The organism is Pseudomonas sp. NPDC007930 (assembly GCF_042958985.1).
Taxonomy (GTDB): Bacteria; Pseudomonadota; Gammaproteobacteria; order Pseudomonadales; family Pseudomonadaceae; genus Aquipseudomonas.
The window spans coordinates 390,954-447,923 of sequence record NZ_JBIBKC010000004.1; the positions used below are offsets into that span (position 1 = coordinate 390,954).

The window sequence follows — 56,970 nt, forward strand, 5'->3', positions numbered from 1 at the left end:
CAGAAATGTCTCGCGTAGCGCCATGATTCATACCCTTCATGTCGCCGCCGTCCATTCCCGACATACCCTGCATTGAGTTGTCTTGCGCACCGGCCATCTTGCTGTGATCCATTCCAGCCATATCGCCCATACCAGACATTGAGCCATGATCCATCCCGGCCATACCCATGTCGGCCATGGTGACGAGAGGACGAGGGTCAAGCTCAGGTACTGGGGCAGCGAGACCAGGCCGGACGGCCAAGGTGCCTCTGGCGTACCCCGTTCGATCCATCGACTGCGCAAACAGTGTGTAGGCGTCCTGAGTTGGTTCGACGATCACGTCGAAGGTCTCAGCTGTGGCGATCCTGAATTCATCCACGGTCACAGGCTTCACATACAGGCCATCGGCGGCTACAACGGTCATCTTCAAGCCCGGAATACGGACATCAAAGTAGGACATGGCCGAACCATTGATGAACCTCAACCTAAGCTTTTCGCCAGGTTTGAAAGTGCCTGTCCAGTTCGAGTCCGGGGCGTGGCCGTTCATTAAATAGGTGTATGTCGCGCCACTGACGTCTGCAATGTCAGTAGGATTCATCTTCATCTCGGCCCACATCTTGCGATCAGCGACAGTCGCTGACCAACCGCTATCCGCTACGTCCTTAATGAAGTCACCGACTGTTCGCTTGTGGTTGTTGTAGTAGTCCGCCTGCTTCTTGAGCGTCTTCATTAGCGCAGTCGGATCTTCATCCGTCCAGTCAGTGAGCATCACCACGTGGTCACGGTCATACTCAAAAGGCTCTGGCTCTTTTGCTTCAATTACCAGCGGGCCGTATACACCTACCTGCTCTTGGAAGCCGGTGTGACTGTGATACCAGTACGTTCCGTTCTGCTTGACCTTGAATTGGTAAACGTACGTTCCATCAGGCGCGATCCCACCGAAGCTAAGGCCCGGCACACCGTCCATATTCGCGGGAAGAATAATCCCGTGCCAATGGATGGAGGTCATGTCTTTGAGGCGGTTCTTGACCCGTAAGGTGACGGTGTCCCCTTCACGCCAGCGCAGCAGAGGCCCTGGGATACCACCATTTATGGTCAAGGCAGTCCGGGGGCTTCCGGTGATATTTACCGGCGTTTCTCCAATGAAAAGGTCGAACTCTGTGCCCGACAGGACATTTGTCTCGCCAAAGCTGGTGGCCGCCCAAAGAGGCGTACGCCAGAGCCCTAAGCCACCGAGAATCGCGCCAGCGGTCAGCCCTTTTACGAAGGTGCGCCGAGAAGTTTTGGATTGCATACCGATTCATGTCCTGTCAGTCAGGTGCACGCACAGCACTGTATTCCCGAGGGTTCGCCCTTTTGGATAGCGAGTGCGTTTGATACATCGAAGATGCCATAAGCCAAAAAATGGCGTGATTACATTTCCGTAAGCTGGTCGACTTAGCAGTGATGCTTCTGCTTTTCAGCCGCAGGCTTTTCTTGCGCAACATCTTCTTGCGCTTCAGAGACTGGTTTGCGGTTCTCCAGTGCAGCCACACGAGCTTTTTCCATGCGCTCATAGGTGCGATCACCGCCGCCTTCGGCAAAGGCCAGTGACGACATAGCCAAACTGATTGCAATAACCACAACGTTGATAGCTTTCATGATACATCTCCTCAAAGGAACTGACTCTCGATGAATCTGGAGCGTTTGAGCGTCGGCTCGATGAGGATGATGAGGGGAGGCACCTGTCAGTATGCTTAGGCAGCGATTACACTTTTGACAGGAACCCCATAAGAGGCGGGGATATTTTTTTAGCGCTGCCAGCAAGTAACATCGGGGGAACAACTCTCACCAGCCGCTATGTGAGTGGATGTTTTGCCATGGGAATGATGCCCCCGAGTGAGGCTTTTCCGTCAGTACGCTAAGCGTAGCGTAAGCGTTCAGCAAACTCACATTGAATTGGATGTGATTTCGAGCCTTTCAGCTCCATTCACTTCAAAATCTTCCACAGCCCGTAAGAAAACTTCGAGAGAGCGAGAAATAAATTTTTCGCGGTGATGCACGATGTGGAGCTGTCGCTTATGAGGCGGCAGGTCATGATTCAACAACCTCAGCTTACCTTCCGCGATTGCATCGCTCACTACCCAGTAAGACAAACAGCTTATTCCGATTCCAGAAACGACCATTCGCTTAATGGCTTCGGAGCTACCGATCCGGCGAGCGTCGCTCCAGTCGCCAAGGTAGGGAAGTAGCCATTGAAGCACCTCATCAGCAGTTCCTGAGCCGTCCTCGCGAATCAGCCAGGTAGCGGCATTGAGGTCGTCTGAAGTCAGCTTTTCCTGAGCGGCAAGGGGATGATTTGAGGCTGCGATGATCACCAGTTCGTCCTCAAACCATGGACGAATCGTCAGCTCGGGTTGGCGGCACGGCCCCTCAATCAGGCCGATATCAATCGAAAGCTGTGCGGCTTGCTTGGCGATATCTGCACTGTTGCCCATGATGACATCGACTTGAATGCCCGGCGCTCGCGCAGCCAAACGTTCGATCAGCAGGGGCATGATGTAATTGCCAATTGTAGTGCTGCAACCGATCCTCATCCGAGCCGTCGTGTCCGTTTGAAAACCTTCTTCAATTTGAGCCGCCGCTTCAAGCAGCCGGATGGCCTGAGGTAGAAGCGTTTGCCCATTGTCATTCAGCACGAGGCGTCTGCCGACCCGATCAAATAACTGGATGCCCAGTGCGCCTTCCAATTCCTGGAGGGCTGCGCTCGTAGCTGACTGGGACAAAGCCAGTGCAAGACTCGCCCGGGTCGTCGAGCCGAGTTGAGCGATGCTTCGAAAAATGTCGAGCTGGCGGAGAGTCAGCTTCACGAGCTTACCTATTAAGTGGGTATGGCATAGAGAAATTACCCGTTTTTCTAGATAAATTCACCCCGCTATTCTGTAGGCACTGCTCCGATGAAGCACGCCGTGGAGGCACCATGCGAGACATCAGCTTGTCAAAAGTAATGCAAGGAGGGCAGCCGCTGTCGGCGCTCTCAAATCCAAGGGAAGCGATCCGGCAGTTCACCCCGAACTGGTTCGCCGCCACGATGGGTACGGGCATCCTGGCCCTGGCGTTAGGACAGCTTCCAGGAAATATCGCGCTGCTGTCATACGCGGGAAAAGCACTTTGGCTGTTCAACATTGTGCTTTTCAGTGCTTTTACGCTTATGTACGCGGCACGTTGGGTTTTCTTTTTCAACGAAGCCAAGCAAATCTTCGGTCATTCAACCGTCTCTATGTTTTTCGGCACGATCCCGATGGGGCTGGCAACCATCATCAACGGCTTGATGCAGTATGGCGTACCGACCTGGGGTGATGCCCTAATACCATTAGCCCATGGCCTGTGGTGGCTAGATGTCGCCATGGCACTGGCATGCGGTGTTCTCATTCCATTCATGATGTTCACGCGGCAAGAGCACAGCATCGACCAGATGACTGCTGTGTGGTTACTTCCCGTTGTCGCTGCGGAAGTCGCTGCCGCCAGTGGTGGGGTGATCGCTCCACATTTAGCCGACGCGAGCGCGCAGTTCAATATGCTGATTACCAGCTACGTGCTGTGGGCCTATTCCGTCCCTGTAGCCTTGAGCATTCTGGTGATCCTGGTGCTACGCCTGGCGCTTCATAAATTGCCTCACGAGAACATGGCTGCATCATCGTGGTTATCGCTGGGGCCTATTGGAACAGGAGCGCTAGGCATGCTGGTCATCGGCGGCGACGCCCCTGCCATCTTTGCCGCTCACGGCATGGCTAATGCTGGAGCCGTGGCAGCAGGGATTGGCCTGATCGCTGGCATTTTGTTCTGGGGCCTTGGCTTGTGGTGGATGCTTTTGGCACTGCTTATCACTGCTCGATATGCGAAAGGTGGTATTCCATTCAACCTGGGCTGGTGGGGCTTCACATTTCCTTTAGGCGTCTACGCCGTGACCACCCTGAAGTTGGGCGTGATCTTGGACTTGGCATTTTTTAACGTTCTGGGTGTGATTTTGGTGCTGATGTTGACGGTAATGTGGTTGGTGGTGGCGGCGAAGACCACCATAGGTGCTTACCGAGGGAATCTGTTCGTATCCCCCTGCATTGCTTCTCTCAAGGCAAAGCAGGCCCAGCGTTAATTCAAATCATGTAGCCGCCTCGATGCCCGCGACAGCGTCGCAACGATAGCCTTGGCTGCGTTGGGATTTGTAGACACTGAAAGCGGGCTCGGGTGTGGCATTTCGAACAGGCCCAGGTGACCGCCTGTTACCTCATGAATCGGGTTCTGACTTGCTCATTTTGGTTCGTCCTCCTCGACTTTTTTCGGGGCGCTCACGGCGTTGCGCTGAGAGTGAAATTTATTGATGTCCGAAAGACGGATATCAGTCGGTAGGGCATGGCGGTGTTTGCTGTGGCCCACGCGTTGGGCGTGATAGATCCCGGTATGGCCGGACACCAGATAACTGGCGATGCAGGCAATCGCGGCAAGTGGGGCAATCTCTGGGCCGAAGAGCTCCATGGCCATGACGATGGTCGCCAGTGGTGTGTTGGCGGCGCCGGCGAAGACTGCGACGAAGCCGATACCGGCGAGCATCGAGAATGGGAGGTGTAGCAGCGGCGCAAGCGCGTTGCCCAGCGTCGCGCCGATGTAGAACAGCGGCGTGACCTCGCCACCTTTGAAGCCTGTGCCGAGTGATGCGACGGTAAACGCGAGTTTGCCGAACCAGTCCCATGGCGCAACGGGGGCTGCAAAGGACTGGACGATGCTCGGAATGCCTAGGCCGACGTACTGATAGGCATCCAATGCCCACACCGCCGTGGCCACCACTATCCCGCCGAGAACAGGGCGCAAAGGCGAATAGGGAATCAGCTTTTTTATCCACGCCCCGAGGGTATGGGTGGCTGTGGCGAACAGCAGCCCCGCGAGTCCGAACACGATGCCTGCGACAACCATTGCCACCACTGTCCAGAACTGCACGGGCGCGATCTCGCCGATGACGTAGTGGGTGTGCACGACGCCCCAGAGCAGCCCGACTTGATCGGCGACGATAGCGGCGACCATGCATGGGAACAACGCGTCGTAGCGCATGCGGCCAATGGCGAGCACTTCAAGGCCGAACAATGCTCCCGCCAGCGGGGTGCCGAAGACCGAAGCGAAGCCTGCGCTGATGCCTGCCATGAGCATGATTCGGCGATCTTCGGGGCGCAGTCGGAACAGGTGGGTTATCTGATCGGCCAGAGCACCGCCCATTTGCACGGCGGTGCCTTCGCGTCCGACCGATGCGCCAAATAGATGCGAAATTAGCGTACCCGCAAGCACCAGAGGCACCATGCGCAGCGGCACGGTTTGCTTCGGGTCGTGAATCTCGTCGATCAGCAGGTTGTTGCCCGCGTCTACCGGCTTGCCAACCAGGTGGTAAACCAGCCCTACAGCAAAGCCTGCCAGCGGCAGCAGCCAGATCGCCCAGCGGTGGGTCTCGCGCCATTGAGTGGCGTGATCGAGGGAGAACAGAAATAGCGCGGATGCCGATCCCGCCAAAAGTGCCACGGCGCTGGCAAGTACCAGCCATTTCCCGATGTAGGGAAGCAGGACGAGTTGTTCAGGTTTTCGGAGTTTTGACATGGGGTCGGCCACACAAGGAAAGTGAGCCTGACCAAAAAGGGATATTTCGCGCGAACGCCTACAGCCCTGTGTTGATCAGGTGTCTGTAGGCATCATCAGCTGCTACGGGCGCAGCGGTTGGTAAGTGGAGGAATGCCATCTCCAGGGCCCGAATATAGCGATCTCTCCCGGAGATGTAAACTTGATCATCAGATAGAAGGACGAATAGCTTTCCTAAAAGCTTGTCATGAGTAACAGGAGCATCGAGTCGCATCTCACTCGTAAATTCAAGTGTCTGCTTCAGCCGATTTCTACTGGTCAAGGCGAGTCCCTTGCCCTGGTTAAGTCCATGCAATGTAAGCGGCCAGCAAACAAACCTTGCACAGATCAGGCAGGCATCCACTGATGCGGCAGCAGCTGCTCGATCTCGCTGGCCCGCTGCGTCGGCAACCGCGTCAGCACATCCTTGAGATAAGCATACGGATCATGCCCATTGATGCGCGCCGACTGGATCAGGCTCATGATCGCCGCCGCCCGCTTGCCGCTGCGCAGCGACCCTGCAAATAACCAGTTCGAGCGCCCAAGCGCCCAAGGCCGGATCAAGTTCTCGATCTGGTTGTTGTCGATGGGCACAGCACCATCTGCCAGGTAGCGCGAGCGCTACCCAGCGTTTGAGGCTGTAATCCAGGGCCTTGGCCGTGGCTGAGCCGTCGGGCACAAGTTCACGTTGGGCCAGCATCCACTCATGCAGTTTTCCAGCGATGGGCACCGCTGTTTCCTGGCGTAATCGCCAACGGTCTTCGTCGCTCATTTCCTTGGCGTGTCGCTCGACTTCGTAAAGCCCGCCAATCGAGTGAAGCGCCTGCTCTGCCAATTGGCTTTTGTTGGCTACATGCAAGTCAAAGAACTTACGGCGTGCATGGGCCATGCAGCCGATTTCGGTGATGCCCAGCTCGAAGCTAGCCTTGTAGCCTGCGAAGTCGTCACAGACCAGCTTGCCGTTCCAGGTGCCCAGGAAGTTGCGTGCGTGTTCACCGGCACGGCTGGGGCTGAAGTCGTAGACCACGGCCTTGAGGGCCGAGAATGGCGTAGTGCTGTAGGCCCAGACATAAGCGCGGTGGGTTTTCTTCTCGCCGGGCGCCAGCATTTGTACCGGCTTTTCATCGGCGTGAACCACGCGCTGGGCCAGCACCACTTCGCGCAATGCATCGACCAGCGGCTGAAGCTGTACGCCGGTTTGGCCCACCCACTGCGCCAGGGTCGAACGTGGTATAGCCAGGCCGGCACGGCCGAAGATCTTTTCCTGTCGATACAGCGGCAGGTGGTCGGCGAACTTGGCTACCATCACGTGCGCCAGCAGGCCGGCAGTGGGAATACCCTTGTCGATCACCTGTGGGGGTACCGGGGCCTGGATCAGTGTTTCGCACTGCCGGCAGGCCCATTTCCCACGCACATGCTGTTCGACGGTGAACACGCCCGGTGTGTAGTCCAGCTTTTCGCTGACGTCTTCACCGATGCGCTGAAGCTGGCAGCCGCACGCGCACTGGGTGTTGTCCGGCTCGTGATGGACTACAGTGCGGGGGAACTGCGGTGGCAACGGCGCACGCTTGGGTTGCTGGCGTGGCTCTTCCTGCGCAGGTGCGGGATGAAGGGCTTTTAACTCCGCCTCGATGGCTTCTAGGTCGGTATTGAGCAGGTCATCGAGCAGGCTGCCCTGCGCCGGGCTGATCTGCTCGCTGCGCTTGGCGAACTTGTGCCGTTTAAGGATGGCGATCTCGTGAGTGAGCTGCTCAATGATCGTTTCATCGCGATGGATCTTTCGGCCCATAGTATCGACCTTGGACATCAATTGCGCAGCCAGTGCGCGCAGTTGTTCGGGGGTCATTTGGTCGAGATCGGGCAAGGAAGTCATGGGCTGGATTTTACCAAAGCAGCCCGACTGCTTCAGCTAAAAGGCAGCATTTAAAGCAATGTAATTGCGCCGCCCGCACCGACTCTTTGCCAGGGTAATCCCAGTACCAGCGCCTGGAGTTGTTCGGGGTCGAGTTCGACTTCCGCCCCGCGACGGATGACCGGCCAATGAAATTTTCCTTGATTCAAACGCCGTGCCGCCAGCCAGATACCGACGCCGTCGTGCACCAGGACTTTCATGCGGTTGGCCCGGCGGTTTGCAAAAAGGTAAGCGCAGTGCGGCTTCGCCGCACCGAATACCGCGACCACTCGGGCCAGCGCAGTCTCAGTGCCGGCGCGCATGTCCATAGGCTCGGTGGCGAGCCAGATGGCATCGACGCGAATCATTGGGCCAGGCCACGAATCAAACAGGCGCAGCCGTCCGGATCCGAGGCTGGCCATTTTACGGTGATGGATTTATCACCCAGAGGCAGCGAGATGATCACCATCTCTTCTGTTGCTCGCCTTGGTACCGTTTTTACCGGAACGAAAGCCGGCAAGGTTACAGGCGATTGATCCCGGTAAGCCGGTAGCCACTTGCGGATCACGTTAGCATTGATGCCGTGATGGATGGCTACGCTGGAAATTGTCGCTCCGGGTTGCAAGCATTCCTGGACGACCTGGGCTTTGAATGGTTTGGGGTAAGAGCTTCGTTGGCGCATGGAAATCCTGGCGATAAGGGTGATCGCGTCCGCTTAAAATACGCGGACACCATCGCCCTTAATGCTGGATTTCGGTAGGTGACATCACCGGACGGTTACTGAGCTGTATCTAGCTCGCCCATCATTAGCTCGAACTCTTGGGCCGTAAGCTGTCTTGGCTTATTGTCGCGCGTCACCTGACCTCCGAGGATCATCCTTAAGAACTAGGATGAGCTATTGCAGATTTTTCGATCGTGGGAAAAGGATGCTCAACTTATTCCCCCTCAGCGCAGCCCCCGGAATCTGAGAAACGCGGCTATCCTCAAGCTGGGGATCAAAGGCTCTGCGCCATCGTTACTTGACCAAGTCGCAACGCAGGCGGGACATCCTCTCCCATTTACGACTGGCCACTATGTGGTTCCAAATGAGAGTTATCCTACGAGTGTCCGCAGAAGGTAAACAAACAAGAGGTCATTGAGTTTTTTGGTCACGGCTAGGCCTGCTCGCATAGGGCCCAGCCGAGGTGCACGGATATCGACTATGTCGTTTACCCCGGCTTGGCTAGGCCAATGCGGAGAACACATAGACGCTCCACTTGGGCTTCAACGACTTCGCTGAAGAGGCGAGATGACAATGTCCCAAAGCGCCTCGGCGGCGCCTTCTTGAGACAGCTTCTGGTCTTTCGGGCTGCGAAACGACGCCATCCCCATAGTCCGCCAGTAAAGGGTTTGGTCGTCTGATTCGACGTGAAGGGCCTCATTGAAGGAGCCACCGCTGAACGAATCGCCTTGACTGTAATAGATGCCAGCTCCCAGCTGGCCGCCGACGAAGACAGAAGCCTTGGCTATGTCTCGTCCATCTTTGTAAATGGTCGCAGAGAAACGGTTTCCATCAATCCGGCGGAAGACGCCTTGGTATCCCTCGTTTCGAGCCTGCAGCTCCGCCAGCGAATTCTCAAAGTAGCGAGCTATATACTCGAAAGATTCAAGTTGGAACTGATCCTTATCGAGTTGGGTAAAGGACTTGGCTAACCTAAGGTTGCTGGAACGCGGCCCCGGGCTGGGACTAAGGGCTGCTGCAACTGGCATCGCATAATCGGGGCGTACGCTTCTCAGAGGCGCCACAGGTTTATCGGTTCGCCATTGTTCAGCTGCCTTGCGAACTTCCTTCGCTACCTGCAGGAATGCCTCATCCCGATCAGCCCAGAGGGTTACTGGCTTTCCGTCCGAGGGGGTGCCGAGCAGCTTACCGAATGGAGCATAGTGCCAATCGCAGGCCCGCAGGATTACGGGAATGACAATCGCCTGCTTCGCGTCATGCCGTTCCATGGCACGAGTCATTTCGACGTTGTAGCAGTAGTCGGATGCAATGAAATCGGGGCTAACCAACAGCAGAATAATCTCGTCGGTATTGATGTGCTCATCAATGGCAGCATCAATCTCTTGGCCAGCATTGATTCGCCGATCATGCCAGGTCTCGATAACACCCTGACGCTTCAGCATGGACAGCTGTTTTTCGAGCTGGTCTCGCAACCCCTCGTCTGCATGGCAGTAGGAGAAAAATACGTTCGGCAAGGTAATGACTCCATGCAGGTTGGGCGACTCGATCTTACGACCTAAATGCAATCCAATTCAAACCGATCACCTCGATGCTGGCGTGGAACCAAAAAAGCTGTCTGATCGTCGATGATTTCCCCGATGTGGAGAAGGCTTCTTGCGTAGGTGTCCTGATCGAAAGCTCCAGCGCCCCCGATGCACGGCGCCTGAGCATGCGAGACAGCCTCCCTTTGCCAAGCTGAAAGTCAGATACAGATCAGTTGGAAGCTAGATACCTGTCACCTTGCGCAGTCACTTCAGGGATCGGGCGGCCATCATGAAGTTAGTGCTGAGCCAGGCTGGCAATGACCCCAAAGCAGCACCGATCATATAGACGGTATTCACCGGCAAACTCTATGCACGTCGCCCAGCGCCCAGACTCGGCGCGTACAACCTAATCGTAGCCAGGCATACGTAACGAACAACGCTGCTGGCGCCCTCGATCTCAGTTGCCAGAAACCTGCAATGCTGCTCTCCATCAACTGACCGAGCTAAATTTGAGGTTATGGTCTATTACCAGTTCGGCGAACTGCAGGAGGTCATTGATCGACCCTCGACCCGTACGATCTAAGTGAAGGCCCATTATCCCGACCGACCTCGGGCCATCTTGATCACATCGTTTAGAGTCTCCAGTCATGACAACCCCACCTTTTCTCTCGTCCAGATAATGACCCGGCTCTATCCCCATGTGAGCGCAAACCGCTTGGTAGATAGCGGGATTAGGTTTCATCAGACCTAGCTCATAGCTGTATGCATAGCCATGCAGTTTTGGGAATAACCGCCTGACGACCGGCCCGTAAGGGCTGGCTAGATTTGAACAGACGCCCACTTTCAGCCCTGCATCCAGCAGGCGGGGGATGGCCTCCAAGGCGTCAGAAAAAGGTCTGATAGACGAGAGCTCCAACTCTAATGCTTGGCTCATTTTCTCCCTTTGCAATGGCGTTAGCGCTATGCCTAGAAATGAAGCCATCTCGTCGATCGCCAGGTTTTTCGTCATGACAAGGCCAAGGCTTTCTGAACCTGAAGCGATGCCCTGCCGACGCCCCTCCCTGATGAGCTCCCTATAGGGGTTTGTTGGGTGATCGATTCGAAGAATTGTTCCGAATGCATCGAGCACCACGGCATTAATCATTCAGCTAGCCTCATGTCGGTAACCGTGGACAGAGTCATTACCCATGACCTCCCATACCTTTCAAAACAACCGCACTGCAGCGGAAAGGGTCATGGATGTTCGACGTCCACGCCCAAGCAACACGTAGATTTTGTTCTCAGTCAGGAAAAACATTCCGTCAGTAAAATCAACCAAAGGCGTCGTACGAAACCATTGCGACTTAGCCGACGTCGAGCTGTCGTACAGCGTGTCGAAGACCAGCAACATCATCGGTTTTTTTCCTTCGACGTTTAGCTCTTCAACAACGAGATCGGGGGCTTCTAGGTCGAGCCATACCCATTCGCCCGGTATACAAAAGCTACGGCCTGGGAATTTCTGGTGAGTAACTCGAATTGCCTCATCAAGCTCGATTTGACTTGCTGTCATGACTGAGCTCGGGCCGATCATTTGCCGGATATCAAAGTCCTGCATGGTTGCTCCTTCTTCATTAAATCCGTCCGAAGCGTGGTTTACCTGACCTGTCGGAAGCCGTCCCACGACAAAGATTGCTCATGTCTGGGGCCTTAGAGTCGATCACGTACCGACCGACCACGGACGCACAGCTGACTCAATGCAAATTGCTAACAGCGTCACCAGGGTTCGACCGAAAAAGCCTGGTCTGTCCCAGAAAGGGATTTTCCCCTTCATGAACCAGTAAGTAGTAACTGCCCGAAAACGTGATGGCTATCGTCCAGCCCCGCTCTTCCTGCAGTCGTATGATCTGTGACGTACGGATCATACGTCCGTCCTGAAATCTACTGCTCAGATCCATAAACACCCGACCGACCAGACACGGGAATTCAACCTCCGGCATCCACAAGAATGCACCTACTGGCGTGGTGAATTTCAAGGCAGCTGCAGCCAGAACCTGTGGCGGCCAATCTACGACGGTCGCCATTAGTCACACCCCGGGGTAACGTGCTCCGAGGCTATGACGTAATGATCTTGAGCATCGATGGTTTGAAGCAGCGCGAAGCCCCCTTTCTTCGAAATTTCCCGTACCGGGGGAGTCGCCACAGTCGCCCCATCGGGCGAGCCCGACTGATCACAATAGACGGTAGCTGCGTAACGATTGCCGACGCGTGCAGCATCCACGAGATACGCATCTACAAAGACGCCCCATTCCTGAGACTTCGCCTGAGCAACCTCGCTCGGCGGCGAATGCCCCTGCGCTCCGCTACGATGGGACTCGCAGCCTGTGAGACGAATAACGTTTGATTTCAAAGCACATGCGCTCCTCAGATTTCAATCTCAAAAAAGGGATCAAAGCCCGTTGATTCATTGGGGTAGCCACGAGGATTTGAAACAACTCGGCAACCCGCCAACTCCACGTCGACAAATTCGTGGGTGTGCCCAAAGATCCAGAGATCAGCCTCCTGAATTAACTCGGGCCAGTCGTTTGTATAGGCGGCATTGAGATTCCCCTCGTGCTTGCCTCCGACTACTGCCGAGGACGGGGAATGGTGAGTGACCACGATAGTCTTCCCCTGAAACGGCTTCGCGAGCTCCTGCGCCAACCAGGCTCTGGCCATGTGATTTCGGACGATTAGATCAGCCGGCCTCAAACGTCGATACCCTGCATCGATGCGGATATAGTTGAAGTCGTTCATACGCTCCCAAGCCATCGCTGTCGCTGCAACTTGACTGCCAGTAGAGCTGAAATCAGTCCATCCGGTCGTGCCCAAGATCCGAATGTCATTGAGGATGACGAGGTCATTTTCGAGCACATGGACGTGAGGCTCGGCAGCGTCTCTCATCTTCTGCAGCGTGCGGTCGATATGCCCGTCATAGAACTCATGGTTACCGCAGACATACGCGACTTGGCAACTGAATGTCTCATTGGCCCATTTCACACCCCTTGCCTTTTTATCGATATCACCGCCAAGGATGACCAAGTCGACAGCGGGATCAAGGGCTGGCGGATGGAAGAGATGAAATTCGTTGTGAAGGTCTGAGACGACATACAGTCGCATGCGGCTAAACTCGATTTAGGTGATTATTGATATTTCATAGCGAAACCATGCACCCGCGAAGGCTCAGCGCTTTCAGCGACCGGACGGCAGAAACCATCGACAAGGCAATAGCCGTGCCCGGAATGGGCAATATAGACCGTAGTTCCGGGCAGTGCAACATGGCTACATCCTCACTTTTGAGGAAACCCAATGTCGAATCGCGCAGGCTTGGCTGCCGCTCTCAGAGCAGTCAGGGCCATACGAGGACTCGCGCAGAGCGATCTTGGGGAAGCTGCTGATCGGAAGTTTGTCTATCGCATCGAGCAAGGCAAGTCGGACGTTACGCTCGGCAAGCTTGATGAGATCGCTCAAGCCGTCGGAATACACCCCATCACTCTCATGGTGCTCGGAGCTGTTTCGAGTTCTGATCAAGCCGCCTCCAATATCTTGCAGGTTGTGCAATCTGAGCTGGACGCTTTTGAAGTGGCGGGTGGTTTTGATGCATTGGATCGCCAGGTCAAAAACGGAGCGATGGTCAGCCGAGTTCACGAGCGCCAGAAGCGGCTTGAGGCCGTCCAGGAGTGCAAAGCTGCAGGCATGACCCAGCGTGAAGCGGCTCAGAGGCTGAAGCTCGCAAAATCGACCGTCGCAGATCTTTGGAATTTATAAATTAGTCAGGCTAGCTCGCTTGATCGGCTGATGGGCGGACAGGCCATACCATGATGGATGAGTGCATTCATCTTTTGCGCTTGATCCCATTAGAACGTAGGACGATCTGTTTGCCGTTGAAGGCTCATGGGCGAAGGCTGAATGCTCTCCTGGGTAATTCGACCAAAGTCATGACCATCTTCCCCACCTATCGAGAACCGGTTAATCTAGGCGCCATCTTTTGGCCACTATTACCTAGCCAGGACGGCAGCTGTGACATCGCGAACCGTAATAGAACTGAGGCCGACACATTTCGAAGCCTCCCCTCGTTATCTGTATTCTGAATCAGCCTCACGCGCCGTGAAGGCCTCAGCACTCGTTCAGTGCGATTTGAAGATCGTGGCCATCACCAGCGCTCCGCTGGCCGTACGCTCAGCGACTACGCGCGATTGTTTTCAAGTTTTTTATGAAATAGTCAATTCTTGTTACCAACGCCAGATCAAGCCTATATCGGATGGCACCGCCCCCAACGATATTCATCGGTGTTTTAAATGAAATTACATGAAGTAGCCACCCGAGAGCAATCAGGTAGAGACACGATTAATCGTTTTCGCGCTCAGTTCAGGGCTGCTACAATTGAAAGCCTGGCCTTACTAGAGAACAAAGACATTGAGAGAATTTACTGCGACTACCATGAAGACTATGTCGTAAAATACGTCACAGACTCAAAGGCACAGTACCGATTCGTCCAAGTCAAAACAAAATCCCAACTTAATTATCGCTACACCATACTCGAAGTATTTGGCTTAAAAAAACGACCAAAGAAAAACCCGGAGCATGCATTGCCCGACAGCTTTGCAGGAAAACTTCTGCTGCATATCGAAAACTTTGGGGATAGCTGTCACTCTATCGAGATCAAGACAAATATAAACTTCGATGATGAAGTAGAAGCCATCATCGCCGAAATCGAACAAAAAGGCACCATCGGAGACCACACATCTGCTCTCATCGCAGAGACTAAGAAGCTAATATTAAGTTTAGACGGCAAGGATCAGCAAGACGTTATTGAGTTTTTATCACATTTGAAGATAGAGCCTAGACACAGCATCCTTGACGAAGATGACGAGCTCTTTGTGTCACTAGCTTCTAGTAAGATATTCCGATACAGCGAAATAAACCTCACGCCTGACGAAGTAAAAAAGATCATCATTCAACTTTTGTCCTGCATTGAAGAAAAATCATCTGGCGTACTCAACTTCAACATTCAAGAAAAGGATTTGGACAGCTTTGCGAGCATTTGCATAGATGACGTGCTTAATACGCTTTCTATCACAAAGTCTACCTACGAGATGCTGCGAGCTGGTGGGGATGAGAAAGCACTAAAATCCGCATCTATTCTTCAAAAAATGCTTTTGAGGTCAGGGTTTTCAGCAAACACCGTCGACACATTTGCTGGATACAAATGCCAATGGGAAAGCTGGCATCGTATACATCGCCACGAGCTTCCTGACTTTCTCATGACAGTAGCCACTGAAATGATAATTGAATCTGCTCGAAAACTGGCATGGGGCACAATAAAAATGCCAGACCTTACACTTGAAGTAAGAACCCTCAATGCCGCACTCAAAGTACAGCTTTGCCGTGAGGACATCACTCTCGAACTAACCCTTGGGGCAGTGTTATCCGAGTTGGTTAGAGGAGAGGTCTCATGAGCATATTAGAAGCTATTAATATCGCCAGCGAAGAGGCAGATGGATTCATTACACACAGTGCGCCACGTTCTCGGAAAGACGCTTTACAAAATGAAAGCTTGTTTCACATGCCTTTGATTGCGCTGACGATCATGCTACTCGGCAAAGGCAGTTCGAAGCCTAGGGCCGATGAGATAGGCATGTTTGTTGGCATGTGTTTCGAGCAGAGCCTGTCGACTTTCAAGGGTTCTAGTCAAGAGTTGGGGTGGTCAGCAAACCTAAGAATCCGGACGGTGCGCGCGCTCACCTTTCTGGAGACCGCCGAGTTTGTAAAGGTTAACAAAAACACCTACAGAGTTGAGACCACCACCTCTGGACGTAAAATCCTAGACAAGCTTACAGAAGAGAACACGAAACTATGTTTATTTCTGCTGACCGCTCAGCGGGCCTATCGGAACATTTGTAAGGAAAACGCAGAAGAGGCGAAGCTTCATGAGATTTGAAACTCTTGAAATTATACCTAATGGCCCATCAGGTTGGGGTTCGGGTGAGCTAAGGTTTGGCGAAGTTATCACTCAACTTTATGCAATCAACGAAAGCGGTAAAACTCCGCTTATAATGTCGATCCTCTTTTGCTTAGGCCTCGACATAAAGTTTAGGGCGGACATTACCCAAAACTGCCGACTCGCTAGACTAACCATTAATATAGGCACAAGGCTGTTTTCATTTGAGCGCGTCATCGCCGAAAAATTCGATGTCACCATCAGAGAAAATGAGAAAACGGTTGACCGCTTTTACAATGATGAAGATCTTTCTAGTTTTATTTTTAAAGAGCTAGGTATAAAAACAGACCGCTTGATTACATCTAGCGGAACTCCCACACCCCCCTATTTCACTGGACTGATACCCCTATTCTATTTAGACCAAGACAAGGGGTACTCTGACTTTTATTCGCCACGACAAAATTTTATCAAAGACCAATATACAGAAATGGTACGTTTGATCAACAAACTGCCAGCTTTGAATATTTACGACAAAAAACGAAAATCAATTGACGTCCGCAAAGAAATTGACCACCTGCACACCAGCGTTGTCGCGAGTCGTAAACTGCTTGAGAGACTCCAGCAAGACCTACCACTTCCCAAAAGAAACATAGAAAGTGTTGAGAAGCTTATAACCGCCGCCAAAGAGCGCATGCAGAGTCTAAAACACTCCAAAAATATAAAAAGTGAGGCCATCTCCAGCTTAGATGAAATTTTTCTCGAACGTCAAAATCAACTCAGACAGCTTCTACAGCAGCAAAATCTTTTGGAATCCAAGATTTCTGGATTCAACACCATTAAGCAAGAAATTGAAAGTGAGATCGAGACACTCAGTTTAAACGAAGATGCAAGACGGACATTTGTCCTCTTCTCCGAGTTATGCAGCACCCCAAACTGCGGCATGTTCATGGCCAGTGCTGAGTCCTATGGCAAAAGCCTTCTCTATCTCAAAGACCAGATTAAAGATTTAGAAATATCTACGGCAGCGAATATGCAGCTAGCTGAAGCCGTCCATACCGCCAGGACTACTGTGGAAAAGCAGATTGAAGACTTGACTCACCAGAGAACGCTTGCTGAGCGAGAATCGGGGGTAGAGGCCTTCATCGAGGCAATCAGTCGTACCACGACTGATCTTTTCGAACTGCAACAGGAAAAAGAAAAGTACAAAAAAGTCGATGACCAGAATGCCCAGCATGCAAAACTCATCGAACGTCGTGATCGAGCCCTTACCCTCTATGAATCCTTGCAACGAACGCAAGAGCAGTCATCTGAGATTGTACGACTGCGGCTGCGCCTTTCCGAAGGCATGACGAAATGGCTCGGCATTCTGCATGCGAGAACCATACCTCAGTTGGTGACCGTTGATTCCTATCTGAAGCCAACCATGGGAGAGGAAAAGCTGGACATCTTCAAGGGCAGTTCAAAAACCAGGACTGTCCTGGCCTACCATGCTGCGCTGTTTGAAATTTGCCTCATCGACCCACTGTCACCGTTCAGAGTACTCATTCTAGACACGCCTAAACAGCAGGATATTCCAAATGAGCACCTTGACTCGTACGTCCAGGAATTGCGGACTGTCGCAGCGAGACACAATGGCCAGGTGATATTTTCGACCTCCAGTTATCGATATACGCCCAATGAGGAAACAGATGAAGAATGGTTGCCGGGCTTCGTCACTTCTGGTGAACCGATGTATTTGGGGTCACCAGAAGCACTAGAATAGGTGCCTCCGGAGTCAGTCTGATCGATCCTAAGAAATCGAATCCCGCGCACCAATCGGTGCGCGATCAAGCTCGGTTAATGGAACACTCGACCAGCTCTCACCCTCTCCGCAAAGCCATCCCCACATCCCGCGCCGTCGGTGACCTATCGCCCCCTTTTTTGGGCCGCAGTCGCCACCATCGAAACAGAATGGTAGGTAGGTGGCGCCTGAAGAGGCGGTGCATTCAGGGTGCAGGCGAATTGGCCTTTATCCGAGTCCCTTACTCACATGTGAGCCGACACCGGAGCCAGGCTGTAGCGATAGTCAATTTGAAGGAGGCCCTGGAAATAGCCTACCTCATATACACATATACACGCTAATGTTCCATTCCAAGATGTAGGTATGGCTACACACATACACAGTTTCCTAAAGTCTTGTCCTATAAGGGTTCGATTCCCTCTACCCGCTCCAGTTTCTCCCTCCGCAGCGCCCTGCTCTCCCAGCTTTTCTCTTCAGTTTCCAGCTACCCCCCACGCGCCGCCCCCGCGCGATCGGCAATCTCGTTCCACAGATGCATCGCCGCATATGCCCGCCAGGGCCGCCAGCTTTCGGTGTAATGGCGCTGCTGCGCCGGCTTCGCCAGTTCGGGCGCGCGCAGGGCGATGGCTTGCATCAGCACCAGGTCGGTGGCCGGCCAGGCGTCGGTGTCGCGCCAGGCGCGCATGGCGGTGTACTCCACCGTCCAGGGGCCGATGCCGGGCAGGGCCAGCATCGCGGCGCGCAGTTGTGCAACATCCGGCTCGGCATCCTCCAGCGGCAACGCACCCTCCGCCACTGCCTGGGCGAAGCCCTGCAAGGCCGCCACGCGCTTGCCCGGCATGCCGATGCGCTCGAGGTTGGCCGCGGCCAGCGCCGCGGGGGTGGGGAAACACCAGGGCGCGGCCTCATGGAACGGGCTCGGCGCCGGGGCGCCAGCGCGTTGCACCAAGCGCCCGGTGATGGTGGTGGCGGCCTTTACGCTGACCTGCTGGCCGACGATGGTGCGCACCACCAGTTCGAACGCCGACCAGGCCCCGGGGATGCGCAGCCCCGGCGCCCGGTCGAGCAGGCCGGCCAGCCACGGGTCATGGGCCAGGCCCTGGCGCACCGCGCCGGGGTCGGTGGCCAGGTCGAACACCCCGCGCAGCTTGGCTTGCATCGCGCCCAGTGCACGGCTGGCTTCGCCGCTGGCCTGTACGATCAGGCACTGCCGGGCGGGGTCATCGCGCACCCGCAGGCTGCCGGGCAGCCCTTGCCAATGCACGGTGCGCAGGTACTGCCCCTGCTCCACCGCCTCCACGCCCGCACTGGCGCGGCCGCCGAAAAACCGCAGCATGCGCGGCCAGTCGAAGGGGGGTTGGTAGGGCAGCTCGAGTTCGTCGGTGGGGTGGCCGTGGGTGATTTTCATGGGCGCCATGGCACCACAACCACGCTGGGTGGTGCAACGCCCTCAATGCAACCCCAACCGCTCATCCTGAGCCTGCCGCCCAGACCACTGGCTGTAGGTTTCCCGCGCCTGCTCGAGCCAGCGCTCCCATTGCTGGTCATCGACCAGGTGGAAGTCACGCAGCGCATAGAGGTAACCCACGGTGGTGGTGTAGTTGCTCAGGGCCAGGGCGTCGAAGTCGGCGCTGGCGATGGCGTTGATGCGCTCGGCAACGCGGGCCTGTACCGAATCCTGCGGTAATACCATGGTGCGGCTCCTGGAAGTGGATCCCGCGGCGCGGGCATGAGCCTAGGAGCGCGCCGGCGGGCCCAAGTTCAGCGCCGCTCAGCGGGTGGCGAGCACGAACAGGCGCGGGAACGGCAGCAGCACGGTGCCGTCTTCGAGCTGGCCATACGCCTGGCCCACCGCCGCCTGGTACTGGGCGAGAAAGGCGCTGTGTTCGTGTTCATCCAAGCGCGCCAGGTAGGGCCGCAACGCCGAGCCCTTGAACCACTCCACCACCGCCGCCGGGCCGCCGGCCAGGGCGTGGTAGTAGGTGGTGCGCCATACCTCCACCTCGCTGCAGTGGCCGCGCAGCAAGCGATAGTAGAAGGCCGCATCGTGCCGTGGCGGCAGGGCGAAGCCGTCGAACTTGCTGGCCCACGGCCCTTGCGCAGCGGTTTCGCGCAGCAGCCGGTGGGCGGGCTCTTCGAGGTTGTCGGGGGTTTGCACGGCCAGCGCGCCGCCAGGGTTCAAGCGGCTCACCAGGTGCGGGTACAACTGCTCGTGGGCCGGCACCCATTGCAGCGAGGCGTTGGCGAGGATCACATCGTAGTGGGCATCCGGCGCCCAGTTGCCGATGTCGGCCATCTCGAAGCTCAGCGCCGGCAGCCGGGCACGGGCGGCGGCGAGCATGTCTTCGGCGTTGTCCAGGCCGGTGACCTGCGCCTCGGGAAAGCGCTCGGCCAGCACTTCGGTGGAGTTGCCCGGGCCGCAGCCCAGGTCTACCGCCACCCGCGGCTGGCCCACCTGGATCGCCGCGACCAGGTCGCGAACCGGGCGCGTGCGTTCACGCTCGAACTGGCTGTACTGGCGGGCTGACCACGACATTGCTACACCTCCTGTTCGCTGCAGTTACTGGCGGAAATCCCGAGTGGCGAACTCCCGCTCACGCCCCTTGGCGCTTTTGACGATCAAATGGGTGCCCTTCTGCACGTAGCTGAGGGCGCCTTCTTCATGCCAGCGGCCGGGGCTTTTCTTGTCGTCCTGGTAGCTGGCCCAACTGACCTTCTCCTCACCGGAGAACTGGCAGCGGTACTGCGAGCGCTGCGGGCTGCCTTTGTGGATGTAGACGATCTCCGGGGTATTGCCGCTGTGGGTGATGCGCATCCGCGAGATCTCATGGCCCACTTCCAGCGCCACCACCGCCTTGCAGATGTCCGCGTGGGTATAGCCACCGGCCAACACCGGGCCGGCGGCCAGCCAGGCACCCCACAGCAGGTTACGAGCCTTCATGCGCAATCCTCGAAAACATAGGGCTGAAAGCCAGCCACTCTAGCCAATGGCCGGCGTGCCGGCCAGCCGGTGCTGGCGATTTCATGTTAGCGCACCGCCAGCGTGCCCATCGAACGCTGGGCGCGGGCGGGGGTCAGTGTTGTAACCCCCGAGGAGCAGAATAATGATCAACCTCCACGAGCTCAGCGTGGTGCTCGAGAAGCTCTACGAAAACCAGGTCGCCCTGGCCGCCTCGATCGAGGAGCTGGCGCTGTGGGCTGAGGTGCGCGCCGAGGACGACGCGCTGGCGGAAAACATCCGCGGCGCCCTCGACACTCTGGACCGCAACGCCGACACCATCAGCCATGCGATCACCACCTTGCGCCTGCCGCCGGCTCAGTAGCCTTCCTGCTCCAGCACCTGGGCGACCGTGGCCTTGGCCGGGCGCCCGTAGAACTTCAGCAACTCGGCCGCGCGGTTGGTGAAGATGCCGTCGACGCCGGCGTCCATCACCTTCTTGTAATCCACCGGGTCATCCACGGTGTACACGTGCACCAGCATGTTCTTGCCGTGGGTGTACTGGTTCATCCAGGGCTGCACCAGGTCCATGTAGCTTTGCTCGCCGCCGTGGGTGAGCGCCGCTGATGGGCCGGTACCGATCGCGCCCTGGGCCTTGGCGAAGTCGACCCACTGCTCGAAGGCGGCTTTGTCCTTGGGTTGCTGCTGGGCGTAGTAGGCGGCTTTGTCTTTGGCGCCGGACTGGGCGAAGGGCACGTTGGATTTCGCCTCGATACTGCCATCACCCACCCACAGCAGGAGGATTTTCGGCACCTTGGGCATCTCTTTGGCCAGCAGTTGCAGGCTGGGTTTTTCGAAGGTTTGCAGCACCACGTGCTTGCCGGGCGCGACTTCACCGCCGGCGGTCAGCCAGCCACGCTGCTGCAGCTTCAGCTTGAGGTCGTGCTCGATGCCAGGGAACAGGCTCGGCACCTTGGTTTCCATGTACAGGCCCGGGTGGCGCTGGGGGTTGCCCTCGGCGATGTCGATGATTTCATCCAGGGTGAGCACCTGCAGGCCGGCGAACTTCGGCCGCGCGCGCTCGGGGTAGGCGGCATTGAACCAGCTGCCGGCGTCCAGCGCCTTCAACTCGGCGAGGGTGAAGGCGCTGACCGGTTGGTCCTTGCGTTCGGGGTAGCGGGTGGCGATGTCGGTGGTGCGGGTGAGGTTTTCATCGTGCAGGGCGATCAGCACGCCGTCCTTGGTGCGTTGCAGGTCCATTTCCAGGTAATCGGCACCCAGGTCACGGGCGGTGAGGTACGACGCGCGGGTCGACTCCGGCGCATCGAACGAGGCACCCCGGTGGGCGATCACCGCCGGGTGCGGAATGTTCGCGGCCTTGGCCACTTGCGCGGGGGTTTGCGCGTGCACCAGCGGGGAGGCCAGGGCCAGGGAAGCGGCCACTACGGCCAGGCTGAAACGGCGGGGCAACGGCATCGGTATGCGTCCTTTTGGCGATGAGAAGGCAAAGAGCATAGTCGCCGCTGCGCATTGCAGGCAGGTGGCACGTGCTACAGTCGCGCCCATCGACCGCCAAGAACCCGAACCCGTACCATGGCAACTGCTGAATTCGACGCGACTCTCGCCGACTGGGCCGGCCCCGGCGCCGGCACTGGCCTGCTGCTGGGCAACGGCGCCAGCCGCGCGGTGTGGCGCAGCTTCAATTACGATTCGCTCTACGAGCTGGCGCAGAAGGTTCGTAACCGGCCGCTGGCGCTCACCGACCAGGCGCTGTTCAAGGCCCTGGGCAGCGAAAACTTTACCCAGGTGCTGATCGAACTGGGCGCCACCTCACGGGTGAACGCCGCGCTGGCGATCAGCTCGACCGCGCCGCTGAACCGCTATTACTCGATCAAGGAAGCGCTGATCCACGCCGTGCGCAGCGTGCACATCGGCTGGCAGCAGCTCAACCCGAGCAGCCTGGCAGCCATGAACGCCGAGCTGCGCCGCTACAGCACGGTGTACAGCAGCAACTACGACCTGCTCTGCCATTGGGCGGTGTGGCACGCGGTAGAGGGTTTCGACGACCTGATGGACCCCGACCACGGCTTCGACCCACGGCGCTTGCACAGCCCAGCCACGCGCGTGTTCTACCTGCACGGTGGCTTGCAGTTGATCCGCAACCGCGACGGCAGCACCCGCCGCCGCAGCGCCGGCGGCAGCGAGTTGCTCGACGGCTTCGCGATCAACACCCCAGGCGATGTGCCCCTGCTGGTGAACGAAGGCCGCAGCGAAGACAAACTGCGCACCATCGGCCAGAACGCTTACCTCAGCGCCGCCCTGCAGGCCTTGGCCAGCCACCGGGGGCCGCTGTGCATCTTCGGCCACCAGTTGGGCAAGCAGGACGCGCACCTGCTGCAGGCCATTCAAAGCGCCCGGCCTGAGCGCCTGGCGGTGTCGATCTTCCCGCTCAGCGATGCCTGGGTGGTCAGCCAGAAGGCGCGTTATACCGAGTTGCTGGGGGCCGTGGCGCCGCTGGCGTTCTTCGATGCCACCAGCCACCCGCTGGGGGCGCCGGGGTTGTTGCATAAGGTGGCCGGCTGACCCCTGCAAACGCGGTCAGCTCATGGTTCCAGCGCCGCCAATACCTGGGCCGGGGCGTTATGAATGGCAGGCAGCAGCGCGCGCGCAGGGCCTTCCGGTGCGCGGCGGCCCTACTTGACCTGCAACGCGTTTACTTCAAAAACGCGCGAAGGTTGCAGTTCGCCGCGTTCGATACCGTTGATGTGCTGCACGCTCAATTGCAGCGTGTCGAACAGGTGTTTATCCATCACACCTGCTCCCCACCCAACAGCCCCTCCAAACACTGCGTCCGCACCCCATAAAACGCCTTCAACGCCTGCACTTTGGCCATCACCGGCGCGGCATCGCGGGGCTGTGGGCGTTTGACCGCGAGGATCATCTTGTTCTTGCTGGTGTGCTCCAGCGAGACGAATTCGAACACCTTGGTGTCGTAGCCACTGGCCTCGAGCAACAGCGCGCGCAGGGCGTCGGTGGCCATCTCGGCCTGCTGGCCCATGTGCAGGCCGTATTGCAGCATCGGCCCGAGCACCTCGGGGCTGCGCATTTGCGGGCGCAGCTCTTTGTGGCAGCACGGTGAGCAGAGGATGATCGCCGCGCCGGCCTGGATGCCGGTATGGATGGCGTAATCGGTGGCGATGTCGCAGGCGTGCAGGGCGATCATCACGTCCAGTTGCGCCGGGATCACCGAGCGCACGTCGCCGCATTCAAAATGCAGGCCCGGGTGTTCGGCGCTGGCGCTGGCCTGGTTGCACAACTCGACCATGTCCGGGCGCAGCTCGACGCCGGTCACATCCGCCTCGCGGCCCAGGGTGTGGGTGAGGTGGTCGTGCACGGCGAAGGTCAGGTAGCCCTTGCCTGAGCCAAAGTCCGCCACGCTGACCTTGGCCGCATCGCGCAGCGGGCTGCTGGCCAGGGCGTGGTCGAACACCTCGACGAACTTGTTGATCTGCTTCCATTTGCGCGACATCGCCGGGATCAACTGCCCGCGCGCGTCGGTGACCCCGAGGGCGCCGAGAAACGGCCGCTGCAAGGTGAGGTAACGATGTTTTTCGCGGTCGTGGGCCTGGGGCGCGGTGGCCACCGGCTTGGCCACGCTGGCGTGGTGCAGCATCGGCTTGCCCTTTTTGCTGAATTCCAGCTGCCAGGTGTCGTTTTCGGTATCGAGGTGGGCGTTGCGAAAATCCGCCGGCAGGTGCGCGGCAATCTGCTGCAACCCCTCTTCAGGCGCCAGGTGGCGGGTGAGGTCGCGGGTTTTATGCCGCAGCACGAAGCCCAGCCGTGGCTGGCCCTTGATCTGCATCGGCTTGACGGTGATGCGCTCCAGCTCTGGCGTGGGCCCTACGTGGCGGGCCAGCACCAGCTTGACCAATTGGCCTGCCGCCACGCTCTGGCGCAAGGCCTCAAGGAACCGCTCGCGCGCATCAAGGTCGGTGTTTACAGCAGGCATGGCATTGAAAGCCTCTTGGACGGCGTGAAACACGCGGATACTAAATGGACCATTCTAATTGCAACAATCACCGCCGTCGCGGCCCTCTTCACTGGATAACCCAGTGGCGATGGGTTAAAAAAGGCCAGCCTTTGCACAACAACAGGCGCGCGCACGCGCCGTTCGCCGATTTAGCAGTTCGCACCCCCGGGAATCCTCCATTGATGAACAAGTTGTATATGCTCGGCCTGGCCGCGGGCCTGGCGTGGAACACCTCTTTCGCTGCCGCGTACACCCCTCCCACCCAGGACAAGAACACGTTCATCAGCGAGCTGATGCAACGCATGACCCTCGAAGAGAAGATCGGCCAACTGCGGCTGATCAGCATCGGGCCGGACATGAACCTGGAGAAGATCCAGCAAGAGCTGGCCGCCGGGCACATTGGCGCGACCTTCAACTCGGTGGTGCCGTGGGACAACCGGGTGATGCAAGAGGCCGCCCTGCGCAGCCGCCTGCACATCCCGATGTTCTTCGCCTACGACGTGATCCACGGCCACCGCACGATGTTCCCGATCAGCCTGGGCCTGGCCGCCAGTTGGGACCTGCCCGCGGTGACCCGGGTCGGCCAGGTGGCCGCCGCCGAGGCCAGCGCCGACAGCCTCGACATGACCTACGGGCCGATGGTCGACATCGCCCGCGACCCACGCTGGGGCCGCACCAGCGAAGGCTTCGGTGAAGACACCTACCTGGTCTCGAAAATGGGCGCGGCGATGGTCCACGGCTTCCAGGGCAAGAACGCCAGCGAGCCGGGCAGCATCATGGCCATCGTCAAGCACTTCGCCCTGTATGGCGCGGTCGAAGGCGGGCGCGACTACAACGTGGTCGATATGAGCCCGCAGCGCATGTACAACGACTACCTGCCGCCCTACCGCGCCGCGCTGGACGCCGGTGCCGGCGGGGTGATGGTCGCGCTGAACTCGATCAACGGCGTGCCGGCCACCTCCAACACCTGGCTGATGCAGCAACTGCTGCGCAAGGACTGGGGCTTCAAGGGCCTGACCGTCAGCGACCACGGCGCGATCCTCGAGCTGATCAAGCACGGCGTCGCGGTAGACGCCGCCGACGCCGCGCGCCAGGCGATCAAGGCCGGCATCGACCAGAGCATGAACGACATGGCCTACGGTGTGTCGCTGCCCAAGCTGATCGAGCAAGGCAAGGTGCCGCAAAGCGAGGTCGACGCCGCCGTGCGTGAAGTGCTCTCGACCAAGTGGGACCTGGGCCTGTTCGCCGACCCGTACCGGCGCATCGGCAAGAAGGAAAACGACCCGGCCGACATCAACGCCGAAACCCGCCTGCACCGCGAAGACGCCCGCGACGTAGCGCGCCGCACCCTGGTGCTGCTGAAGAACGCCAACCATGTGCTGCCGCTGCGCAAGCAAGGCACCATCGCCGTGATCGGCCCGCTGGCCGACTCGCACACCGACATGCTCGGCAGTTGGTCCGCCGCCGGCCTGCCGAAGCAGACGGTCACCGTGCTCGACGGCATTCGTGAGGCCGTGGGCAACAGCGCCAAGGTGCTTTACGCCCGTGGCGCGAACGTCACCGACGACCGCAACAGCATCGTCTTCCTCAACAACATCATCCTCGACCACACCGAGGTGCAACCTGACCCACGCACCGCCCAGGAGATGATCGACGAAGCGTTGAAGGTGGCCGCCAGCAGCGACGTGATCGTCGCCGCGGTGGGTGAGTCACGTGGCATGAGCCACGAGTCGGCGAGCCGCACCAGCCTGGCCATCCCGGATACCCAGCGGCAGTTGATCACCGCCCTGCGCGCCACCGGCAAGCCCCTGGTGCTGGTGCTGATGAACGGCCGGCCGCTGTCGCTGGAACGCGAGAACGAACAGGCCGACGCGTTGCTGGAAACCTGGTTCTCCGGCACCGAAGGCGGCCACGCCATTGCCGATGTGTTGTTCGGCGCCTACAACCCCTCGGGCAAGCTGCCGATCACCTTCCCGCGCTCGGTGGGGCAGATCCCGATGTACTACAACCACCCGACCATCGGCCGCCCAGTGCAGCCGGGCGAACCGGGTAACTACCGCTCGCAGTACTTCGACGCCGACACCTCGCCGCTGTACCCCTTCGGCTTCGGCTTGAGCTACACCCAGTTCGATGTTTCGGACGTCAAGCTCTCGGCCGCCACCCTCAAGCCCGGCGGCAGCGTCGAGGCCAGCGTGACGGTGCGCAACACCGGCAAGCTGGCCGGCGAAACCACCGTGCAGTTGTACCTGCACGACCGCGCCGCCTCGATGGCGCGGCCGATCAAAGAGCTCAAGGGCTTCGAGAAGGTGCTGCTGCAACCGGGTGAGCAGCAAGTGGTGCGCTTCAACATCGACGTGAACATGCTCAAGTTCTACGACCAGCAATTGAAGCACGTGGCCGAGCCCGGCCAGTTCGACGTGCAGATCGGGCTGGATTCCAACGATGTGAAGCAGGCCTCGTTCGAGCTGTTGTAACCGGCGCTTTTTCAGAGCATGCCCTACCCCGGCGCCCCAGGCGCCGTGGTAGGGTTCGCCCCCATGGCCCATTCCTACAAAAACCTGCGCCTGGCAGCCCTGGTGCTGCTGATCGTGGCCGGCACCCTGCTCGCCGCGGGCGCCGCCCTGCGCCACAGCGCCGAGCAGGCACTGCTCGAAGACTCCACGCTGTCCGCGCAGCGGCTGAACCTCTACGCGCACAACCTCAATACCCTGATCGAACGCTACCGCGCGTTGCCCGCGGTGCTGGCGCTCGACCCTGAACTGATCACCGCCCTGCGCGGGCCGCTCAGCCCCGAGCGGCAACAGGCGCTGAACCTCAAGCTGGAGCAGGTCAATGGCGCGGCGCAATCCTCGACCCTCGAACTGCTCGACCGCCACGGCCTGGCGGTGGCGGCGAGCAACTGGCGCACGCCGCACAGCTACGTGGGGCATAACTACGCGTTCCGCCCGTACTTCCAGCAAACCTTGAGCCAGGGCAGCGGGCGCTTTTACGCGGTGGGGGTGACCAGCGGCATCCCGGGGTATTTTTTGTCCAGCGCGGTGCTCGACGAGCACGGCAGCTTCCTCGGCGCCATGGTGGTGAAGCTCGAGTTCCCGCAACTGGAGCAACAATGGCAGCAAGACCGCGACATCCTGCTGGTCAGCGATAGCCGCGGGGTGGTGTTCCTGGCCAGCGAACCGCGCTGGCGCTACCGCCTGCTGCGCCCGCTGGACCGCCTCGACCAGCAGGCCCTGGCCGGCACCCGCCAGTACGACCGCCAGCCGCTGGCGCCACTGGATGCAACCCCACTGCGGCCGTTGGCGGCCAACAGCCAATTGGCCCGCATCGAGGGCGCGGACTACCTCTGGGAAACCCTGCCGCTGCCCGCCGAAGGCTGGACCTTGCACCTGCTGCGGCCTTGGCAGGGCGAGCCGGAGCGCCAGCGCAACGCCGCATTGGGCGCGGCCAGCGCCTGGCTGTGCCTGATCTTCGGCCTGCTGTATGGCTACCAGCGCCTGCGCCTGGCGCGGGTACGGCGGCACCACCAGCGCGACCTCGAAACCCAGGTAGAGGCCCGCACCCGCGAGCTGCGCATCGCCCAGGAGGGCCTGGTGCATTCAGCGCGGCTGGCGGCACTGGGGCAGATGGCCGCCACCCTGGCCCATGAAATCAACCAGCCGTTGACCACCCAGCGCATGCAGCTGGCCAGCCTGCGGCTGTTGCTCGACCACGGCCGCGTCGACGAAGCGCGCGCGGCGCTCGGGCCGTTCGAACAGATGGTGCAACGCATGAACGCCCTTACCCAACACCTGAAGAGCTTCGCCCGTAAAAGCCCGCAAGGCGTGCGCGAGCCACTCGACCTCGCCCAGGTGGTGGACCAAGCCGTGCAGTTGCTGGCCAGCCGTTTCAAACAGGAAGGCACCCAGTGCGAGCTGCAACTGGCGCGGCCGGCGCCGGTGCTGGGTGACCCGCTGCGCCTGGAGCAGGTGCTGGTCAACCTGCTGCGCAACGCCCTCGACGCCATGGCCGGCCAGCCGCAACCGCGGCTGCGCATCGCGCTGCTGGGCGAGGCCGGGCAGTGGCGGCTGGTGGTGGCCGACAACGGCGGTGGCATCGCCGACGCGCACCTGGCGCGGCTGTTCGACCCCTTCTTCACCACCAAGCCGGCCGGCGTCGGCCTGGGCCTGGGCCTGGCGGTGTCGGCGGAAATCGCCAAGGAACACGGCGGCCAGCTCAGCGCCGCCAACCAGCCGCCTGGCGCCTGCTTCACCCTCACCTTGCCCGTAGCCGAGACCGCCCCATGCCCCTGAATGCCTACGTGATCGACGACGAAGCCAGCATCCGCGCCGCGATCGAACAATTCCTCGGCCTGTGCGGCTGGCAAGTGCGCACCCTCGAGCGCGCCGAGGCCTGCCTGGCCGAGCTGCCGGCCGACTACCCCGGGGTGATCGTCAGCGATGTGCGCATGCCCGGGCTGGGCGGCCTGGGCCTGCTCGCCGAAGTGCAGGCGCGCGACCCAGCGCTGCCGGTGATCCTCCTCACCGGCCATGGCGATGTGCCGATGGCGGTGCAGGCCATGCAGGGCGGTGCTTACGACTTCCTGGAAAAACCCTTCGACCCCGAGCACCTGCAGCGCGCCCTGCAACGGGCCCAGCAAACCCGCCGGCTGGTGCTGGAGAACCGCCAGTTGCACCAGCGCGCCGGCCAGGCGGGCGAGCTGCAAGCGCGCTTGCTGGGCGCCTCGGCGCCACTGCGGGCGCTGCGCGAGCAATTGCTGAACATGGCCGGGCTGCCGGTCAACGTGGTGGTGCGCGGCGAAACCGGCGCCGGCAAAGAGCTGGTCGCGCGCTGCCTGCATGATTTCAGCCCGCGCGCGGCCGGGCCGTTCGTGGCGCTGAACTGCGCGGCGATCCCCGAGGCGTTGTTCGAGGCCGAGCTGTTCGGCCATGAAAGCGGCGCCTTCACCGGTGCCCAAGGCAAGCGCATCGGCAAGCTGGAATTCGCCCACCGCGGCACGTTGTTTCTCGACGAAATCGAAAGCCTGCCGCTGGCCCAGCAAGCCAAGCTGCTGCGGGTGCTACAAGAGCGGCGGCTGGAGCGCCTGGGCGGCAACGCCAGCATCGAGGTAGACCTGCGCATCGTCGCCGCGACCAAGCCCGACCTGCTTGACGAAGCCCGCGCCGGGCGCTTTCGCGAAGACCTCGCCTACCGCCTGAACGTGGCCGAACTGCGCCTGCCGCCACTGCGCCAGCGCCGCGAAGACATCCCGCTGTTGTTCGAGCACTTCGCCCGCCTGGCCGCCGAGGGCGCCGGCCGCCCGCTGCCGCCGTTGAGCCCCCCGCAACTGGCCGCGCTGCTGGCTCACGACTGGCCGGGCAACGTGCGCGAACTGGCCAATGCCGCCCAACGCCATGCCCTGGGCCTGGGCACGCCGTACGCCGAAGCCGCCGAAGGTGGCTCGTTGGCGGCCCAGGCCGAGGCCTTCGAAGCCCAGTGCCTGCGCGCCGCCCTCGCCCGCCACAAGGGCGACATCAGGGCGGTGATGCACGAGTTGCAAATACCGCGGCGCACCCTCAACGAGAAGATGCAGCGCCACGGCCTGGCGCGCGAAGCCTTTCTAGGCTGATCGGCAAGAATCCGCTTATGCCAGGCGCCGCCATCGGCGGATTCTTGCTTATAGATTCAAATAAAACACTTATATTTCAATTACTTATACATTGGCACGAACCCTGCTCTCTCGATCACCATCGGCGCCACTGGGCGCGCGGTAAAACAACAAGAGAAGGTTACGTGATGAACTCGATTACCCCTCCCGCACCGGGCGTGGCGGCCGCGGCCCCGGCCAAGACCCAGCGCTCGCGCCTCAAGTCGATTTTCAGCGGCTCGGTCGGCAACCTGGTCGAATGGTACGACTGGTACGTGTACGCGGCGTTTTCGCTGTATTTTTCCGCGGTGTTTTTCCCCAAGGGCGACCAGACCGCGCAGTTACTCAACACCGCGGCCATCTTTGCCGTGGGCTTTCTGATGCGCCCCATCGGCGGCTGGCTGATGGGCGTGTACGCCGACAAAAAAGGCCGCAAGGCGGCGTTGCTGGCCTCGGTGCTGCTGATGTGCTTCGGCTCGCTGCTGATCGCCCTCACCCCCGGCTACGAAACCATCGGCGTTGCCGCGCCAGTGCTGCTGGTGGTTGCACGCTTGCTGCAGGGCTTGTCGGTCGGCGGTGAATACGGCACCTCGGCCACCTACCTCAGCGAAATGGCCGACCAGAAAAACCGCGGCTTCTGGTCAAGCTTTCAGTACGTCACGCTGATCTCCGGCCAGTTGATCGCCCTGGCAGTGCTGATCGTGCTGCAGCAAACCCTGACCGAAGCGCAACTGTACGCCTGGGGCTGGCGCGTGCCGTTCGTGATCGGCGCGGTGTGCGCGGTGGTCGCGCTGTACCTGCGGCGCGGCATGGAAGAAACCGAATCGTTCGCCAAAACCCAGGAAAAACGCCAAGAGAGCACCTTCCGCCTGTTGATGCGCCACCCGAAGGAACTGGCCACCGTGGTCGGCCTGACCATGGGCGGCACCCTGGCCTTCTACACCTACACCACCTACATGCAGAAGTACCTGGTCAACAGCGTCGGCATGACCAAGGCCGACTCCACGTTGATCTCCGCCGCCACGTTATTCCTGTTCATGTGCCTGCAACCGCTGGTTGGCGCGCTCTCCGACCGCATCGGCCGGCGGCCGATCCTGATCACCTTCGGCGTGCTCGGCACCCTGTGCACCTACCCAATCCTCAACACCCTGAGCTCGGTGACCAGCCTGTGGGGCGCGTTCTGGCTGATCATGGCGGCACTGGTGATCGTCAGCGGTTACACGGCGATCAACGCCGTGGTCAAGGCCGAGCTGTTCCCGGCGGAAATCCGCGCCCTGGGCGTGGGCCTGCCGTACGCCTTGACGGTGTCGATCTTCGGCGGCACCGCCGAGCTGCTGGCCTTGCAGTTCAAGCAGTGGGGCTTTGAAAGCGGCTACTACTGGTACGTGACCGCCTGCATCGGCGTGTCGCTGCTGGTGTATCTGTTCATGAAAGACACCCGCAAACATTCGCGGATCGAAACCGACTGAGCGCACCCCGCGCCATTGCGGTTGGCCTGCATGGCCTGATGCCCCCTCGCCCATCAGGCCATGCAGCCAACCCGATGCTTTTTGATCCACAGCTTCAAAAAGGCTATAGTGGGCTCCATAGACGCAAAAGGAGCCCCGCATGCCCACCTCAGCACTGGCCCTGAACCTGAACAAGGAACACAGCCTGGCCGGCCTTCGCGCCGCGCTGCGCATCCTCGAAAAATGGCAGGCCAGCAGCGAGCAGGCGTGCCAGATCCTGCGTATTTCCCGCAGCACCTACACCCGCGCGCGCCAGGCCGAGCCCACCCGGGCAATGGCGCTGGACCTCGACCAACTCGAGCGCATCAGCTTCGTGCTGAACATCCACGCGGCGTTGCGGGTGATCTTCGACAACCCGGAAAACGTCTACGGCTTCCCCTCGCTGGAAAACCACAACCCGTTTTTCAATGGCCGTAGCCCGTTGGCCATCATGGCCCAGGGCGACATGGTGTCGTTGTATGAGGTGTTCCGCCGCATCGATGCACTGCGCGGCGCCCAATGGTGATGCTCGAAGACCTGCCGCCGCGCGAGGGCGACCCGCTCAAGGCCTACCGGCTGGTGAACTCCAAGTACCCGCCGATCAACGTGTTCGACGATGTGGCCGATGCTTCTGAATTCGAGGCACTTTACCAACTGCAGGCACTGACCAACCCCAGGCTGCAGAACGAAGTGGGCCGGCTCGAGCTGATCCCTTTGGGCGACATCCCCTTCGGCATCCCGGGCTGCTCCTATGCGGCGGCGCCGTTCACCCATGTCAACCCGGCCGGCTCGCGCTTCAGCGACGGCAGCTACGGGGTGCTGTATCTGGCCGACACCCCGGCCACGGCGATCGCCGAGGTGCGCCACCATCAGAACGCCTACTGGTCGCGGGTCACCGGCCTGAGCTACGAGCGCTTCGTGTTTCGCGGCCTGTGCTGCCAGTTCAGCGAAACCGGCGTGCGCGATGCCACGGTGCTGCCGGCCACCGCGCCGCTCTATGCGGCCGACGACTATAGCCACGCCCATGCACTGGGCAGGCAGGCACACCGGGCTGGCTGCGCCGGGCTGCGCTACCACTCGGTGCGCGCGCCAGGGCAACTGTGCTGGGCCCTGATGACCCCGCGCTGGGTGACCTCGGTGGTGCAAGCTGCCCATTACGAGATGATCTGGAACGGTGCGATCACCGGGGTCAACCAGCTTTCGAACGCCTGAGCGGCGTCACACAACCATCACCCAACCGTAACGATCATGACACCCCTCCTACATAGCCTGAGCTGGCCGAACTTAGCCGACCGGCCGCACCCCAGGCCAGCTTTAGGAGACCTGTCATGTCCCAGATCGCCCTCACCGCCGCACGCCGCCCCGAACGCCAACTGCGCGCCGAGCGCCTGATCGGCCCCGCGGCGGTCGAACAAGCCCAGGCCTTGCGCTTCCGGGTATTCAGCGCCGAGTTCAACGCCCGCCTCAAAGGCGCCGAACGGGGCCTGGACGAAGACGACTTCGACGCCTGGTGCACCCACATCGGTGTGCGCGATCTCGCCAGCGGCGAGCTGGTCGCCACCACCCGCCTGCTCGACCACCGCGCCGCGCAGCATGTGGGCCGCTTCTACAGCGAAGAAGAATTCAACCTGCACGGCCTCGGCCACCTGCAAGGGCCGATCCTGGAGATCGGCCGCACCTGCGTAGACCCGGCCTACCGCAGCGGCGGCACCATCGCCGTGCTCTGGAGCGAGCTGGCCGAGGTGCTCAACGAGGGCAGCTACAGCTACCTGATGGGCTGCGCCAGCATCCCGATGCAAGACGGCGGCCTGCAGGCCGAGGCGATCATGCAGCGCCTGCGCGAGCGCCACCTGTGCACCGAGAACCTGCGCGCCGAACCGCGCACGCCGCTGCCGAACCTCGACGTACCGGCCAACCTGATCGCGGAAATGCCGCCGCTGCTCAAAGCCTACATGCGCCTGGGCGCGAAAATCTGCGGCGAGCCTTGCTGGGACCAGGACTTCCAGGTCGCCGACGTGTTCATCCTGCTCAAGCGCGACGAACTGTGCCCGCGCTACGCCCGCCACTTCAAGGCGGCCGTGTGATGCGCGCCGTTCGCCTGCTGTGGATGCTGCTGGTGGTGCTGATGGGCCTGGCCATGGCCGCCAGCCTGATGCTGCTCGAGCGCTTCAAGGTCCCCGGCCGCCATGGCCTGCCGCAGCGCTGCATGCGCCGCTTCATGGCGGCGCTGTGCCGGGCGCTGCCACTGCGCGTGCAGGTGCACGGCGCGTTGCCGGCCACGCCGATGCTGTGGCTGAGCAACCATGTGTCGTGGATGGACATCGCCGTGATCGGCCAACTGGCGCCGATCAGCTTTCTGTCGAAGGATGAAGTGCGCCGCTGGCCGGTGGCCGGCTGGCTGGCCACCCGCGCCGGTACGTTCTACATCCGCCGCGGCGCCGGCGACAGCCAACGCCTGCGCCAGGACATGGCCGAACACCTGCACCGCCGTGGCCCGGTGTTGATCTTCCCCGAAGGCACCACCACCGACGGCCGCGATGTGCGGACCTTCCACGGCCGCCTGCTGGCCTGCGCCGTCGAAAGCGGCGCGCCGGTGCAGCCGGTGGCGCTGCGCTACCTGCGCAACGGCCAGCCCTGCGACGTGGCGCCGTTCGTGGGCGACGACGACATGCTCTCGCACCTGATGCGCGTGCTCAGCGCTGGCCCGATCGACGTAGAAGTGCACCTGCTGCCGCCCATCGCCAGCCGTGGCCAGGAACGCGCGGCGCTGGCCCACGCGGCGCAGGGCGCGGTGCGCACGGTACTGCAAAGGGCGCCGCAGGCCGTGCCCGAGGCGGTGGCGGGGGCTGTGGCCTAAGCGGCCGGCCCTACCTACCGCTGCCCCGCCGCAAACGCCTGCAACTGCGGGTAGAACAGCCGAAAATCCTCGAGCAAGTCGTCATACAGCGGCTCAAGCTCAGCCATGACCCCGTCCATCACCCCCGCCCGTGACAGGCGCCGGCCAATCCCGGCATACACCGCGTGCAAGGTGTCGAAATCCCGGTAGGCGCCCAGCCAGTCATCGGCGGCCATGCGCGGGGCGATCTGCGCCAGGCGCCCGGGCAGGTCGGGGGTGGCGCGCAGCACCCGGTACACCTCGGCGGTGAAGCGCCCCAGCGGCTCGGCGGCGTAGTCCTGCCAATGGGCGGCCAGGCAGTGGTCGAAGAACACGTCGAGAACGATCCCCGCCACCCGCCGCCGCGCACTCGGGAAGCGCGCCAGCGCCGCCAGCACCTGGGGGTGCTGGTCGGTGTAGCGGTCGATCTGCCGGTGCAGGCGGATCGCCGCCTCCAGGGTGGGCGCGTACTGCCCCGCCAGCGGCCCCTTGACGAAATCGCCATAGAGGCTGCCGAGCAGTTGCTGCGGCGCCGGGCCGCCCAGGTGAAGGTGCGCGAGGTAGTTCATAGGCAAAGCTTACACCGGCATCTGTATCACTGGCATCGATAAGCACCATGCCTGCCAGGCATTTGTGCATCGCCCTGGGCCGATCTAAATTTCGCTCAAACCCGATATACACAGACGCACCGCTGCCATGCCCGACGACTTCGACGACATCCTCAAGGCCATTGCCCACCCCCTGCGGCGGGAGATCCTGGCCTGGCTGAAAGACCCGGAGGGTAGCTTCCCCGAGCAGTACCACCCGCATGAGCACGGCGTCTGCGCCGGGCAGATCATCCAGCGCTGCGCCATGGCGCAGTCCACGGTGTCTGCCCATCTGGCCACGCTGCAACGCGCCGGCCTGGTGACCAGCCGCAAGCTTGGCCAGTGGCACTTCTTCAAGCGTGACGAAGCCGCGCTGCAACGTTTTCTCGATCAACTGAGCCAACAGCTCTGACAAGGATTTTCCCCATGCCGCTTTCCCTCATCATCCTGGCGCTCTCGGCGTTCGCCATCGGCACCACCGAGTTCGTGATCATGGGCCTGCTGCCCGAGGTGGCCAGCGACCTGCAGGTGAGCATCCCCGGCGCCGGCTGGCTGGTCACCGGTTATGCCCTCGGCGTGGCCCTCGGCGCGCCGTTCATGGCCCTGGCCACCGCCCGCCTGCCGCGCAAGCAAGCGCTGGTGGTGCTGATGGGCGTGTTCATCCTCGGCAACCTGCTGTGCGCGGTGGCCGCCGACTACAACCTGCTGATGCTCGCCCGGGTGGTCACCGCCCTGTGCCATGGCGCGTTCTTCGGCATCGGCTCGGTGGTGGCCGCCAGCCTGGTGGCGCCGAACAAGCGCGCCCAGGCCGTGGCGCTGATGTTCACCGGGCTGACCCTGGCCAACGTGCTCGGCGTGCCGCTGGGCACCGCGCTGGGCCAGGCCGCCGGCTGGCGCTCGACCTTCTGGGCGGTCACGCTGATCGGCGTGCTGGCCTTCATCGGGTTGATTCGCTACCTGCCGCGCAACCAGCAAGAAGCCAAGCTGGACCTCGCCGCTGAAGTGGGCGCCCTGAAAAACGGCGCGATCTGGCTGTCACTGGGCATGACCGCGCTGTTCGCCGCCTCGATGTTCACCCTGTTCACCTATGTAGCGCCGCTGCTGGGCGAGGTCACCGGGGTGTCGCCGCGCGGCGTGACCTGGACGCTGCTGCTGATCGGCCTGGGCCTGACCCTGGGCAATATCATTGGCGGCAAGCTGGCCGACTGGCGCCTGAGCACCACCCTGCTGCTGGTGTTCGGCGCGATGGCGGTGGTCTCCACTGCCCTGGCCTGGACCAGCCACGCGCTGGTGCCCACCGAGATCACCCTGTTCCTCTGGGCGGCGGCGGCCTTCGCCGCGGTGCCGGCCCTGCAGGTGAACGTGGTCAGCGCTGGCCAAGCCGCGCCGAACCTGGTCTCCACTTTGAACATCAGCGCCTTCAACGTGGGCAACGCCCTCGGCGCCTGGGTCGGCGGCGCGGTGATCGACCGCGGCCTGGGCCTGACGTCGGTCCCCCTCGCTGCTGGCGCGCTGGCCGTGCTGGCGCTACTGCTGACCTTCATTACCTTCAGCCGGGGCGGCAACGCCACCCTGGCCCCCGCCACTCACTGACAGAGGCACCACCTATGACGACGATTTTCGACCCGATCCAACTGGGCGACCTGCAACTGCCCAACCGCATCATCATGGCGCCGCTGACCCGCTGCCGCGCCGATGAAGGCCGGGTGCCCAACGCGATGATGGCCGAGTACTACGTGCAGCGCGCCAGCGCTGGGCTGATCCTCTCCGAGGCGACCTCGGTGACGCCGATGGGCGTGGGCTACCCCGACACCCCCGGCATCTGGAGCGACGCCCAGGTGCGTGGCTGGGCCAACGTGACCAAGGCGGTGCACGCCGCCGGTGGGCGGATTTTCCTGCAACTGTGGCACGTGGGGCGGATTTCCCACCCCAGCTACCTGAACGGCGAACTGCCGGTGGCGCCGAGCGCGGTGCAACCCAAGGGCCATGTGAGCCTGGTGCGCCCACTGGCAGACTTCCCCACCCCGCGCGCGCTGGAAACCGAAGAAATCGCCGAAGTGATCGAGGCGTACCGCCAGGGCGCCGAGAATGCCAAGGCGGCCGGCTTCGACGGCGTGGAAATCCACGGCGCCAACGGCTACCTGCTTGACCAGTTCCTGCAGAGCAGCACCAACCAGCGCAGCGACGCATACGGCGGCAGCCTGGAAAACCGCGCGCGGCTGATGCTCGAAGTCACCGATGCGGTAGTCGAAGTGTGGGGCGCTGGCCGCGTGGGCATGCACCTGGCACCGCGGGCAGACTCCCACGACATGGGCGATGCCAACCGCGAAGAAACCTTCACCTACGTGGCCCGCGAGCTGGGCAAACGCGGCATCGCGTTCATCTGCTCCCGTGAAAAAGAAGCCGACGACAGCCTTGGCGCGCAGATCAAGGACGCCTTTGGCGGCCCGTACATCATGAACGAGCGCTTCACCAAGGCCAGCGCCAACGCCGCCCTCGCCCGTGGCGTGGCCGACGCGGTCGCCTTTGGCGTGCCGTTCATCGCCAACCCAGACCTGCCCGCGCGCCTGGCCGCCGATGCGCCGCTGAACGAGCCAGACACCAGCACCTTCTATGGCAAGGGCGCCAAGGGGTATCTGGATTACCCGCGGATGTAGGGGGAAGCAGCAAGGAGCAAGCGGCAAGCGGTGAAGGAGCAAGCTGCAAGCGGCAAGCGAGGTCACACTCACTTGCCGCTTGAAACGTCCCGCTAGCGGGCTTGCCCCCCTCCCAGCTTATACGCCACCACATAATCCCCCGTGGTGGTGCCCAGCCCGCCGTGGCCACCGGCGGCGATCACCACGTACTGCTCGCCATCGACCGCATACGACAACGGCGTTGCCTGGCCACCGGCCGGCAGGCGCGATTCCCAGACCACTTCACCGCTACGCTCATCGATCGCGCGCAGGTAGTTGTCTGCCGTGGCGCCCATGAATACCAGGCCGCCGCGGGTCACGATGTTCCCGCCAATGTTGAAGATCCCGGTGTTGAACGGCAGGTTGGTGTGGGTGCCGAACGGCCCGGTGTCGCGGGTGGTGCCGATCGGGTGCTGCCAGGCGATCTTGCGGGTGTTCAGGTCGATGGCCGTCAGGGTGCCCCACGGCGGCGAGTTGCACGGCACGCCCAGCGGGTTCAGCCAGGGGTGCACGGTGGCCACGTATGGGGTGCCGTATTGCGGGGTGTAGGCCGACGGGTTGGCCGGCTGGTCGCCCTTGCCATCCCAGGCCGGCAGGCCGCCGGTTTTCTCCACCGGTTCACGGGGCATCAACTGCACGATGAACGGGATGTAGTTGGCGTTGGCCACCACCAGCTTGTTCACCGGGTCGATCGAGGCGCCCATCCAGTCGATCACGCCGTCGAAGGCCGGGTAGACGATGGTGGTCTTCAGCCCCGGCGGGGTGAACTGGCCGCGGTAGTTCAGCGATTTGAACTGAATGCGGCACGCCAGTTGGTCGAACGGCGTGGCGCCCCACAGGTGTTGCTCGGTCAGGTCGGCCGGGGTCACCGACGGCAGGCCGGTGGAAAACGGCTGGGTCGGCGAGGTGAAGTCACCGGCCACCGCGCCCTGCGGCACGGGCTTTTCGTCCACCTGGGCGATCGGCGTGCCGGTGCGGCGGTCGAGCATGAAGAACTCCCCGCGCTTGTTGGTTTGCACCAGCGCCGGCAGGCTTTGCCCGGGGTTGGCGGGGTCTGGCAGGTCGACCAGCGACGGCCCGATGGGCAGGTCCATGTCCCACAGGTCATGGTGGGTGGTCTGGAAGTGCCAGCGCTCTTCACCGGTGCTGATGTCCAGCGCCACCACGCTGCTGGAGTAGCTCTCATCGAACGGCCGGCGGTGGCCGCCGAAGTAGTCCGGGGTGGCGTTGCCCATCGGCAGGTAGACCAGGTTCAGGGCCGGGTCCGCGGTGTACACGCCCCAGGCGTTGGGGGTGCCGCGGGTCAACTCGTCGCTGGCGCCGGGTTTGAAGTTGTGCGGGGTGTGGCCCACATCCCAGGCCCAGACGATCGCCCCGCTCAGCGGGTCGAAGGCGCGCACCGCGCCGGAGGGTTCGTGCTCGGCCTGGTTGTCCCACACCCAGCCGCCGAGGATCACCCGGTCATGCACCACCAGCGGCGGCGAGGTAACGAAGTGAAAGCCTTTTTGCACATGGCCCAGGTATTGGGTCAGCGAGATGAAGCCGTGCTCGCCGAAGTCTTCGCACGGCTTGCCGGTTTCGGCGTTCAGCGCCATCACCCGGGCGTCGAGCACCGGCGCGATGATCCGCGTCGGGCAGTCGGTGGCGGTGCCTTCCGGCGCCTTGTAATAGGCCACGCCGCGGCAGGCCAGGTACACGTCGGCGTCGGTGTCGGCCTTGGGGTTGAAGCTCCACTTCTTCTGCCCGGTCTTGGCGTCGAAGGCCACTACCCAACTGTGCCCAGTGCACACGTAGAGGGTGTCGCCCACCTTGGTGGGGGTGTCTTCGAAGTTGAATTCGTGGCCGGCGTCGGTGCCGCCCTGGTCTTCACCGGGGCGCATGGTGTCGCCGGTTTGCGCCTGCCAGGCGACCTTCAGTTGGCCAACGTTGGCCGGGGTGATCTGCGCCAGCGGCGAGTAACGGTCGCCTTGCGGGGTGCGGCCGTAGAAGGTCCAGTCTTCGTCGGCCACCAAGGCATCAGGTTCAGCCTTGGCGTCGCTGGCCAGGGCCGCCTGGCCCTGGATACCCGGCGAATGCAGCAACGACGCCGCCCCCACCAGCACCGCCAGCAGCACCGCCGCCAGCAGCGGCAGTTGCCCGCGGCCGTAGCCGGGCCGTGGGCCGACCTTGCGCACCACCCAGGGCAACAGCAGGTAGATGCCCAGGCACGCCGGGATCAACAAGCGTGGCTCCAGCTCCCAGCCATTCAGGCCCACTTCGTACAACGCCCACAGCACGGTGCCGGCCAGCACCAGCGCATACAGGTGCAAGGCCCAGCGCGCGCCGCGTGCCAGGGCCAGGCCGCTGACCAGCGTGCCGCCGCCGGCCAGGAGGTAGTAAGGGCTGCCGCCCAGGGTCAACAACCAGAGGCCACCGGCGGCCAGCGCCAGCCCGGCCAAAGCGATCAGGTACCCGGTAATCCGGGGGGGAGAGGTAGGTCCTGCCACGGGGATTGCGCTCCTGGGCGCGAAGTAGAGGGATTAAAGTGTGACAAAATGTCACAAGGCCATCGCTCCAGTTAGTTAGCTGGCGAACTAAATAAGTTCGCGGAAATTTCATGACATTTACCGGGCCGCGCGCACTGCGGTGCGGCGCGATTGCCGAAGCAGGCCATTACCGGCAATAATTGATAACAATTGTCATTGGTCAGCCGTTCTCACATGCCACCTGCCGCCCCTCTCTCCGCTTGCCCGCCGTCCCCGCTCGCCTTGCGCCAGCAGGTGCTGCGGCAGTTGTTCGGTGACCATCACGGCTGGCTGTTCGAACGCCTGCGCGCGCGCCTGGGTTGCCGCCACGATGCCGCCGACATGGCCGCCGAAACCTTTGCCCAGGTGGTCGCCTTGCCAGCGCCCCAGGCGATTCGAGAGCCGCGCGCGTTGCTGACCACCATCGCCAAGCGCTTGATGTACGACACCTGGCGCCGGCGTGACCTTGAGCGGGCCTACCTCGAAGCCCTGGCCGCGCAGCCGGAGCAGTACGCGCCCTCGGCGCAGGAGCAGGTGCTGGTGATGGAAACCCTGATGCAGCTTGACGCGCTGCTCGATGGGTTGTCGCCGCGGGCGCGCACGGCGTTCCTGTGCAGCCAGCTGGACGGCATGAAATACGCCGACATCGCCGCCCTGCTCGGGGTGTCGACCATCCGCGTGCGCCAGTACGTGGCCAAGGGCTTGCAACTGTGCTGCCGCGAGCTGCTGCAATGAGCGCCCCCAGCCGCGCGGCGCTGGAGCAGGCCATCGAATGGAGCGCCAACCTGCGCGATGAAACCCTGCCAGCCCACGAGCGCCGCGCCTTCGAGCGCTGGCTCGCCGCGGACCCTAGCCATGCCACCGCGTGGCAACTGGTACAGGGCCAGGTGCAACGGGTACTGGCACCACTGGGCGAACGCCACGCCCTCACCCGGCAAACCCTGCAGGCGCCACGCCCCAGCCGCCGCCACCTGCTGCGCGGGGCGCTGGCGCTGGCCGGGGTGGGCGTGGCCAGCCAACTGCTGCGGGCCCCGGGCATGCCACTGGCCGGCTGGGGCGCAGACCTGCACACCGGCACCGCGCAGCGCTTGAGCCAGGTACTGGCCGACGGCAGCCGGCTGACCCTCGATGCCTGCAGCGCGGTCAACCTGCCCGCGCCGCGCCAACTGAACCTGCTCAGCGGCAAACTGATCATCGATGCCAGCGCCGCGGCGCAACCGCTGTGCGTGTTCAGCCGCGCGGGCCAGGTGCAGTGCCAGAACGCCCGGGTGATGGTCGCGCTGGGGCCGCAGGCGGCGCACGTATGGGCCCTGCGCGGCAGCGCCACGCTGATCAACGCAGCGGGTGCCCGGCTGGCCCTGAACCCCGGCGAAGGCGCGCGCCTGGCCGAGCCGATCAGCCCGCTGGCGGCCCACCTCAGCGGCGAAGCGCAATGGCAGGACGGCTGGCTGAACGTGATCGACTGGCCCTTGGGCGACCTGCTCGCGGCCTTGCGCCCGTACCGCCACGGTGTGCTGCGCGCCAGCCCGGAGGCCGCCGCGCTGCGGGTGTCTGGGGTGTTTTCGCTGGACAACAGCGACCGCGCCCTGATCACCCTGGCGCAAACCCTGCCGCTGCGCCTGCAGCGCCTGGGCCCGTGGTGGGTGAGCCTGAGCCTGGCCTGATTTTTTTCACCTTGCCTATATCGCTTTTGCGCGCTGGTTGCACATAGCCCATGAAGCGCTCGCACTCGCCAGCCGTTAATGGAGCCCCGCCATGCCCCGCCGTACCCTCGCCCTCACCCTGCTCGCCGCGCCGCTGGGCCTGGCCTGCTGCCTGGCCCAGGCCGCCAGCTTCGACCTGCCGGCCGCCAGCCTGGCCACCACCCTGGGCCGCATCGCCCAGCAGAGCGGCCGCGAAATCGCCTACCCGCCGGCCCTGGTCAGTGGCTTGCAGGCGCCGCCGGTGCGCGGAGAAATGAGCGCCGAGCAAGCCCTGGCGCAAGCGCTGGCCGGCAGTGGCCTGGGCCTGGAACGCACGCCGGGCGGCAGCCTGACCCTCAAGCGCCTGCCGGCCGGCGAGGTCAGCCTGGGCGAGGTGAACATCAACGCCCACGCCGACAGCGGCGCCGACAACGGCGACTTCAGCTACGTGGCGCGCAACAGCCGTGGCGCCAGCAAAACCGACACGCCACTGGTGGAAGTGCCGCAGTCGGTGTCGGTGGTCACCCGCAAGCAGATGAACGACCAGGCCGTGCAGGACGTGAGCCAGGCGGTGCGCTACACCCCCGGCATCTACGGCGAATACACCGGCAGCAACAACAGCCGCGAGCAGTTCCGCATGCGCGGCTTCTCGCCTTACGTGTTCCAGGACGGGCTGATGCTGCCCTATGGCGAAAGTGGCCAGGGCAGTATGTCCGAGCCCTACGGCCTGCAAAGCGTGGAGGTGGTGCGTGGGCCGAGCTCGATGCTCTACGGCCAGAGCCGCCCCGGCGGGTTGATCAACCTCACCAGCAAGATGCCCACCACCAGCGCCCTGCATCAACTGCAACTGCAGGCCGGCAGCCACGACCTCAAGCAGGCCGCGCTGGACCTCGGCGGCGCCCTCGACGAGCAGGGCCAGTGGAGCTACCGCCTCACCGGCCTGAGCAAAGACAGCGGCACCCAGGTCAAGCACGTGGCCAACAACCGCGACTTCTTCGCCCCGGCGATCACCTGGCGCCCCAACGAGCGCACCTCGCTCACCCTGCTCGCCCAGTACCAGCATGACTGGGGCGGCACCACCGAGCAGTACTACCCCGAACGCGGCTCGCTGGACGGCTCGCCTTGGGGCCACATTGGCAGCAGCACCTTGCTCGGCGACCCGCACTACGACCAGATGCGCCGCGAAAGCTACCAGCTCGGCTACCTGTTCGAACACCAACTGAACAGCACCTGGACCCTGCGCCAGAACCTGCGCTGGACCAAGGTCAACGTGCAAAACCGTTCCGCCTTCAACAACGGCTACGCCAGCACCACCAGCCCCGTGCTCAACCGCCTGGCCTCGGACATCAAGCGCAACATCCAGATCTTCAACGTCGACAACCAGGCCCAGGCGCGCTTCGCCACCGGCGCCCTGCAGCACACCGCGCTGATGGGCCTGGACCTGCGCCGCAACGCGCTGGACAACGACGTGGTCAACGGCACCTTCACCAGCCTCGACCCGTTCAACCCCAGCTACGCCGGCAGCGTCAGCGGCCAGTACGTAGGCCGCGACATGTACCAGGTACAGAAGCAAACCGGCCTGTACCTGCAGGACCAGATCAAATGGGACCACTGGATCGTGACCTTGGGCGGGCGCTACGACCGCGCCGAGTCCACCAGCCACTTCCGCCCCGACCGCGCCAACCCGGCCGACCGCAGCATCGACCAGGACGACCACAAGGCCACCTGGCGCGCCGGCCTCGGTTACCTGTTCGACAACGGCCTGATGCCTTATGTGAGCTACTCCCAGGCCTTCGACCCGACCCTGAACACCAGCGTCAGCGCGACCACGCCGATCTTCAAGCCCACCGAGGGCGAGCAGTACGAAGCCGGGGTGAAGTACCAGCCGCCTGGGCAAGACAGCTACCTGGCCGCCTCGGTGTACAAGCTCACCCAGAAAAACCTCACCACCGCCGACCCGGCCGACACCCGCAACACCGTGCAGATCGGCGAAGCCGTCAGCCGTGGCCTGGAGCTTGAAGGCAAGGCCGCGCTCACCCGCAACCTCGACCTGTTGGCCGCCTACACCTACACCGACAGCGAAATCACCCGCTCCGGCTACCTCACCTCGGCCTACACCGACAAAGGCAACGAACTGCCCTTCACCCCTCGCCACCAGGCCTCGCTGTGGTTCGACTACACCCTGCGCGAAGGCCCGCTGGCCGGCCTCGGCCTGGGTGCCGGCGCGCGCTACACCGGTGCGCTGTGGGGCAGCAGCGGCAGCTCGCCAGTGGCCGCGCGCCAGCGCATCAAGACCGGCAACGTGACCGTGGCCGACGCCGCCGTGCACTATGACCTCGGTGAACTGGCCAAGGAACTGGAAGGCACGCGGGTGGCGCTCAACGCCAGCAACCTGTTCGACAAGCAATACGTGACCGCCTGCAGCAACCCCAGCGCCTGCTACTACGGGCCACGGCGCAATGTGATCGCCACCCTCAGCTACAACTGGTAGGCCACTCGCCCGCGCCAACCACCCGCAACCACGGCCAGCGCGCCCGGTAGCTGGCCGCCTTGGCGGCGAACAGCGCCGGGCTGTGGATACGCGGGTTGGGCCGCAACACGCCGTGCTCCACATCCTCCAGGCCGTAGGTGGCGTATACGCTGCCATCGGCCACATCCAGCGCCACGCAGGTGCCCGCCACCAGGTAACGGTCCACGCCCTGGCGGGCGTTGTGCAGGGGTGGGTAATCGCCGCCAAAGCGCTCGCGGTACCACAGGTGCACCCGCGCCTGGTTCTTGATGTCGATGTTCACTGGCAGGTCTGCAAACGCCTCGCGCACCCGCTGGATCACGGCATCTTCGGCCTCCCAGCGGGTATCGGCGTCAAAATAGAAAAGGTCGTAATCCTTCACCCCCCAGTCCGGCGGGCGCCCGGCCTGGGCGTTCCACACCGCCTGGAACAGGCACCCGGCACACAGCAGGCACTGCCCGATGCCCAGCGCGGGCAGGCGCTCGGCCAGGGCGGCATTGACCGGGTTGGCCAGGGCCAGGTCGCGGAAGGTGGCGCTGCTCATCGCCATGGCGGGGGCCTTGTGGCTGGGGACACCGCCAGTGTAGCCCGGCAACATGGCAGCTCTGAGCGTGGATCGGGAATGGATCCTTTTTGCGAGTCATATCTGTATGTAAATATTTTCCATTTACGATAAATTGCTATTTACATTTTTTTTACATTTGCATACCTTCTGCTCGCTCGCTACTCAGCGTGCTTCGCAAGCCCAGACATTCCCTGACCGACACCGTGCCGCGGGGGCACGGCGGACGCTTGCGCCTTGCCCGAGGACTTCAATAATTATGAAAACTTTCCCACTGCGCTCGTTGGCGCTGTCCATTTCGCTGCTCAGCGCTGGCCTGGCCCATGCCGCGCCGGTGAGCTTGCACCTGCCTGCCCAGCCGCTGGGCCAAGCCTTGCAGGCGCTCGGCCAGGCGGCCGGCCTACGGGTGGTGTTCCCGCAAGCCGCAGTCGCGGGTAAAACCGCCCCGGCGCTGAACGGGCAAATGGAACCTGCTGCCGCCTTGCAACAACTGCTCGCCGGAAGCGGGCTGGTCGGGAGCGTACAAGGGAATGTCGCGACGGTCGTGGATGCGGGGTCGGCGGGGGCTGATGGCAGCATTCAGTTGGGGGTTAGTCAGGTGTCGGCGGAGGGGGAAATCGCAAGCGTGACCAGCGACCCAGCCTCGACTGAGGGGGTGAAGTCATACACCACCAAAAGCATGAACACCGCGACCAAGCTGCCGCTGTCGATCCGTGAAACGCCGCAATCGGTGAGCGTGATCACCCGCCAGCGCATCGAAGACCAAGGCATGAACGACCTGAACGATGTGGTCAAGAACGCCCCGGGTGTGACGATCAAAAAGTATGGTTCGGACCGCCAGATGTTCCTGTCTCGGGGGTTTCAGATCGACAACATCATGTACGACGGTTTACCGACCAGCGTAGGTACGTACACGCAAGACGTGCTGTCCTCTGCGGACCTGGCCATGTACGACCGTGTTGAAGTCGTGCGCGGTGCCACCGGCCTGATGACTGGCGCTGGCAGCCCCTCCGCAACCCTGAACCTCGTGCGTAAACGCCCTACCGATACGCCACAGGCCAGCATCACCACCAGCGCTGGAAGTTGGGATCGCTATCGCACCGAGGTAGATGCGTCTAACCGGCTCAATGATTCAGGCACCGTGCGTGGCCGCGTCGTTGCGGCGTATCAGGACTACAAAAGCTTCACGGACATCCGTGAAAACCAGCGCCAGACCTTCTACGGGATTGTTGAAGCCGACCTGAACGATTCGACGATGTGGACGATAGGCGCATCCAAACAGCGCGATGACAACGTATCTGACTGGGGCGGCTTGCCCAGCGGCACCAACGGCGAAAACCTTCACCTACCGCGTTCGGCGTTTCTCAGCAACGACTGGGCGGCCTGGGACAAAGACAACTACACGCTGTTCAGCGATCTGACCCACCACTTCGACAACGGTTGGACCGCCAAGCTGGCTGCGCAGAAAATCTGGGGCAAGGTCTATACCTATTCCAGCTACCCGTTCTACAGCAACGGCACGATCACCCAATCAAGCGGGCAATATCACGACACCGACGACCAGACCAACGCCGATCTGTCGCTCTCCGGGCCTTTCCAGCTGTTTGGCCGGGAGCATGAACTGAGCGTGGGCACCAGTTTCCGCAAGGAAGAGTTTGATATCTGGGGTGGCTATTGGCTGCAGAGCAACGTGATCAACGCCTACGACTTTGACCACAACGTAGGCAAGTACAACCCAAGCGATCGCCAACCCTACGCCAGCGCCAATACTGCGACCGAAAAATCCGTTTACGCCGTTGCACGCTTCAACCCAATTGACCCACTGCATATCATCATCGGCAGCCGGGTGCTTTGGTACAACTACGATGATCGCTCGGGCATCAACGACTACAACGTCACGCAGAAAGTGACACCGTACGCGGGTGTGATCTACGACCTGAACGACACCTACTCGGCGTACGCCAGCTATACGCAAATCTTCAAGCCGCAGAACTACCAGACCGCGGGCGGTGGTGTCGTCGAGCCTATGAGTGGTGAAAACTATGAGATTGGCCTGAAGGGCGAGTACCTGAACGGCGCGTTGAACGGCACCGTCGGGCTGTTCAACATGATCCAGAAAAACCGCGCTTACGAGATCACCAACGACAGTGCGCTGACCTGCCCAACCTTCCCCGCACAGCGCTGCTATGACACAGCGGGCAAAGTGATTAGCCGCGGTATCGACGCCGAGATCAGCGGTTCGATCACCCCGAGCTGGCAGTTCTCGGCGGCGTACACCTTGGTTCTGAGCCAATTCGATACCGATACCAGCGACGACGGTAAGAAATTTGCCCCGGAACAGCCCAAGCATTTGTTCAAAGCTGCGACCAACTACACCTTACCGGGCGCCTTGCACAAGTTGCGCGTCGGCGCCGATGTTTATGCGCAAAGCGAAACGTTCCGGGCGGTTGGCACCAACGGTGGTACGTCAGATCAGGACGCTTACGCCATCTTCGGGCTGATGGCGGGCTACAAGTTTGATGAGCATTGGGACGCACGCGTGAACCTGAACAACCTGACGGACGTAAAGTACTGGCAAGGGCTGCCAACGGCTGGTGGCGGGGGAGTTTATGGTGACCCGCGTAACGTGATGTTCAGCTTGCAGTGGAAAATGTAAACAGCCAACCACAACAACGCCAGCCCCAGGGCTGGCGTTGTTGTTTAGCGCTGCAGCCACCTCAACGCCGCGCGTCGATCTGCTGCTGCAGGTTCTGAATCTGCCCCTGCACCGAGTTGAAGTTGCGCGTGGTCTGCCCGCGGAACGAGTCGAACTCCTGATTGTTCGGCCCGTTGTTGCTGGCCGCCGGCGCCGGGCGGTTTTCCACTTCGCTCTTGAGCACGATCAAGTCTTGCTCGGCCTGCTGCAGGCGGCCGCTGAGGTCGGGTTGTTTCTTCAGGTTGGCGATGTCCGCGCCGAGGCTTTTCAGCTGCGCGTCTACGTTCCCCTGCCCGGCCTGGGCGGCCTTGAGGGTGCCGAGGTCGGCCGCGAGGGTTTTCAGGGCTTGCTCGTTGGCGCTTTGCTGGGCGGCCAGTTGCGCGGCCAATTGCTCAACGCGCTTGCCCAGATCGCCCTGCTGCCCGGCCACGCCCTGGGCGGCGCGGTTCTGGTCGTCGAGCTTGCCTTGCAACTGCTTGATCGTCAGCTTCATCGCCTCGGTGTCGGAGGTGCTGCTGGTTTCGCCTTCGGCCATCTTGCCGCTGATGTCGCGCAGGCGGCCGGCGGCTTCTTCGCTGACCTTGGCGAAGCTTTCCTGGGTGGCCACCAGTTGCTGCTCCATCAGCGAAATTTGCTGGAAGCTCCACCAGCCCAGCCCGCCTAGGGCCAGCACCAACGCCAGCACCAGCGCCCACAGCGCGCCGCTGCCCGGCGCCTTGACCTTCACTACCGGGGTGTTGCGCGAGTACACCGCCTCCGGCTCGCGGCGGCCACGGCCGTGGCGGGGCTCGGCCGGCTCTGGGTCGGCGAAGTCATCGTCGCGGTTGTCTGCGCGCAGGCTGGGCAGGTTGTCGTCGAAGTCGTCCAGCGGTTCTTTTGCCATGGGTAACCTTCAAAACGGAGGTGATAGCGAAGTGCCCGAGATTCTATACCGGAACACCGCCGCTGCGATCGACCCTGAAAAACCCGGGCTGTTCAGCGATATTTGCCAGAGGTGTCGAGGGCCTTCCACCACTGGCTGAATTCATCCAGGGCATCCCACACCGGCACCGGCGCGGTGTAGCCCAGATGATGCCGCGCGCGGCTGATGTCGAGGGTGAAATCTTCGCTCAGCCGGCCCACATCCGCCCAGTTGATCGCCGGCCGCGGCCGCCCTGGCCACGGCCGGCAGGCGGCTTCGGCGAACAGCGCCTTGGCGCGGGCCCAGGCCGGGCGTTGGTAACGGTCGATCCGCGGCAACTGCAACTGCCGGGCGAGGTAGTTGGCCACGTCCCACAGCGGCACCGGCGCGCCATTGCTGATGTTATAAGCCCGGCCCAGCCCGGCGCCCTCGGCGCGCACCGCCAGCAGCAGGGCCAGGCAGAGGTTGTTGGCGCTGGTGAAGTCGACCCGGTTCAGGCCGTTGCCGGTGATGCGCAGGCGGCCCTTGGCGTGCAATTGCAGCAGCCGCCCCAGCCATTGCCCGGCGCCGGCACCGACCACCCGGGTGGGGCGCAGGGCGACCACTTGCAGGCCAAACTCCTCGGCGCCGAACACCCGCTGTTCGGCCTGAAAGCGCAGCCGCCCATAGGCGCTGCGCTGGCGCGCCGGCAGTTGCTCCTCGCGCACCGGCGCCAGGCCGCCGCGGTACAGCTCGGCGGTCGACACGTACACCAGCCGCTGCACGTGCTCCTTGAGGCAGGCTTCGACCACGTTTTCGGTGGCGCCGAGCACGTCGCGCTGCAGCACCAGCTTGCCGGCCCAGGGGTCGGCCACCCCGGCGGCGTGCACCACGGTGTCGACTCCGGCGCACAGCCGGCGGGCAAAGTCGGCGTCGGCCAGGTCGCCCTCCAGGCACTGCGCGCCCAGGCGCTTGAGCGCCTCCAGCGCGCCCGGCCGGCGGCTGCAGGCGCGCACCTGCCAGCCTTGCTCGAGTGCCACGCGGGCAAAGCGCCCGCCGATGAAACCGGTGGCCCCGGTTACCAGAATATTCATGCATCGCCCCGCGGTTGTTCATTGCCGTGCGTGCTGAGGACGCCCGCGGGGGGAATCAAGGCACGCGGCGCCTCGCGCAGCAAGTGGCGGGTGAGCGCGGCCAGCAATTCGCCGCCGTTGCGCCAGTGGTGCCAGTACAGCGGCACGTCGCTGTGGTAGCCGGGCAGCAGTTCGACCAGCACTCCCTCGGCGAGCAGCCGCGCGGCTTGCATCTCCGGGATCAGGCCCCAGCCAGCGCCGGCCTCGGCCATGCGCATGAAACCCTCCGACGACGGGCACAGGTGGTACACCTGCACACTGCTCACCCCCAGGCTGGCCATGTAGCGGTGCTGGAGGAAGTCGTCCGGGCCGAACACCAGCGCCGGCGCCGCGGCCAGCGCCTCTGGGCTGAAGCCGCCGGGCATCCAGCGCTGGATGAACGCCGGGGTGGCCAGCGGCCGATAACGCATCGCCCCCAGCGGCTCGCTGCGGGCCCCGGCCACGGGCCGCTCGGCGGCGCACACACAGGCGGCCACTTCGCCGGCGCGCATGCGCTTCAGGCCCACGTCCTGGTCTTCGACCACCAGGTCGAGGAGCAGGCCGTGTTCGCTGCAGAAGCTTCCGATCGCCCCGGCCCACCAGGTCGCCAGGCTGTCGGCGTTGAGCGCCACGCGCAGGCGCTCGGGGAGTTTGTCTTCGTCCAGCGCCGGCACCCGCCCGCGCAGGTCGCGCTCAAGCAGGCGCACCTGCTGCACATGGTTGAGCAAACGCCGGCCAATCCCGGTGGGCTCGGGCGGCAACGCGCGCACCAGCACCGGCTCGCCGACCCGCGCCTCGAGCAGTTTGATCCGCTGCGACACCGCCGACTGCGAGAGCCCGAGCGCCGCGGCGGCGCGCTCGAAGCCGCCTTGTTCGATCACCGCCGCCAGGGCGCTGAGCAATTTGTAGTCGAACATTCCGGGCCGCCTTGCAGAGTTATCATTTTTCCTAATATGCCATGACGATCATTGATTTTGCTAATCAAGCCTCACCACGGAGAATGCCCATCTCTGACTGGGAGCCTTCTTAATATGTGGCAAAGCTACCTCAACGGGCTGTTTGTATCCGCCGGCCTGATCGTTGCGATCGGCACACAAAACGCCTTCGTCTTGGCGCAAAGCCTGCGCCGCGAGCACCACTTGCCGGTGGCGGCGTTGTGCGTGCTGTGCGATGCCCTGCTGATGAGCGCCGGGGTGTTCGGCCTGGCCAGCGTGCTGGCGCAAAACCCCACCTTGCTGGCGCTCACCCGCTGGGGTGGGGTGGCGTTCCTGCTTTGGTACGGCGCCCAGGCGCTGCGCCGCGCCTGCCGCCGCCAGGCCTTGGACAGCGCCGCGGCCACGGGCCGGCGCTCACGCCGCGCGGTGCTGGCCAGCGCGCTGGCGGTGACCCTGCTCAACCCCCACGTTTACCTCGACACCGTGCTGCTGGTGGGCTCGCTCGGCGCCCAGCAAACCACCCCAGGGGCCTACGTGGCCGGCGCCGCCAGTGCCTCGGCGCTGTGGTTCTTCGCCCTCGCGCTGGGCGCGGCGTGGCTGGCGCCGTGGCTGGCACGGCCGGCCACCTGGCGGCTGCTCGACCTGATGGTGGCGGTGATGATGTTCGCGGTGGCGCTGCAACTGGTCGCCGGTCAGTTCGCCTAGCGCAGCGCGCAAGGGCTCTGGAACCTCTATCCCACACAGTTGTTGCGTGGTTAAGGCCAAGGGCCGGTGCTATGATCGGTCGCTGCGCCGCAAAGAGTACAAACTCTACGGCGCCCACGAGGGGCCGCCCGTGATCGGCCTTGCGCAAACCGCAACAGACCTGATTAGGAGAATCACCATGGCGTTCGAACTGCCGCCGCTGCCCTACGCACACGATGCCCTGCAGCCGCACTTTTCCAAGGAAACCCTGGAATTCCACCACGACAAGCACCACAACACCTACGTCGTGAACCTCAACAACCTGGTACCGGGCACTGAATTCGAAGGCAAGACCCTCGAAGAAATCGTCACCTCGTCGTCCGGTGGCATCTTCAACAACGCCGCCCAGGTCTGGAACCACACCTTCTACTGGAACTGCCTGAGCCCCAACGGCGGCGGCCAGCCGACCGGCGCCCTGGCCGATGCCATCGTCGCCTCGTTCGGCTCGTTCGAGAAGTTCAAGGAAGAGTTCACCAAAACCGCGGTCGGCACCTTTGGCTCCGGCTGGGGCTGGCTGGTGAAAAAAGCCGACGGTTCCCTGGCCCTGGCCAGCACCATCGGCGCCGGCAACCCGCTGACCAGCGGCGACACCCCGCTGCTGACCTGCGACGTCTGGGAACACGCCTACTACATCGACTACCGCAACGTGCGGCCGAAGTACGTCGAGGCGTTCTGGAACCTGGTCAACTGGCAGTTCGTGGCCGAGCAGTTCGAAGGCAATACCTTCAAGGCCTGAGCCACTGCCCCCGCCGCACCGAACGCCCCGCTTTAGCGGGGCGTTTTTCGTCTGGGACCTGGTACTGCCGTTCGCCAAAAATTGCTCGGCAAGCGGTTTAAGTTTCAGGCAAGATCAGCCGATAAACCGATGGTCGTCATGCTGGCGAACGTTGCCCGTGGCTGTACGGAAGGCACTGCCCTTTGACTGTCAGCGCGGCTTTGCCAATACTCATGGCTTTTTGATGCCACGCGCCCCAGAAGGAAGCCTTGCTTTGAAGCTGGAAGCCAAGCACAGCTTGTCGGTGAAATTGCTCAGGGTAGTGCTGCTCGCCGCCTTTGCCGTCGGCGTGCTGCTCAGTTGCGCCCAGATCATATTCGACGCCAGCAAGGCCCGCGCCGCGTTGAACACCGATGCCCAGCGCACCCTGAGCATGTTCCGCGACCCGTCCACCCAGGCGGTGTACAGCCTCGACAAAGAAATGGGCATGCAGGTGCTCGAAGGGCTGTTCCAGGACACTGCCGTGCGCAAGGCCTCGATCGGCCTGCCCAACGAACCGATGCTGGCGGAAAAAACCCGCCCGCTGGCCAGCACGCCACTGCGTTGGCTGACCGACCCGATCCTTGGCAACGAAAAAACCTTCAGCATTCGCCTGGTCGGCCGCGAGCCCTACAGCGAATACTACGGCGACCTGACCATCACCCTCGACACCGCCACCTATGGCCAGGCGTTCATCACCAGCTCGGTGATCATCTTCGTTTCCGGGGTGCTGCGCGCCATGGCCATGGCCCTGGTGCTGTACCTGATCTACCACTACCTGCTCACCCGCCCGCTGTCACGCATGCTCGGCAACCTGGCGCAGATCAACCCCGACCGCCCGGCGCAGCACCAGTTGCCGCTGCTCAAGGGCCATGAGCGCAACGAGCTGGGGATGTGGATCAAAACCGCCAACCAGCTGCTGGCCTCGATCGAACGCAACACCCACCTGCGCCACGAGGCGGAGAACAGCCTGTTGCGCATGGCCCAGTATGACTTTCTCACCGGCCTGCCGAACCGCCAGCAGTTGCAAGACCAACTCGACAAGATCCTCGTCGACGCCGGCCGCCTGCAGCGCCGGGTGGCGGTGCTGTGCGTGGGCCTGGACGACTTCAAGGGCATCAACGAGCAGTTCAGCTACCAGACCGGCGACCAACTGCTGCTGGCCCTGGCCGACCGCCTGCGCGGCCACAGCGGCCGGCTGGGCGCGCTGGCGCGCCTGGGCGGCGACCAGTTCGCCCTGGTGCAGGCCGACATCGAGCAGCCCTACGAGGCCGCCGAGCTGGCCCAGAGCGTGCTCGACGACCTCGAGGCGCCCTTCGCGCTAGACCTCGAAGCGATCAACCTGCGCGCCACCATCGGCATCACCCTGTTCCCCGAAGACGGCGACAGCACGGAAAAACTCCTGCAAAAAGCCGAACAGACCATGACCCTGGCGAAAAGCCGCTCGCGCAACCGCTACCAGTTCTACATCGCCAGCGTCGACAGCGAAATGCGCCGCCGCCGCGAGCTGGAAAAAGACCTGCGCGAAGCCCTCGGCCGCGACCAGTTGGCGTTGGTGTACCAGCCCCAGGTGAGCTACCAGGATCACAGCGTGGTCGGCGTCGAGGCCCTGCTGCGCTGGACCCACCCCGAACGCGGCAACATCCCACCAGACCAGTTCATCCCCCTGGCCGAGCAGAACGGCAGCATCATCGCCATCGGCGAGTGGGTGCTCGATCAAGCCTGCCGGCAACTGCGCGAATGGCACGACCAGGGCTTCACCAGCCTGCGCATGGCGGTCAACCTGTCTACCGTGCAACTGCACCACACCGAGCTGGCCCGGGTGGTCAGCAACCTGCTGCAAATCTACCGCCTGCCGCCGCGTTCGCTGGAGCTCGAAGTCACCGAAACCGGCCTGATGGAAGACATCACCACCGCCGCCCAGCACCTGCTCAGCCTGCGCCGCGCCGGCGCGCTGATCGCCATCGACGACTTCGGTACCGGCTACTCCTCGCTCAGCTACCTGAAGTCCCTGCCGCTGGACAAAATCAAGATCGACAAGAGCTTCGTCAAGGACGTGCTCGAAGACGACGACGACGCGACCATCGTGCGGGCGATCATCCAGCTGGGCAAAAGCCTGGGCATGCAGGTGATCGCCGAAGGCGTGGAAACCGCCGACCAAGAGGCGTACATCATTGCCGAGGGCTGCCACGAGGGCCAGGGCTGGCACTACAGCAAGCCGCTGCCGGCCAAGGAAATCACCGCTTTCCTGCGCCAGCGGGAACACGCCCAGGTCGGCGCGTTGCCCTGAGGGGGTACGCCGGCTGCGCCGGGCGAAGGGCCATGTAACACTTAGAAACAGGTAGCCTCACCTACAATCGCCCGGCTTCCGTTGCCTCTGGCAAAAAAAAGAAACAGGTTTGTAACCTGAAGTTTCCTTCACCTAGCACCAAATGAAAATCCTTCGCATCATGGCCGCCGCTCGCGGGTGCCCCGCCGGCCGTCATCAATAGCCCAGGATTTCCCCATGATTCGTACCCCCCTGGCCAGCGCCAGCCTGCTGGCCATCGCCATCGCCCTCGCCGGCTGCGGTGAAGGCAACGACAAAGGCAAACCCGCCGCCCAGGCGCCCGCGCCGGCCACCGCGCCCGCACCCGCGGCCAGCACCGCCGCCGCGCCCGATGAAGCCGCCGCCAAGGCCGTGGTGGCCCACTACGCCGAGATGGTCCATGCCGTGTTCAGTGACTCGCTGAGCACCGCGCAGCAACTGCAAAGCGCCATCGACGCCTTCCTCGCCAGCCCCAGCGATGCCACCCTGAAGGCCGCCCGCGAGGCCTGGGTCGCGTCGCGCCCGGCGTACCTGCAGAGTGAGGTGTTCCGCTTCGGCAACACCCTGATCGACGACTGGGAAGGCCAGGTCAACGCCTGGCCGCTCGACGAAGGCCTGATCGACTACGTCGACGAGCACTACGAACAAGCCCTGGGCAACCCCGCCGGCAAGGCCAACATCATCGCCAACAGCACCGTGCAGGTGGGCGAAGATAAAATCGACATGGCGCAAATCACCCCCGAGAAGCTCGCCAGCCTGAATGAGCTGGGCGGTTCGGAGGCCAACGTCGCCACCGGCTACCACGCCATCGAATTCCTCCTCTGGGGCCAAGACCTCAACGGCACCGGCCCGGGCGCGGGCAACCGCCCGGCCTCCGATTACCTCGAAGGCGAAGGCGCCACCGGCGGCCACAACGACCGCCGCCGCGCCTACCTGAAGGCAGTGACCGAGTTGCTGGTCAGCGACCTGCAGGAAATGGTCGGCCAATGGGCGCCCGGCAACACCAACAACTACCGCGCCACCCTGGTGGCCGAGCCCGCCGAGGCCGGGCTGCGCAAAATGCTCTTCGGCATGGGCAGCCTGTCGCTGGGCGAACTGGCCGGCGAGCGCATGAAGGTCGCGCTGGAGGCCAACTCGCCGGAAGACGAACACGACTGCTTCAGCGATAACACCCACAACTCCGAGTTCTGGAACGCCAAAGGCATCCGCAACGTGTACCTGGGCGAATACAAGCGCACCGACGGCACCCTGCTCAGCGGCCCGAGCCTGTCGTCGCTGGTGGCCAAGGCAGACGCCCCCACAGACGCCACCTTGAAGGCCGACCTCGCCGCCACCGAGGCGAAGATGCAGGTGATCGTCGACAAGGCCAACCAGGGCGAGCACTTCGACCAGTTGATCGCCGCCGGCAATGACGCCGGTAACCAGGTGATTCGCGACGCCATCGCCGCGCTGGTCAAGCAAACCGGGGCGATCGAACAGGCCGCCGGCAAACTGGGGATCAGCGACCTGAACCCCGACAACGCCGACCACCAGTTCTGATGCCACGCGGGCCCGCCATGGACGGCAGGCCCCGGTTGCCCGATGTACGCGCGCCCTGCCCTTTTATTGCCTTTGTTAGCGGCTGCCCTGGCCGCCTGCGAGCCTGTGCCCGCCTTCAACGCGCCCGAGCCGGGTGAGGCCTTGAGCGGCGGCGCCACCACCGTGCAGCGCGCCGACCGCAACGCCTTTGCCCTGCCGGCGGCGAACCTGAGCCTTGAGCAACGGGTGGACTTCAGCGTGGGCAATTCTTTCTTTCGCAGCCCTTGGGTGATCGCCCCGGCGACCACCACCGCCCGCGACGGCCTCGGCCCGCTGTTCAACGCCAATGCCTGCCAGGCCTGCCACATCCGCGACGGCCGTGGCCACCCGCCCGCGCCGGAGGCGCTGAACGCAGTGTCGATGCTGGTGCGGTTGTCCATACCCGCCCAAGGCAACGAGGCCGAACTGGCCGAGCACGGCGTGTTGCCCGAGCCCACCTACGGCACCCAGTTGCAAGACATGGCCATCCCTGGCGTAGCACCCGAGGGCCGCCTGCGGGTGAGCTACCGCGAAGTGCCGGTACGCTTCGCGGACGGTTTCGAGGTGCGCCTGCGCCAGCCCGAGTTGCACATCAGCCAACTGGGCTACGGGCCGATGCACCCGGGTACCTTGATGTCGGCGCGCATCGCGCCGCCGATGATCGGCCTGGGGCTGCTGGAGGCGATCCCCGAACAGGCGATCCTCGCCCGCGCCGCCGAGCAAAAAGCCCTGGGCCTGGCTGGCCAACCGAACTGGGTGTGGAACGCCAGCACCGCCGCGCCCGCGCTGGGCCGTTTCGGCTGGAAAGCCGGCCAGCCCAGCCTCGACCAGCAAAACGCCCACGCCGCGGCGCAAGACATGGGCCTGAGCAGCACCCTGCTGCCCAGGCAAAACTGCACCGCCGCACAACCCGCCTGCGCCGCCGCGGCCACTGGCGACGGCAACGAAGACGGCGTGGAGGTGAGCAACAACATCCGCCGCCTGTTGCAGTTCTACACCCGCCACCTGGCCGTGCCAGCCCGCCGCGAC

At 62.5% G+C, this 56,970-nt stretch carries 49 protein-coding genes, 1 pseudogene and 1 riboswitch (2 of these 51 running past the window's edge); of the genes and pseudogenes, 27 read left to right on the forward strand and 23 right to left on the reverse strand.

Annotated elements, in window-relative coordinates; all coding sequences use genetic code 11:
- The 3 genes from ACFZCE_RS12275 to ACFZCE_RS12285 all read right to left on the reverse strand — a co-directional run.
- On the reverse strand, positions 1–1,273 hold the 5' portion of the coding sequence (locus tag ACFZCE_RS12275) for a copper resistance system multicopper oxidase (protein WP_122280368.1). Its footprint begins 584 nt before the window's first position; 1,273 of the gene's 1,857 nt are visible here — the first part of the coding sequence; it begins with the start codon at positions 1,271–1,273; its stop codon lies beyond the left edge, outside the window.
- A 143-nt stretch (positions 1,274–1,416) separates the two neighbouring features.
- Complete coding sequence (locus tag ACFZCE_RS12280) at positions 1,417–1,620, reverse strand: co-regulatory protein PtrA N-terminal domain-containing protein (protein ID WP_032656495.1); 204 nt, start codon at positions 1,618–1,620, stop codon at positions 1,417–1,419.
- Positions 1,621–1,907: 287 nt separating this feature from the next.
- Positions 1,908–2,828: a LysR family transcriptional regulator gene (locus ACFZCE_RS12285; protein WP_065992360.1), complete on the reverse strand. Its 921-nt coding sequence runs from the start codon at positions 2,826–2,828 to the stop codon at positions 1,908–1,910.
- Positions 2,829–2,965: 137 nt separating this feature from the next.
- Between ACFZCE_RS12285 and ACFZCE_RS12290 the strand changes: the two genes are divergently transcribed.
- Positions 2,966–4,111, forward strand: a complete 1,146-nt coding sequence (locus ACFZCE_RS12290) for a TDT family transporter (protein ID WP_372489465.1) — start codon at positions 2,966–2,968, stop codon at positions 4,109–4,111.
- A 155-nt stretch (positions 4,112–4,266) separates the two neighbouring features.
- On the opposite strand, the gene ACFZCE_RS12295 is transcribed toward ACFZCE_RS12290, so the two are convergent.
- The 8 genes and pseudogenes from ACFZCE_RS12295 to ACFZCE_RS12330 all read right to left on the reverse strand — a co-directional run bounded on the left by ACFZCE_RS12295 (position 4,267) and on the right by ACFZCE_RS12330 (position 12,883).
- Positions 4,267–5,595 carry a voltage-gated chloride channel family protein gene (locus ACFZCE_RS12295; protein WP_065992356.1) on the reverse strand — a complete coding sequence of 443 codons (1,329 nt, stop codon included), beginning with the start codon at positions 5,593–5,595 and terminating at the stop codon, positions 4,267–4,269.
- Positions 5,596–5,674: 79 nt separating this feature from the next.
- Positions 5,675–5,747: riboswitch (Fluoride riboswitch) on the reverse strand.
- A gap of 214 nt (positions 5,748–5,961) precedes the next feature.
- Positions 5,962–7,486 (reverse strand): annotated as a pseudogene (tnpC, locus tag ACFZCE_RS12300) (IS66 family transposase).
- Between the two features lie 50 nt (positions 7,487–7,536).
- Positions 7,537–7,872 (reverse strand): IS66 family insertion sequence element accessory protein TnpB, encoded by a 336-nt coding sequence (gene tnpB, locus ACFZCE_RS12305; protein ID WP_065992353.1) that lies wholly within the window; start codon positions 7,870–7,872, stop codon positions 7,537–7,539.
- On the reverse strand, positions 7,869–8,186 hold the full coding sequence (gene tnpA, locus ACFZCE_RS12310) for an IS66-like element accessory protein TnpA (protein WP_065992351.1): 318 nt from the start codon (positions 8,184–8,186) through the stop codon (positions 7,869–7,871). The genes tnpB and tnpA overlap by 4 nt, the downstream gene beginning before the upstream one ends.
- Positions 8,187–8,767: 581 nt before the next feature.
- Complete coding sequence (locus ACFZCE_RS12315) at positions 8,768–9,739, reverse strand: TIR domain-containing protein (RefSeq protein ID WP_151330729.1); 972 nt, start codon at positions 9,737–9,739, stop codon at positions 8,768–8,770.
- A 499-nt stretch (positions 9,740–10,238) separates the two neighbouring features.
- On the reverse strand, positions 10,239–10,892 hold the full coding sequence (locus ACFZCE_RS12320; RefSeq protein ID WP_065992346.1) for an HAD family hydrolase: 654 nt from the start codon (positions 10,890–10,892) through the stop codon (positions 10,239–10,241).
- Positions 10,893–10,952: 60 nt separating this feature from the next.
- The gene (locus ACFZCE_RS12325) at positions 10,953–11,342 is read right to left on the reverse strand and encodes a DUF6957 family protein (RefSeq protein WP_065992345.1); all 390 of its coding nucleotides are present in this window, start codon (positions 11,340–11,342) and stop codon (positions 10,953–10,955) included.
- Between the two features lie 806 nt (positions 11,343–12,148).
- A complete protein-coding gene (locus ACFZCE_RS12330) occupies positions 12,149–12,883 on the reverse strand; it encodes a metallophosphoesterase (RefSeq protein WP_065992343.1) in 735 nt (244 codons plus the stop codon).
- Between the two features lie 189 nt (positions 12,884–13,072).
- Between ACFZCE_RS12330 and ACFZCE_RS12335 the strand changes: the two genes are divergently transcribed.
- The 4 genes from ACFZCE_RS12335 to ACFZCE_RS12350 all read left to right on the forward strand — a co-directional run bounded on the left by ACFZCE_RS12335 (position 13,073) and on the right by ACFZCE_RS12350 (position 17,466).
- A complete protein-coding gene (locus ACFZCE_RS12335) occupies positions 13,073–13,531 on the forward strand; it encodes a helix-turn-helix transcriptional regulator (protein ID WP_065992342.1) in 459 nt (152 codons plus the stop codon).
- A 530-nt stretch (positions 13,532–14,061) separates the two neighbouring features.
- Positions 14,062–15,222 carry a dsDNA nuclease domain-containing protein gene (locus ACFZCE_RS12340; RefSeq protein ID WP_065992341.1) on the forward strand — a complete coding sequence of 387 codons (1,161 nt, stop codon included), beginning with the start codon at positions 14,062–14,064 and terminating at the stop codon, positions 15,220–15,222.
- Entirely contained in the window at positions 15,219–15,704 is a 486-nt protein-coding gene (locus tag ACFZCE_RS12345) for a hypothetical protein (protein ID WP_065992339.1), read from the forward strand. Before ACFZCE_RS12340 ends, ACFZCE_RS12345 begins: the two co-directional genes overlap by 4 nt.
- Positions 15,694–17,466 (forward strand): hypothetical protein, encoded by a 1,773-nt coding sequence (locus ACFZCE_RS12350; RefSeq protein WP_226506881.1) that lies wholly within the window; start codon positions 15,694–15,696, stop codon positions 17,464–17,466. The genes ACFZCE_RS12345 and ACFZCE_RS12350 overlap by 11 nt, the downstream gene beginning before the upstream one ends.
- A 502-nt stretch (positions 17,467–17,968) precedes the next feature.
- Here ACFZCE_RS12350 and ACFZCE_RS12355 read toward each other — a convergent pair.
- The 4 genes from ACFZCE_RS12355 to ACFZCE_RS12370 form a co-directional block, all read right to left on the reverse strand.
- Positions 17,969–18,892, reverse strand: a complete 924-nt coding sequence (locus ACFZCE_RS12355) for an AlkA N-terminal domain-containing protein (protein ID WP_390939228.1) — start codon at positions 18,890–18,892, stop codon at positions 17,969–17,971.
- A gap of 42 nt (positions 18,893–18,934) precedes the next feature.
- Positions 18,935–19,177, reverse strand: a complete 243-nt coding sequence (locus tag ACFZCE_RS12360; protein ID WP_390939230.1) for a hypothetical protein — start codon at positions 19,175–19,177, stop codon at positions 18,935–18,937.
- A gap of 78 nt (positions 19,178–19,255) precedes the next feature.
- Positions 19,256–20,020, reverse strand: a complete 765-nt coding sequence (tam, locus tag ACFZCE_RS12365; protein ID WP_390939232.1) for a trans-aconitate 2-methyltransferase — start codon at positions 20,018–20,020, stop codon at positions 19,256–19,258.
- A 24-nt stretch (positions 20,021–20,044) separates the two neighbouring features.
- A complete protein-coding gene (locus ACFZCE_RS12370) occupies positions 20,045–20,425 on the reverse strand; it encodes a hypothetical protein (RefSeq protein WP_390939234.1) in 381 nt (126 codons plus the stop codon).
- Between the two features lie 163 nt (positions 20,426–20,588).
- Between ACFZCE_RS12370 and ACFZCE_RS12375 the strand changes: the two genes are divergently transcribed.
- Entirely contained in the window at positions 20,589–20,807 is a 219-nt protein-coding gene (locus ACFZCE_RS12375; RefSeq protein ID WP_390939236.1) for a hypothetical protein, read from the forward strand.
- Here ACFZCE_RS12375 and ACFZCE_RS12380 read toward each other — a convergent pair.
- Positions 20,801–21,892, reverse strand: a complete 1,092-nt coding sequence (locus ACFZCE_RS12380) for a glycerophosphodiester phosphodiesterase family protein (RefSeq protein ID WP_390939342.1) — start codon at positions 21,890–21,892, stop codon at positions 20,801–20,803. The two genes, ACFZCE_RS12375 and ACFZCE_RS12380, sit on opposite strands and share 7 nt — an antisense overlap.
- 123 nt (positions 21,893–22,015) lie before the next feature.
- Between ACFZCE_RS12380 and ACFZCE_RS12385 the strand changes: the two genes are divergently transcribed.
- Positions 22,016–23,005, forward strand: a complete 990-nt coding sequence (locus tag ACFZCE_RS12385; protein ID WP_390939238.1) for a DUF4917 family protein — start codon at positions 22,016–22,018, stop codon at positions 23,003–23,005.
- Between the two features lie 226 nt (positions 23,006–23,231).
- Here the strand turns inward: ACFZCE_RS12385 and ACFZCE_RS12390 are convergent, their stop codons facing one another.
- A complete protein-coding gene (locus ACFZCE_RS12390; protein ID WP_390939240.1) occupies positions 23,232–24,431 on the reverse strand; it encodes a methyltransferase in 1,200 nt (399 codons plus the stop codon).
- A 203-nt stretch (positions 24,432–24,634) separates the two neighbouring features.
- Here ACFZCE_RS12390 and bglX point away from each other — a divergent pair, with 203 nt between their 5' ends.
- The 8 genes from bglX (at position 24,635) to ACFZCE_RS12430 (ending at position 34,419) form a co-directional block, all read left to right on the forward strand.
- Entirely contained in the window at positions 24,635–26,926 is a 2,292-nt protein-coding gene (gene bglX / locus ACFZCE_RS12395) for a beta-glucosidase BglX (protein WP_390939241.1), read from the forward strand.
- Positions 26,927–26,989: 63 nt separating this feature from the next.
- The gene (locus ACFZCE_RS12400) at positions 26,990–28,741 is read left to right on the forward strand and encodes an ATP-binding protein (protein WP_390939242.1); all 1,752 of its coding nucleotides are present in this window, start codon (positions 26,990–26,992) and stop codon (positions 28,739–28,741) included.
- Positions 28,732–30,057 (forward strand): sigma 54-interacting transcriptional regulator, encoded by a 1,326-nt coding sequence (locus ACFZCE_RS12405; protein ID WP_390939244.1) that lies wholly within the window; start codon positions 28,732–28,734, stop codon positions 30,055–30,057. The genes ACFZCE_RS12400 and ACFZCE_RS12405 overlap by 10 nt, the downstream gene beginning before the upstream one ends.
- Positions 30,058–30,221: 164 nt before the next feature.
- A complete protein-coding gene (locus ACFZCE_RS12410; protein ID WP_390939246.1) occupies positions 30,222–31,544 on the forward strand; it encodes an MFS family transporter in 1,323 nt (440 codons plus the stop codon).
- Positions 31,545–31,683: 139 nt separating this feature from the next.
- Entirely contained in the window at positions 31,684–32,088 is a 405-nt protein-coding gene (locus ACFZCE_RS12415; RefSeq protein ID WP_390939248.1) for an antitoxin Xre-like helix-turn-helix domain-containing protein, read from the forward strand.
- Positions 32,082–32,774 (forward strand): RES domain-containing protein, encoded by a 693-nt coding sequence (locus ACFZCE_RS12420; RefSeq protein WP_390939250.1) that lies wholly within the window; start codon positions 32,082–32,084, stop codon positions 32,772–32,774. The genes ACFZCE_RS12415 and ACFZCE_RS12420 overlap by 7 nt, the downstream gene beginning before the upstream one ends.
- Before the next feature lie 116 nt (positions 32,775–32,890).
- Positions 32,891–33,646, forward strand: coding sequence for an L-ornithine N(alpha)-acyltransferase (gene olsB / locus ACFZCE_RS12425; RefSeq protein ID WP_390939252.1), 756 nt, complete (start codon positions 32,891–32,893; stop codon positions 33,644–33,646).
- Positions 33,646–34,419, forward strand: coding sequence for a 1-acyl-sn-glycerol-3-phosphate acyltransferase (locus ACFZCE_RS12430; RefSeq protein WP_390939254.1), 774 nt, complete (start codon positions 33,646–33,648; stop codon positions 34,417–34,419). Before olsB ends, ACFZCE_RS12430 begins: the two co-directional genes overlap by 1 nt.
- Before the next feature lie 14 nt (positions 34,420–34,433).
- Here ACFZCE_RS12430 and ACFZCE_RS12435 read toward each other — a convergent pair whose 3' ends face one another.
- A complete protein-coding gene (locus ACFZCE_RS12435; protein ID WP_390939256.1) occupies positions 34,434–35,006 on the reverse strand; it encodes an ACP phosphodiesterase in 573 nt (190 codons plus the stop codon).
- A gap of 127 nt (positions 35,007–35,133) precedes the next feature.
- Here ACFZCE_RS12435 and ACFZCE_RS12440 point away from each other — a divergent pair, with 127 nt between their 5' ends.
- The 3 genes from ACFZCE_RS12440 to ACFZCE_RS12450 are packed head-to-tail and all read left to right on the forward strand — an operon-like array spanning position 35,134 to position 37,681.
- On the forward strand, positions 35,134–35,436 hold the full coding sequence (locus tag ACFZCE_RS12440) for an ArsR family transcriptional regulator (protein ID WP_390939258.1): 303 nt from the start codon (positions 35,134–35,136) through the stop codon (positions 35,434–35,436).
- Positions 35,437–35,450: 14 nt separating this feature from the next.
- Positions 35,451–36,617 carry an MFS transporter gene (locus ACFZCE_RS12445; protein ID WP_390939260.1) on the forward strand — a complete coding sequence of 389 codons (1,167 nt, stop codon included), beginning with the start codon at positions 35,451–35,453 and terminating at the stop codon, positions 36,615–36,617.
- A 14-nt stretch (positions 36,618–36,631) separates the two neighbouring features.
- Positions 36,632–37,681 carry an alkene reductase gene (locus tag ACFZCE_RS12450; RefSeq protein ID WP_390939262.1) on the forward strand — a complete coding sequence of 350 codons (1,050 nt, stop codon included), beginning with the start codon at positions 36,632–36,634 and terminating at the stop codon, positions 37,679–37,681.
- Positions 37,682–37,773: 92 nt separating this feature from the next.
- Here ACFZCE_RS12450 and ACFZCE_RS12455 read toward each other — a convergent pair whose 3' ends face one another.
- Positions 37,774–40,185, reverse strand: coding sequence for a membrane-bound PQQ-dependent dehydrogenase, glucose/quinate/shikimate family (locus tag ACFZCE_RS12455; protein WP_390939264.1), 2,412 nt, complete (start codon positions 40,183–40,185; stop codon positions 37,774–37,776).
- A gap of 213 nt (positions 40,186–40,398) precedes the next feature.
- Between ACFZCE_RS12455 and ACFZCE_RS12460 the strand changes: the two genes are divergently transcribed.
- From ACFZCE_RS12460 to ACFZCE_RS12470, 3 genes are all read left to right on the forward strand, one after another.
- Positions 40,399–40,938, forward strand: a complete 540-nt coding sequence (locus tag ACFZCE_RS12460) for a sigma-70 family RNA polymerase sigma factor (RefSeq protein WP_390939266.1) — start codon at positions 40,399–40,401, stop codon at positions 40,936–40,938.
- Positions 40,935–41,867, forward strand: a complete 933-nt coding sequence (locus tag ACFZCE_RS12465; RefSeq protein WP_390939268.1) for a DUF4880 domain-containing protein — start codon at positions 40,935–40,937, stop codon at positions 41,865–41,867. Before ACFZCE_RS12460 ends, ACFZCE_RS12465 begins: the two co-directional genes overlap by 4 nt.
- Before the next feature lie 91 nt (positions 41,868–41,958).
- Positions 41,959–44,376 (forward strand): TonB-dependent siderophore receptor, encoded by a 2,418-nt coding sequence (locus ACFZCE_RS12470; protein ID WP_390939270.1) that lies wholly within the window; start codon positions 41,959–41,961, stop codon positions 44,374–44,376.
- Here the strand turns inward: ACFZCE_RS12470 and ACFZCE_RS12475 are convergent.
- A complete protein-coding gene (locus tag ACFZCE_RS12475) occupies positions 44,360–44,944 on the reverse strand; it encodes a nucleotidyltransferase family protein (protein ID WP_390939272.1) in 585 nt (194 codons plus the stop codon). The genes ACFZCE_RS12470 and ACFZCE_RS12475 overlap by 17 nt on opposite strands.
- 271 nt (positions 44,945–45,215) lie before the next feature.
- On the opposite strand from ACFZCE_RS12475, the gene ACFZCE_RS12480 reads away from it, so the two are divergent.
- Positions 45,216–47,612 (forward strand): TonB-dependent siderophore receptor, encoded by a 2,397-nt coding sequence (locus ACFZCE_RS12480; protein ID WP_390939274.1) that lies wholly within the window; start codon positions 45,216–45,218, stop codon positions 47,610–47,612.
- A 61-nt stretch (positions 47,613–47,673) separates the two neighbouring features.
- Here ACFZCE_RS12480 and ACFZCE_RS12485 read toward each other — a convergent pair whose 3' ends face one another.
- The 3 genes from ACFZCE_RS12485 to ACFZCE_RS12495 form a co-directional block, all read right to left on the reverse strand.
- Positions 47,674–48,534: an ATPase gene (locus ACFZCE_RS12485; RefSeq protein WP_390939276.1), complete on the reverse strand. Its 861-nt coding sequence runs from the start codon at positions 48,532–48,534 to the stop codon at positions 47,674–47,676.
- Between the two features lie 92 nt (positions 48,535–48,626).
- Entirely contained in the window at positions 48,627–49,625 is a 999-nt protein-coding gene (locus ACFZCE_RS12490; RefSeq protein WP_390939278.1) for an NAD-dependent epimerase/dehydratase family protein, read from the reverse strand.
- Positions 49,622–50,560: an ArgP/LysG family DNA-binding transcriptional regulator gene (locus ACFZCE_RS12495; RefSeq protein WP_390939280.1), complete on the reverse strand. Its 939-nt coding sequence runs from the start codon at positions 50,558–50,560 to the stop codon at positions 49,622–49,624. Before ACFZCE_RS12495 ends, ACFZCE_RS12490 begins: the two co-directional genes overlap by 4 nt.
- 114 nt (positions 50,561–50,674) lie before the next feature.
- Between ACFZCE_RS12495 and ACFZCE_RS12500 the strand changes: the two genes are divergently transcribed.
- From ACFZCE_RS12500 to ACFZCE_RS12520, 5 genes are all read left to right on the forward strand, one after another.
- Positions 50,675–51,283, forward strand: coding sequence for a LysE family transporter (locus ACFZCE_RS12500; protein WP_390939282.1), 609 nt, complete (start codon positions 50,675–50,677; stop codon positions 51,281–51,283).
- 178 nt (positions 51,284–51,461) lie between these two features.
- A complete protein-coding gene (locus ACFZCE_RS12505; protein ID WP_390939284.1) occupies positions 51,462–52,058 on the forward strand; it encodes a Fe-Mn family superoxide dismutase in 597 nt (198 codons plus the stop codon).
- Between the two features lie 253 nt (positions 52,059–52,311).
- A complete protein-coding gene (locus ACFZCE_RS12510; RefSeq protein ID WP_390939286.1) occupies positions 52,312–54,366 on the forward strand; it encodes an EAL domain-containing protein in 2,055 nt (684 codons plus the stop codon).
- A gap of 216 nt (positions 54,367–54,582) precedes the next feature.
- Positions 54,583–55,923, forward strand: coding sequence for an imelysin family protein (locus ACFZCE_RS12515; protein WP_390939287.1), 1,341 nt, complete (start codon positions 54,583–54,585; stop codon positions 55,921–55,923).
- A gap of 42 nt (positions 55,924–55,965) precedes the next feature.
- Positions 55,966–56,970 carry the 5' portion of a di-heme oxidoredictase family protein gene (locus tag ACFZCE_RS12520; protein ID WP_390939288.1) on the forward strand. The gene runs 411 nt beyond the window's last position, so 1,005 of the gene's 1,416 nt are visible here — the first part of the coding sequence; the start codon lies at positions 55,966–55,968; its stop codon lies off the right edge, out of view.

What these genes read in the sequence shown, in the direction of transcription:
- ACFZCE_RS12280 (WP_032656495.1), bottom strand. Translation starts at nt 1,620, where the DNA reads ATGAAAGCTATCAACGTTGTGGTTATTGCAATCAGTTTGGCTATGTCG.
- ACFZCE_RS12290 (WP_372489465.1), top strand. Translation starts at nt 2,966, where the DNA reads ATGCAAGGAGGGCAGCCGCTGTCGGCGCTCTCAAATCCAAGGGAAGCG.
- ACFZCE_RS12295 (WP_065992356.1), bottom strand. Translation starts at nt 5,595, where the DNA reads ATGTCAAAACTCCGAAAACCTGAACAACTCGTCCTGCTTCCCTACATC.
- tnpB (WP_065992353.1), bottom strand. Translation starts at nt 7,872, where the DNA reads ATGATTCGCGTCGATGCCATCTGGCTCGCCACCGAGCCTATGGACATG.
- tnpA (WP_065992351.1), bottom strand. Translation starts at nt 8,186, where the DNA reads ATGCGCCAACGAAGCTCTTACCCCAAACCATTCAAAGCCCAGGTCGTC.
- ACFZCE_RS12320 (WP_065992346.1), bottom strand. Translation starts at nt 10,892, where the DNA reads ATGATTAATGCCGTGGTGCTCGATGCATTCGGAACAATTCTTCGAATC.
- ACFZCE_RS12325 (WP_065992345.1), bottom strand. Translation starts at nt 11,342, where the DNA reads ATGCAGGACTTTGATATCCGGCAAATGATCGGCCCGAGCTCAGTCATG.
- ACFZCE_RS12330 (WP_065992343.1), bottom strand. Translation starts at nt 12,883, where the DNA reads ATGCGACTGTATGTCGTCTCAGACCTTCACAACGAATTTCATCTCTTC.
- ACFZCE_RS12335 (WP_065992342.1), top strand. Translation starts at nt 13,073, where the DNA reads ATGTCGAATCGCGCAGGCTTGGCTGCCGCTCTCAGAGCAGTCAGGGCC.
- ACFZCE_RS12340 (WP_065992341.1), top strand. Translation starts at nt 14,062, where the DNA reads ATGAAATTACATGAAGTAGCCACCCGAGAGCAATCAGGTAGAGACACG.
- ACFZCE_RS12345 (WP_065992339.1), top strand. Translation starts at nt 15,219, where the DNA reads ATGAGCATATTAGAAGCTATTAATATCGCCAGCGAAGAGGCAGATGGA.
- ACFZCE_RS12350 (WP_226506881.1), top strand. Translation starts at nt 15,694, where the DNA reads ATGAGATTTGAAACTCTTGAAATTATACCTAATGGCCCATCAGGTTGG.
- ACFZCE_RS12355 (WP_390939228.1), bottom strand. Translation starts at nt 18,892, where the DNA reads ATGAAAATCACCCACGGCCACCCCACCGACGAACTCGAGCTGCCCTAC.
- ACFZCE_RS12360 (WP_390939230.1), bottom strand. Translation starts at nt 19,177, where the DNA reads ATGGTATTACCGCAGGATTCGGTACAGGCCCGCGTTGCCGAGCGCATC.
- tam (WP_390939232.1), bottom strand. Translation starts at nt 20,020, where the DNA reads ATGTCGTGGTCAGCCCGCCAGTACAGCCAGTTCGAGCGTGAACGCACG.
- ACFZCE_RS12370 (WP_390939234.1), bottom strand. Translation starts at nt 20,425, where the DNA reads ATGAAGGCTCGTAACCTGCTGTGGGGTGCCTGGCTGGCCGCCGGCCCG.
- ACFZCE_RS12375 (WP_390939236.1), top strand. Translation starts at nt 20,589, where the DNA reads ATGATCAACCTCCACGAGCTCAGCGTGGTGCTCGAGAAGCTCTACGAA.
- ACFZCE_RS12385 (WP_390939238.1), top strand. Translation starts at nt 22,016, where the DNA reads ATGGCAACTGCTGAATTCGACGCGACTCTCGCCGACTGGGCCGGCCCC.
- ACFZCE_RS12390 (WP_390939240.1), bottom strand. Translation starts at nt 24,431, where the DNA reads ATGCCTGCTGTAAACACCGACCTTGATGCGCGCGAGCGGTTCCTTGAG.
- bglX (WP_390939241.1), top strand. Translation starts at nt 24,635, where the DNA reads ATGAACAAGTTGTATATGCTCGGCCTGGCCGCGGGCCTGGCGTGGAAC.
- ACFZCE_RS12400 (WP_390939242.1), top strand. Translation starts at nt 26,990, where the DNA reads ATGGCCCATTCCTACAAAAACCTGCGCCTGGCAGCCCTGGTGCTGCTG.
- ACFZCE_RS12405 (WP_390939244.1), top strand. Translation starts at nt 28,732, where the DNA reads ATGCCCCTGAATGCCTACGTGATCGACGACGAAGCCAGCATCCGCGCC.
- ACFZCE_RS12415 (WP_390939248.1), top strand. Translation starts at nt 31,684, where the DNA reads ATGCCCACCTCAGCACTGGCCCTGAACCTGAACAAGGAACACAGCCTG.
- ACFZCE_RS12420 (WP_390939250.1), top strand. Translation starts at nt 32,082, where the DNA reads ATGGTGATGCTCGAAGACCTGCCGCCGCGCGAGGGCGACCCGCTCAAG.
- olsB (WP_390939252.1), top strand. Translation starts at nt 32,891, where the DNA reads ATGTCCCAGATCGCCCTCACCGCCGCACGCCGCCCCGAACGCCAACTG.
- ACFZCE_RS12430 (WP_390939254.1), top strand. Translation starts at nt 33,646, where the DNA reads ATGCGCGCCGTTCGCCTGCTGTGGATGCTGCTGGTGGTGCTGATGGGC.
- ACFZCE_RS12435 (WP_390939256.1), bottom strand. Translation starts at nt 35,006, where the DNA reads ATGAACTACCTCGCGCACCTTCACCTGGGCGGCCCGGCGCCGCAGCAA.
- ACFZCE_RS12440 (WP_390939258.1), top strand. Translation starts at nt 35,134, where the DNA reads ATGCCCGACGACTTCGACGACATCCTCAAGGCCATTGCCCACCCCCTG.
- ACFZCE_RS12445 (WP_390939260.1), top strand. Translation starts at nt 35,451, where the DNA reads ATGCCGCTTTCCCTCATCATCCTGGCGCTCTCGGCGTTCGCCATCGGC.
- ACFZCE_RS12450 (WP_390939262.1), top strand. Translation starts at nt 36,632, where the DNA reads ATGACGACGATTTTCGACCCGATCCAACTGGGCGACCTGCAACTGCCC.
- ACFZCE_RS12460 (WP_390939266.1), top strand. Translation starts at nt 40,399, where the DNA reads ATGCCACCTGCCGCCCCTCTCTCCGCTTGCCCGCCGTCCCCGCTCGCC.
- ACFZCE_RS12465 (WP_390939268.1), top strand. Translation starts at nt 40,935, where the DNA reads ATGAGCGCCCCCAGCCGCGCGGCGCTGGAGCAGGCCATCGAATGGAGC.
- ACFZCE_RS12470 (WP_390939270.1), top strand. Translation starts at nt 41,959, where the DNA reads ATGCCCCGCCGTACCCTCGCCCTCACCCTGCTCGCCGCGCCGCTGGGC.
- ACFZCE_RS12475 (WP_390939272.1), bottom strand. Translation starts at nt 44,944, where the DNA reads ATGGCGATGAGCAGCGCCACCTTCCGCGACCTGGCCCTGGCCAACCCG.
- ACFZCE_RS12480 (WP_390939274.1), top strand. Translation starts at nt 45,216, where the DNA reads ATGAAAACTTTCCCACTGCGCTCGTTGGCGCTGTCCATTTCGCTGCTC.
- ACFZCE_RS12485 (WP_390939276.1), bottom strand. Translation starts at nt 48,534, where the DNA reads ATGGCAAAAGAACCGCTGGACGACTTCGACGACAACCTGCCCAGCCTG.
- ACFZCE_RS12490 (WP_390939278.1), bottom strand. Translation starts at nt 49,625, where the DNA reads ATGAATATTCTGGTAACCGGGGCCACCGGTTTCATCGGCGGGCGCTTT.
- ACFZCE_RS12495 (WP_390939280.1), bottom strand. Translation starts at nt 50,560, where the DNA reads ATGTTCGACTACAAATTGCTCAGCGCCCTGGCGGCGGTGATCGAACAA.
- ACFZCE_RS12500 (WP_390939282.1), top strand. Translation starts at nt 50,675, where the DNA reads ATGTGGCAAAGCTACCTCAACGGGCTGTTTGTATCCGCCGGCCTGATC.
- ACFZCE_RS12505 (WP_390939284.1), top strand. Translation starts at nt 51,462, where the DNA reads ATGGCGTTCGAACTGCCGCCGCTGCCCTACGCACACGATGCCCTGCAG.
- ACFZCE_RS12515 (WP_390939287.1), top strand. Translation starts at nt 54,583, where the DNA reads ATGATTCGTACCCCCCTGGCCAGCGCCAGCCTGCTGGCCATCGCCATC.